The following is a 49,767-nucleotide window of genomic DNA, read 5'->3' as shown; positions in this document are numbered from 1 at the left end:
CGCGGCGCTGTCCGCGACACCGGCCGCTGCCACTACCACTGCCACTGCCACTGCACCGGCAGCGTCAGCGGCGACGCGCGCGGCACGGCCGGCCGCGCTGCCGACAACCGCCGCACGCGAGGAATCGCAGGCCGAACGCATCGCCCGCATCGAGGCCACCGCCTCGCGGCTCGCCAGGGCACGCGCCGCCGCCCCGGCGGGAAACGACGGCACCGGCGCCACCGGCGGCAAGCCGGCCGCACTGAACTGAGCGCCACGCAAGGAGAACGCCATGAACCAGCCTTTGCAATCGTCCCGCCTGCGCGCGCGCGGCCGCCCCGCGGCCCTGCTCGCCGCCCTGCTCGCCGCGCCGCTGCTCGCGGCCTGCATCAGCACCACGCCGATCTGGGACAGCCGCTTCGGCCAGTCCGTCAATGCGGTCAAGCAGGCCCAGATCATCAATCCGAATGCGCCGGCCGGCATGCCTTCGCTGACCGGCGTCGACGGCAAGGCCGCGGTGGCCGCGATGGGCAATTACGACCGCTCGCTGCAACGCCTGTCGCCCGCCGGCGCCTATGGCAATGGCGCCGGCATGCAGGGCGGCATCGGCATGTCGGGCGGCATCGGCACGCGCTGAACGCGGCCGATGCAGGGGCGCAAGCCATTTCGCCAAGCCATGGAGGAACCCATCATGAAGCCGAACACAGCGGGATCGCGCATGCGCCGGCGAACCGCCATGCGGCAGCGCCAGCAGGGTGCGGTCGCGATCGTCGTCGCGCTGGCGCTGGTGGCGATGGTGGGCTTCCTCGGCCTGGCGCTGGACCTGGGCAAGCTCTACGTGGCCAAGAGCGAGTTGCAGAACGGCGCCGATGCCTGCGCGCTGGCGGCGGCGCGCGACCTGACCGGCGCCACGCCGCTGGCGGTGTCCGAGGCGGCCGGCATCACCGCCGGCTATCGCAATCTGGCGCTGTTCCAGAGCGAGTCGGTGCAGTTCACCGCCGACAGCAGCGTGACCTACAGCGACGCGCTGGCCAACCCCTTCTATCCGAAGAACAGCGTGCCCTATGCGCTGGACACCATCAAATACGTCAAATGCGCGGCCTCGCGCGCCGGCATCGCCAACTGGTTCGCCCAGGTGCTGAACCTGCTGCCGGGTGGCAGCGTAGGGCCGAGCACGGTGTCCTCGTTCGCGGTGGCCACCGTGGGCGCCGCGCAGACGGCGTGCGCGATCCCGGTGTTCGTCTGCAAGCCCGACACCATCAGTCCGCCCGAACCACCCTACACCGTGGGCCAGTGGCTGGTGTCCAAGCTCGACGCAGGCAACAAGGGCGAGTATGGCGGCGGCAATTTCGGCTGGGCCGACCTGGCGGGCGGCAGCGGCACCAAGAGCCTGGCCGAGCAGCTCAAGGGCTCGGGCCAGTGCAACCTGCCGGCGCTCGGCACCGAGATCGGCACCACCGGCAACAAGTCGTCGCTGGCGGACGAGTGGAACAGCCGCTTCGGCATCGTCAAGGCCGGCAAGGTCGCCGGCGTGCCCGACTTCACCGGCCACGCCTACAACGACACCACCTGGCCCGCCAAGGCCAATGCCTATCCGGACTTCACCGCCAGGCGCAAGACGTTTGCGCCTTACCAGGGCGACAGCATCGCGATGATCGATACCAAGGGATCGCCGTCCAGCACCGCCGCGCATCAGGGCGGCGCCGACCGGCGCATGGTGCTGGCCCCGGTGGTCGACTGCAGCGGCTTCGCTGTGTCGGGCACGCACAAGGCCAGCGTGCTGGAGTGGGCCTGCCTGCTGATGATCGAGCCGATGCAATGGGGCGGCAACATCAACTCGGTGCGGCTCGAATATCGCGGCGTGTCGAGCTCGATGGGCAGCCCCTGCGCGACGCAGGGCATCCCCGGACTCGGCAGCGGACCCGGCCCGCTGGTGCCGGTCCTGGTGCAGTAGCGGCCGGCCACATCGACAAGCGACAGGAGGCCATCGTGAAGACGCCGATCCCCCGCTCCGCTGCCGGCAATGCGGCGGGCCATGGACCGCGCCACAACCTGCGCGGCGGTCCGCGCCGACTGCGCCGCGCCGGCGCACGCGAACGCCAGCGCGGCGTGGCCGCCGTCGAGTTCGCCATCCTGTTGATCCCGTTGCTGCTGATGCTGTGCGGCGTCGCCGAATTCGGCCGCGCGATCTACCAGTACGACGCGCTGACCAAGGCCACGCGCGGCGCCACCCGCTACCTGTCGCAGTTCTCGCCCGACGACGCCGGCTACCCCGCCGCGCAGGCCAAATGCCTGGCGGTGCATGGCAATACCGGCTGCACCGGCAGCCCGCTGGTCGGCGGCCTGAGCACGTCGATGGTGGTGATCTGCGATCGCGTCGACGCGGGTGGGTGCCCGGGCATGGCCTTCGCCAACGTCAATACCTACGACAACGGCGGCGGCGCCGGCGTGCCGGCCGGCACCGTCAACCTGGTGGCCGTCAAGATCACCGGCTTCGCCTATACGCCGATCCAGCCGCTGATCGATGCCAGCGGGCTGGTGTTCTCCGATGTGATGACCGTGATGAGGCAAGTGCTATGAATCCCGCTGTCCGCCCATCCGCACCGATGGCATCGCCATATCGGACGACATATCGGACGACACGTCGGCCGCCACATCGGTCGCCACACCGCACGCCAGCGCGGCCGCCAGTGGGCGCACCGCGGCCTCGCGCGCGCCAGCGCGGCGCCACCGTGGTCGAGTTCGCGATCGTCGCGATGCTGTTCTTCACGCTGCTGATCGGCGTCGTCGAAATGGCCCGCGTGCTGTTCCACTGGAACACCGCCAGCGAAGCGACACGCTGGGGCGCGCGCATGGCCGTGGTCTGCGATGCCAATGCCGCCATCATCAAGACCCGCATGGCGGCGCTGATGCCGCAGCTGTCGCCGTCGAACATCGCGCTCGACTACGAGCCCGCCGGCTGCGACAGCGATCCCGATACCGCGCGCGCGAGCTGCGCCAGCGTGACGGTCCGCGTCACCGGCCTGACCGTGCGCACGCTCGTGCCGATGATTCCGATGACGCTGCCGGTGCCGCCCTTCGCCACCACGCTGTCGCGCGAAAGCATGAACAGCGCGACCGGCGGGCCGGTCTGCAGCTGAACGTGGGCAAGCATTGCCGCGCCCGCCGCGGCGCACAGGACAACGAACAGGAGAAGCCGTCATGCTGACGATTCTGATCGCCTCCGAGCAAACCGAACGGCTGGCCGAAATCGCGCGGCTGTGCGCGCAGTGCGGGTCGTTCCAGACGCTGGCGCTGAGCGAGGCGCCGGCGCGCATCGCGTCGCATGCGAGCCAGCTGGCGCTGGCCGACATGCTGGTGATCGCGCACGACAGGATAGGCCCGGCGCAGATGCAGGGCATCGAGACCATGCGGCAGCAGCATCCGGAGCTGCCCTGCATCCTGGTCACCGATGCGGTCGAGCCCGAGCTGCTGATCCAGGCGCTGCGCACCGGCATCCGCGACGTGCTGGCGTGGCCGCTGGAGCAGAACCAGCTCGGCGACGCGCTGCGCCGGCTGCAGGCGGCCAGCACGCAGCGGCGCCGCCGCAGCGCGCGGCTGGTGTCGCTGCTGTCGTGCAAGGGCGGCGCCGGCGTCAGCTTCCTGACCGGCAACCTTGGACATGCGCTGGCCGCCCAGGGCAAGCGCGTGCTGGCGCTGGACCTGAACCGGCAGTTCGGCGATCTGGTCCACACGATCTGCGACCGCACGCCGCCGGCGACGCTGCCCGACGTCTGCGCGCAGATCGACCGCATGGATGCGGCCTTCCTCGAAGCGTGCCTGACGCCGGTGGCCGAGGGCTTCGACGTACTGGCCGGCGCGGTCGATCCGATCAAGGCGGCATCGGTGCGCAAGGAACAGGTCGAATGGATCCTGTCGCTGGCGCTGCCGCACTACGACTTCGTGCTGGTCGACGCCGGCCAGGCCATCGATCCGGTGTCGATCGGCGTGCTGGACCGCAGCGACCGCATCGGCGTGGTGCTGCAGCCGACCATCGCGCATGCCCGCACCGGCCGGCGCCTGCTCGACATCCTGCGGGCGCTGCACTACCCCGACGACAAGGTGCGCCTGCTGCTGAACCGCGACGACCGCCGCAACGAACTGGACCGCGCCGCGCTGGAGCAGATCTGCGGCACCCCGGTCTGGCAGGCGCTGCCCGAGGACGCCGCCGCGGTGAACGCGGCGATCAGCCACGGGGAGCCGGTGCTGGGGATGCACCGGCGCAGCGCCATCGCGCGCGCGCTGCAGTCCCTCGCCACGCAGCTGGCCGCGGCCGAGCCGGAACCGCGCGCGGGCGGCGAGCCGTTGTCGCTGCGCCGGCTGCTGCTGCGGGTCAAGGCGGCGTGAGCGCGGTAACCCTATCGCTTCGTCGTACGCCACCTCGCCGCGCGCGCCCACACACCACACGCACCCACCTCTCGAGCCGGAGACCGCCATGTCGATCCGCGAACAACTGTCGAACGCCAGCCCGGGCTTCGCCGCCCTGCCCGTCAACGGCCACCCGGCCGCCGCGCTGCCCGTGGGCAGCGGCTATCGCGCGCTCAAGCGCGCCGTGCACGAGACCGTGCTCGAGCGCGTCGAGCTCGAGCGGCTGGCCCGCATCCCGCTCGAGCAGGTCCGGCACGAGATCGGCCTGCTGGTGGGCGCCATCGTCGACGAGGACAAGGTGCTGCTCAACGACGCAGAACGCCGGCAGCTGATCGGCGAGATCTACGACGAAATGTTCGGCTTCGGCCCTCTGGAGCCGCTGCTGCGCGACCCCACGGTGTCCGACATCCTGGTCAATACCGCGCGCCAGACCTATGTCGAGCGGCGCGGCAAGCTCGAACTGACGGACATCACGTTCTACGACGACGCCCACCTGATGAAGGTCATCGAGAAGATCGTCTCGCGCGTCGGGCGCCGCATCGACGAGACCAGCCCGATGGTCGATGCGCGCCTGCCCGACGGCTCGCGCGTCAATGCGATCATCCCCCCGTCGGCGATCGACGGCCCGCTGCTGTCGATCCGCCGCTTCGCCGTCAATCCGCTGCAGATCGCGGACCTGATCGCGTACCACAGCCTGACGCCGCCGATGGCGCAGCTGTTGCAGGCACTGGCGCACGCCAAGGTCAATCTGGTGGTGTCGGGCGGCACCGGCAGCGGCAAGACCACGCTGCTGAACATCGTGTCGGGCTTCATCCCGGCCGACGAGCGCGTGGTGACCATCGAGGACGCCGCCGAGCTGCAACTGCGGCAGCCCCATGTGCTGCGGCTGGAAACGCGCCCGCCCAATATCGAGGGCAAGGGCGAGATCACGCAGCGCTCGCTGGTGCGCAACGCGCTGCGCATGCGGCCCGATCGCATCATCCTCGGCGAGGTGCGCGGCGCCGAGGCGCTCGACATGCTCAATGCGATGAACACCGGGCACGAGGGGTCGCTGACCACCATCCACGCCAACACGCCGCGCGATGCGCTGACACGGCTGGAGAACATGGTCGGCATGGCGGGCATGAACGTGCCGCCGAAAGCGATCCGGCAGCAGATCGCCTCGGCCATCACGGTGATCGTGCAGGCCGCGCGCCTGACCGACGGCAGCCGCAAGATCGTCAGCATCCAGGAGATCACCGGGATGGAGGGCGACGTGATCAACATGCAGGAGATCTTCACCTTCCAGCGCACCGGCGTGGGACAGGACGGCACCGTGCGCGGCCACTTCCGCGCGACCGGCGTCTATCCGCGCTTCGCCGAGCGGCTGCGCGTCTACGGCGTGGGGCTGCCCGACGAGACTTACGATCCCGCGCGGCGTTTCGAGATCTAGCACCTGCCGGACTGACGGAGAGCGATCATGGACCTTGGCCGATTCGGGCAACTGGGGCAACTGGGGCAATTGGGACAACTGGGACACTACGCGCTGTACGCCTTCGGCGTGCTGCTGTTCATCGCGGTGGTGCTGGCCATCGAGGCCGTCTACCTGTGGTGGAACAGCCATCATGGCGCCTCGGCCCGCCGCATCGACGCGCGCATCCGCGCGCTGTCGGCCGGCGGCCAGCTCGGCCGCGAGCAGATGTCGATCCTGAAGGAGCGGATGCTGGCCGGCAGCCCGCGGATGCAGCGCCTGCTGATGCGGGTGCCGCGGGTAGCGGCGCTGGACCGCTGGCTGCAGCAGTCGGGCAGCAGCTGGTCGGTCGGGCAACTGCTGGGCTTCAGTGCCGCGAGCCTGCTGATCGCGTTCGCCGCGCTGTCGCTGCTGCCGCTGCCGTTCTCGCTGGCGGCCGGCGGCGCGCTGCTGGCCGCCGCGCTGCCATGCCTGCGCACGCTGGCGCAGCGCCAACGGCGCCTGAAGCGCATGGAGGCGCAGCTGCCGGACGCGATCGACATGATCAGCCGCTCGCTGCGCGCCGGGCATTCCTTCGCCGGCGCGCTCGGCACCGTCGGCCAGGAGATGAAGGCCCCGCTCGGTCCCGAGTTCCGCCTGGCCTTCGAGGAGATCAACTACGGCGTCTCGCTCGACGATGCGCTGACCAGCCTGGCGATCCGGGTACCGGTCGGCGATCTGCGTTATTTCGTCATCGCGGTGCTGATCCAGCGCGACAGCGGCGGCAACCTGGCCGAGGTCCTCGACACCATCAGCCGCCTGGTGCGCGAGCGGCTCAAGCTGTTCGACAAGATCCGCGTGCTGTCCGCGGAGGGCCGGCTGTCGGCATGGATCCTCGGCCTGCTGCCGTTCGGCACCGCCGGGCTGATCTCGGTGCTGAACCCCGGCTTTCTCGACGTGCTGTGGCAGGACCCGGCCGGCATCCGCATGGCCGGCACGGCGCTGGGGATGATGGCGCTGGGCGTGCTGTGGATGCGCAAGATCATCCGCATCCGGGTATAGGAGGAATCATGCAAGCCATGCAGACACAACAATGGCTGTTGCTCGGCCTGGTGTTCGTCGCCGCCTTCGGCGCGGCGCTCGGCCTGATGCTGGTTTGTTCGCCGAACCGGCTGCGTGCGCGGCTGGAGCGGCTTGGCGGCGCCGGCACGGGCGCCGCGGGGACGGCGGGAACGTCGGCAGGCAACGACTGGGGCGCGCGGCTCAGCGAGTGGGCAAGGCCGGTGTCGCGCCTGGCGCTGCCGAAAGAGGGCTGGGAGAACTCGGCGCTGCGGGTGCGCTTCATGAACGCGGGCTGGCGCGGCGCCGCCGCGCCCACGCTGTACTTCGCCGCCAAGACCGTGCTGGCGCTGGCACTGCCGCTGGCGGCGCTGGTGGCGACGGTCGGCACGCCGCTGGCCAGCGACGGCGCACTGCTGGCGGTGCTGCTGATCGCGATCTGCGCGGTCGGCTACTACCTGCCCAACGCGCTGCTGGCGCGCCGGATCGCCCAGCGCAAGCGCGCCGTGTTCGAGGAGTTTCCCGATGCGATCGACCTGCTGACCGTCTGCGTCGAGGCCGGGCTCGGCCTGGACGCGGCGCTGATGCGCGTCGCCAGCGAACTGTCGCTGCGCTGCCCCGTGCTGGCGGGCGAGCTGGAACTGATGCTGCTGGAGATGCGTTCGGGCTTTTCCAAGGAGAAGGCGCTGTCCAACCTGGCGCTGCGCACCGGCGTCGAGGACGTCGAGCGCTTCGCCGCGATGCTGGTGCAGGCCGATCGCTTCGGCACCAGCCTGGGCGAATCGCTGCGGGTGCTGTCCGACATGCTGCGCACCAAGCGGCGGATGCTGGCCGAGGAACAGGCGGCCAAGATCGCGCTGAAGCTGCTGTTCCCGCTGATCTTCCTGATCTTCCCCTCGCTGCTGGTGGTGCTGCTCGGCCCCGCCTTCATCCAGATCGTGCGCGTGCTGCTGCCGACCATGACCGGACAGGGCGGATAACGCCGCCGGGCTTCGGCCCTCGGCTGGCCGCCATCACCCCAGGCAGTGCGGACAGCCTTTGCCCGGACCCGGTCCGGGCTTTTTCGCTGGGAGTCGTTCTGCCGCGCCGCGGCGCGGGAACCCGCGCACTTGACCGGTACCGCCGCATGCTGAACACTCCGAAGGCACAGGCCCATTGGAGGCCGGCTGGAGGCGGCATGAAGCTACGCGTTCTGAGCGATCTGCACCTGGAACACCATACCCCCGAAACGGTCCCCGACTGCGAGGCCGATGTCGTCGTGCTCGCGGGGGACATCGCCAACGGCCGCCATGGCATCGACTGGGCGGCGCGGCACCTGCGCGGGCCGATCGTCTATGTGCCGGGCAATCACGAGTACTACGACAGCACCTTCACCCGGGTCGATGCGCAAATGGCCGCCGCCGCGGCCGCGCATCCGCAGGTGCATCTGCTGACCGGCGGCGTGGCGGTGTTCGAACTGCCGGGCCAGGCGCCGGTGCGCGTGCTGGGCACGACATGGTGGGCCGACTACGCGCTGTTCGGCCGCGAGCGCATCGACGACGCGATGCAGGCCTGCGCCAGGGTGATGCTCGACCATCGGCTGATCTCGGTCGAGGACGACAGCGCGGACGACAGGGCGGACGGCGGCGCGCACGACAGCGCGGATGACAGCGCGGACGGTCGCGGCGGCCGGCACGGCGGCATCCGCCGCTTCACGCCCGCCGACGCGCTGGCGCGCCACCGCACCGAGTCGGCGTGGCTGGCCGGCGAACTGGACAAGCCCTTCGACGGCGCCACCGTGGTGGTCACCCACCATGCGCCGGACCTCGGCAGCCTCGACCCGCGCTATGCGCACGACCTCGCCTCGGCCGGCTTCATCTCGCGCCGGCCCGACCTGGTCCAGCGCGCCGACCTGTGGATCCACGGCCATACGCACACCAGCTTCGACTACCGCGTCGACCGCGCGCGCGTGGTCTGCAACCCCCGCGGCTATGTGCGGCGCGGCGACGGGGCGCTGGAGAATGCGAAGTTCGATTGGGGGTATGTGGTGGAGGTGTGAGGGTCGGTTGTGGTTCTCGCGGCCTTCTCTCGGGTTGGGGACAGGGAAGAGCCGCCGATAATCCCGCACCCGTCAGCCATCCCGACCGCCCCATACGCTCTGCCACGGCAAGGAAGGAAGCCCAAAACAAAAACCCCCACGGGCTTGCACCCGCGGGGGTTTCGACTGAAGCGACGACTCGCGCCGTCTCGGCAGTCTGGGCAGTCGGCCGAAGCCGACAGCCGGCGTGATTACATCATGCCGTCCATGCCGCCCATGCCACCCATGCCGCCCGGCATTGCCGGCGCCGACTCTTCCTTCGGCGTTTCGGCGATCGCGCAGTCGGTGGTCAGCATCAGCGATGCGACCGAAGCGGCGTTCTGCAGCGCGGTGCGGGTCACCTTGGTCGGATCCAGCACGCCCATCTCGACCAGGTCGCCGTACTCGCCGCTGGCGGCGTTGTAGCCGAAGTTGCCCTTGCCTTCGATGACCTTGGCCACGACGACCGAAGCTTCTTCGCCTGCGTTCAGCACGATCTGGCGCAGCGGCTCTTCCATCGCGCGCAACACGATCTTGATGCCGGCGTTCTGGTCGGCGTTGTCGCCGGTCAGGCTCGAGATCGCAGCGCGGGCACGCAGCAGGGCCACGCCGCCGCCCGGGACGATGCCTTCTTCAACGGCAGCGCGGGTGGCGTGCAGCGCGTCTTCGACGCGTGCCTTCTTTTCCTTCATTTCGACTTCGGTGGCGGCACCGACCTTGATCACCGCAACACCGCCGGCCAGCTTGGCCACGCGCTCTTGCAGCTTTTCGCGGTCGTAGTCCGAGGTCGCTTCCTCGATCTGGGCACGGATCTGCTTGACACGGCCTTCGATCGCGGCGGCGTCACCGGCACCGTCGATGATGATGGTGTTTTCCTTGCCGATCTCGACACGCTTGGCTTGACCCAGGTCTTGCAGGGTCGCCTTTTCCAGCGTCAGGCCGACTTCCTCGGCGATCACGGTACCGCCGGTCAGGATGGCGATGTCTTCCAGCATGGCCTTGCGGCGGTCGCCGAAGCCAGGCGCCTTGACGGCGGCGGTCTTCAGGATGCCACGGATGTTGTTGACCACCAGGGTCGCCAGCGCTTCGCCTTCGACGTCTTCGGCGATGATCAGCAGCGGACGGCTCGACTTGGCCACTTGCTCCAGCACCGGCAGCAGATCGCGGATGTTCGAGATCTTCTTGTCGAACAGCAGCACGAACGGGTTGTCGAGCTGGACGACTTGCTTGTCCGGGTTGTTGATGAAGTACGGCGACAGGTAGCCGCGGTCGAACTGCATGCCCTCGACGACTTCCAGCTCATCGGCCAGCGACTTGCCGTCCTCGACGGTGATCACGCCTTCCTTGCCGACCTTGTCCATCGCTTCGGCGATCAGCTTGCCGATCACTTCGTCGCTGTTGGCCGAGATCGCGCCAACCTGGGCGATTTCCTTGCTGGTCGTGGTCGGCTTGCTCAGCTTCTTGAGCTCTTCGACAGCCGAACCAACGGCCTTGTCGATGCCGCGCTTCAGGTCCATCGGGTTCATGCCGGCGGCAACGTACTTCATGCCTTCGCGCACGATCGACTGGGCCAGCACGGTCGCGGTGGTGGTGCCGTCACCGGCGTTGTCGCTGGTCTTGGAAGCGACTTCCTTGACCATCTGGGCGCCCATGTTCTGCAGCTTGTCCTTCAGCTCGATTTCCTTGGCGACCGACACACCGTCCTTGGTCACGGTCGGGCCGCCGAAGCTGCGCTCGAGCACCACGTTGCGGCCCTTCGGACCCAGGGTCACCTTGACCGCGTTGGCCAGGATGTTCACGCCTTCGACCATCTTGTGGCGAGCGCTGTCGCCGAACACTACGTCTTTAGCTGCCATGTTCTAGATCTCCAGAATTCTGTACGGGAAATGTCCCGGGCGCGATTGCCGCCGCGGCGGAACCGAGGCGCCCAGGGGTTCCGGACGCGCGGCGCCCGGACAGCGACATCACTTGTTGATGACCGCCATGATGTCTTCTTCGCGCATGACCAGCAGTTCCTGGCCATCCACCTTCACGCTCTGGCCGGCGTACTTGCCGAACAGGACGCGGTCACCCACCTTGACGTCGAGGGCGATCGAGGCGCCCTTGTCATCCTTCTTGCCCGGGCCGACGGCCAGCACTTCACCCTGATCGGGCTTCTCGGCAGCATTGTCGGGAATCACGATGCCGGAAGCGGTCTTGGTTTCGTTGTCCAGACGCTTGACGATCACGCGGTCGTGCAAAGGACGCAGATTCATACGGACTCCTTAGTACAAGTGAGCATTTATTTGCAAAGTGGCCACCGCGGGAGTGCGGAGACCCTTGAAATCGGACGCCGGATGCAGGCTACAGCACGCTGTTAGCACTCGCACCCGGCGAGTGCTAATTATAGGGACGGGGTTTCGGGTTTTCAAGACGAGGTCTGAATACGGGTTTACCCGCAGAAAGGAAGGAAAAACGTCGCGGCCCCGCGCCGGGCAAGGCCGGACGGGCATTGTCTCTTATATTGTGCGGCCAGTATTTTTTCAGGCGGATGTCGCCCGGGGAGTCGATCTCCCTCTACCGTCGTCCCCCCTGCAAGCGGCGACCCGGCGATTGTCGCCTTTCGAGCCGAGACACTGGGCCTCGCCGTCGCGGGGGGAGACACGAAAAGCTCAGGCCCCGCCCCGCAGCTGAGGCAAGACCGTCTGCGCGCAGGCGTCGATCCAGGCCTGCTGGTTTCCGCAGACGTTGTGCAGGAAGACCGCGTCGGCGCCCATGGCCAGGTCCTCGGCCAGCCAGGCCGCCTGTTGCGCGGCATCGCAGGAGATGCGGACCGCGCGCTCGATGTCGTCCGGCGACACCGTCCGCGCGCGGGCATCGAATTCGGCGGGGGTCGCCAGGTTCGCCGCCGTTTCGCTGTCGAACACATTGGTGCGCCACTGTTCGTAGGCCATTCGGCGGGCCGCCTCGTCGCCCTGGGTGGGGTCGGCATAGGCGATCTTGGCCTGGATATGGACCGGCTTGGCCTCGCCGCCGCCCTCGCGGAAGGCGTCGATCACCGCGCGCATGGTCTCGCGTGGGGCCGAGATCGTGATCAGGCCGTCGGCCCACTGCCCCGCCCAGCGGGCTGTCTGCGCGGTCAGCGCCGCGGCGAAGATCGGCGGCGGACGCTGCGGCAGCGTATAGAGCCGCGCGCGATCGACCACGATGCTGCCGTGGTGCGTCACCTCCTCGCCGCGCCACAGCGCGCGCATCGCGTCCACCGATTCGGTCAGCATGGCCTGCCGCTCGGGCTTGGACGGCCACGGCCGGCCGGTGATGTGTTCGTTCAGCGCCTCGCCGGTGCCCAGCGCGATCCAGAAGCGGCCGGGAAACATGGCCTCCAGCGTCGCCGCGGCCTGCGCGACCACGGCCGGGTGGTAGCGGCCGAACGGGCACGCGACCACGCCCGTGGGCAGATCGACGGTCGCCATCGCGGCGCCGAGCCAGGACCAGGAATGGCCGCTCTCCCCTTGCCGCTCGCTCCACGGATGGAAGTGGTCGGAGCTGCTGAGCGCGGTAAAGCCGGCCAGCTGCGCGGCACGCGCGTAGCGCAGCAGATCGCCCGGCGAGAACTGTTCGTGCGAGGCGTGATAGCCGATCAAGGGCATGGCGGACTCCTGGGCGGGATGGGGATGGGCCGGCCGTCTTCCGGTCGTGTTCTGGTCGTGTTCCGGTCGTGTTCCGGTCGTGTTCCGGTCGTGTTCTGGTCGTGTTCCGGTCGTGTTCCGGTCGTGTTCTGGTCGTGTTCTGGTCGTCAGGTGAACGACAGTGGCCGGCAGTGGCCGTCAGCCGGCCGCTGACGGAACCGGATACGCCAGCGTGGTCATCAGCGCCAGCGCGGCCTGGCGCGAATCGAGCCGGGTGTGCTGCACCACGATCGGCACATCGGACTCGATCACGCTGGCGTAGTCGGTGTCCTCGGGGATCGGCTCGGGGTCGCGCAGATCGTTGAAGCGCAGATGCAGCGTGCGGCGAGCCGGTACCGTCAGCCGGTAGGGGCCCACGGGCTCGCGGTCGGCATAGAAGATCGTCACGGTGACATTGGCCTCGGTATCGCCGGTATTGAGCAGGCAGGCCGCCTCGTGGCTGTTCAATTGCCGGCTAGCGGCCGGGTCGGTCGGCGGCAGATAGCCTTCGGCAATCACCCAGCGCCGTTGTCCGATCGCTTCCATCGGTTTCTCCTTTGTTGTTCGCCAGTGGCGGGATTGGCAGTGTCCAGGCCGTCCACCGTGTCGACGATCACGGCGCAAAGCACGGCCGCTGCCGCAGCCAGCGATAGCCGTAGGCACGCAGCTTCAGCGCATGGGCCCCGTTTTGCTGCGGCGGATACGGGCCGTCGACCAGCATGTCGCGCAGCTCGCCGACCTCGACATCGGGCAGCCCCACCTCGACGTCCTGGCCCGACAGATTGGCGAAGGTGAAGACCACCTGTCCATCCAGTTCGTGCCGCAGCGCCAGCACCGCCGGGCAGCCCACGTCCATCACCGTGCATTCCCCGTAACCGATCTCCGGCATGCCGAGGCGCGCGCGGATCATCTTGCCCGTCCTGGCCAACAGCGAATCGTCGCGCAGCGTTTGCTCGTAGATATTGACCTTGTCGTAGGCGAACGGCCCCTCGCGGATCACCGGCACCGGCAGCGAGTCGGGATCGGCGGGCGAGAAGCCGCCATTGACCTCGTCGGACCATTGCATCGCGGTGCGCACCGCGTGGCGTTCCTTTTGCGACAGATCTTCCCCCATGCCGATCTCCTCGCCGTAGCGCAGGATCGGCGTGCCCGGCAGCGAGAACAGCAGCGCATGGACCTGCGCGATGCGGCGCTGGTCGCCATCGAGCATTGGCGGCAGCCGGCGGCGAATGCCGCGGTTGTAGACGCGCATGTCCTCGTTCGGCGCGAAGCGCTGCATCACCTCTTCCCGCTCGGCCTCGCTGAGCCGCTCCAGGTCGAGCTCGTCGTGATTGCGCACCCATACCGCGTATTGCGCGCGCTCGGGCGGGTCGGGCTGCTCGCGCAGCGCGCGCTCGATCGGCTCGGCGCGCTCGCGCGCCAGCGCCAGGAACAGGAAGTTGTTCAGGAAGAAGTTGGACACCAGCGTCAGGCGATGGCCCTTGCCGAAGTAGCGCGCGTAGTCCTCGGCCGGCACGTCGACCTCGCCGAGCAGCACCGCGTCGGAACGACGCAGCGTCGCGAACGCGCGCAGGTCGTTCAGCAGCCAGAAGCCGTCGTCGCGCGGGTCCGCTTCCTTCGCCCCGTCGATCATGTGTCCCGCCGCGTCGATGCGGAATCCCGAGACGCCCAGCCGCAGCCAGAACGACATGATGTCCTCGATCTCGGCGCGCACGGCCGGGTTGGCGATATTGAGATCGGGCTGATGCGAATAGAAGGCGTGCCGGTAGTATTGCCCCGCCTCCTCGTCCCAGGTCCAGACGCTGTCCTCGACGGTCGGGAAGATCGGCTTGACGTGGGTCTCCTCCGGCTCGTCGGCCCAGACGTAGTAGTCGCGGTACGGCGAATTGCGGTCGCGCCGCGCCTCCTGGAACCAGCGATGCTGATCGGACGTGTGGTGCGCCACCAGTTCCACCATCACGCGGATACCGAGTTCCTCGGCCTTCTCCAGCAGCGCCACCATGTCCGCCAGGTCGCCGAAGCGCGGGTCGACCGCGAGATGGTCGGTGACGTCGTAGCCGCCATCGCGAAACGGCGACTGGTAGAACGGCGACAGCCAGATGCAGGTCACGCCGAGCCCGCGCAGGTATTCGAGATGCGCCGTCAAACCCTGGAGATCGCCCCAACCGTCGTTATTGCCGTCGCGAAATACGCTGACGTCGATTTGGTAGATGATCGCATTGCGGTACCAGAGCGAACGCATGGACTCTCCTTCCTGACGATTGAACGGCGACCTCGGGCGGACCGTGCCGCGCCGCCCGCATCGATTACGGCTGCAGCGGCTGCCGCTGTTGCTGCGGTTGCGGCCGTGGCCGATGCAGCGGCTCCAGCAGGACGGCCTGCTCCGGCTGCAGCATGCCGTCGAAACGGCGGTCCGGACCTTCCGGCAGGCTGTCGATCGCGACGCGCCAATCGCCCTCGAGATCGATCGGCAGCGGCCGTTCGGCGAAGTTGATGCAGACCACGCGGTCGTCGTCGCCATGCCGGCGGCGATAGGCCAGCACCTCGGGCGGCGACGGCAATTCCTCCCAGCTGCCCAGGCGCAGCGCCGGGCTGGCGCGGCGCGTCTCGATCAGCGTGCGGTACAGATGCAGCATCGACGAGGGCTGCGACCATTGCGACTGCACCGACAGCGTCGCGGCCTCGGGCGGGAACGGCAGCCAGGTGCGGGCCGCGCGCCAGCCATGTGGCGGTGCGAAGTCCCACGGGATCGGGCCGCGCGGACCATCGCGTCCGCCCGGATCGACGCGCTGGCCCGGCTCGACCACCACGTCCTCGAGCCCCAGTTCCTCGCCCTGGAAGATGAATGGCGTGCCGCGCAGCGTCAGCAGCATCACGGCGGCGGCGCGGGCGCGGCGCATCGAGCCGCCGTAGCGGGTGCGATGGCGCTCGTTGTCGTGATTCGACAGCACCCAGGTCGGCCACGCCTGCGCCGGCTGCAGCAGCGCATCGACCTCGCGGATGCAGGTGCGGAATACCACCGGGTCCCAGGGCGCATCGAGCGGCGGGAAGTTGAACGACATGTGCAGCTCGTCGCCGGCCCCGTAGTACTGCACCACGGTGGCGGTCGAGCGGATATTGACCTCGCCGACCAGCACGCGATCGCCGGGATAGCTGTCGACCAGCTTGCGGATGCCGCGCAGCACCTCGTGGCTGTACGGGTCGTCGTTGAAGTCGGCCAGCGGCTCGCCCGCCAGGCAGCGCGGATGGTCGGCGAAGGTCGGGTCCTTGCCGGTGCAGTGCGCGACGTCGATGCGAAAACCGTCGACGCCGCGGTCGAGCCAGAAACGCAGCACGCCGTGCATGGCCTGCACGACCTCGGGATTGCGCCAGTTCAGGTCCGGCTGCTGCGGCAGGAACAGGTGCAGGTAGTACTGGCCGGTGGCCTCGTCCCAGGTCCAGGCGCTGCCGGCACCGAGCGCCGCGCGCCAGTCGTTGGGCTGGTCGCGCCAGATGTACCAGTCGCGCTTCGGGTTGTCGCGCGAGGAGCGCGATTCGATGAACCACGGATGCTGGTCCGAGGTGTGGTTCGGCACGAAGTCGAGCAGCACGCGCAGGCCGCGCGCGTGCGCCTCGCCGATCAGCCGGTCGGCATCGGCCAGCGAGCCGAACACCGGATCGACATCGCAGTAGTCGCTGATGTCATAGCCCGCGTCGGCCATCGGCGAGCGATAGATCGGCGAGATCCAGATCGTGTCGGCGCCCAGCGCGCGGACATGGTCCAGCCGCTCGATGATGCCGGCCAGGTCGCCGACACCGTCGCCATTCGCATCGGCGAAGGAGCGCGGGTAGATCTGGTAGACCACGGCGCTCTTCCACCACAGCGAGGTGTCGCGCGTCGCTTCGACGGTCTGCGAGGGATCGGCGGGCGGGCCGGGCATGGCCTCGGCCGGTACGGTGGCACGGACGTTCACATTCATGGGCACGCTGGCAATGACGGTTGTCATCCGCCCATCGATGCAGCTTCCATGCCTGTCTGGCGGCATCTGCGGGTTCGTCCGAGGCCCCACCGATATGGACGCCGAGGCGCCGTGGGACCGATGCGCAAATCCTGCGCGGGCGCGGTAATTTTTTCCGACGGGGGATCAGGGGGATGGAAGGGAGACGGAAAGCGTGCCGACGGAGGCGGCTGGAGGAGCGGACACCGGCCCGGACAGCGGCGCAGCAGGTTTCAAGCGGCTAGGACAACAGCCCCGAGTCCTCGATATACCCGAGGGCCTGCCGTATCTCCCGGCGTGCCTTCAGGCTGTAACAGACCTGCCGGTCCCGCACCGTCAGCGCAACGATGTCCGCCTGCAGCAGCTCCTGGAAGATCCGCCCCGCGCGGCGCAGGTTCAGGCCGACCGCCGCGGCCAGGTCGGCAGCGGGCATGCCGTCCTCGCCGGCCTCCAGCAGCGCGCGGCAGATGTCGGCACGCGCCGGATCGGTCAGCAAGGCATAGCTCAAGGTGGCTTCCTGCTTGGGGTCCATGTCCGTACATTAGGCGCCACATCCGGCAATGGCAAGCCGCGTTCGGGGGATGACACACGCCCGCATCCACGTGCCGCTTGAACAAGGCAAACAAAAGCGGCCGGCCCCAACCAGGGTCGGCCGCTTCCGCTTTCCGCGACGCAGCAGCCGCCGCCTACGCCATCACGAACGGCAACTGCCGCTGGCGCTTGCCGGTCAGCTTGAACACCGCATTGGCGACCGCCGGCGCGATCACTGGTACGCCCGGCTCGCCAAGCCCGGTGGGCGGGTCGTCGGACGGCACGAAGTGCACCTCCACCGGCGGCGCATCATTGATGCGCACCGGCGGGAAGTCGCCGAAGTTGCTGTTCCTGACCGCGCCGTTGTCGATCTCGATGGCAAACCCGGGCCGGATCATCGCCAGGCCGAACACACAGCCGCCCTCGATCTGCGCGCGCGCCGACAGCGGGTTGACCACGCGATTGGCATGCACGCCGGCGGTCACGCGATGCACGTGCGGCTGCCCGTTCTGCAGCGAGACCTCGACCACATAGGCCACCGCCGAATCGAAGGACTGGTGCACCGCGACGCCCCAGGCGCGGCCCGTCGGCAGCCGGCGCTTGCCGTAGCCCGACTTCTCCACCGCGAGCTGCAATGCCGCCCGCTGCCGTGCGCCCTTGACCGGATCCAGCTGCGCGAGCCGGTAGGCCACCGGATCCTGCTTCGCCACCGTCGCCAGCTCGTCGATCAGCGTCTCCTTGACGAAGGCCGTGTGCGTGTGGCCAACCGAGCGCCACCACAGCACCGGCACCTGCACCTTCGGGTGATGGACCGACAGCCGCAGCGGGAAGCCATAGTCATGGTCGACGATGCCCTCGGTCATGGTGTGGTCGACGCCGTCCTTGACGAGGAAGGCCTCGAACGGCGAGCCCATCGTCAGCGACTGGCCGACGATCGCGTGCTCCCAGCCCAGCACCCTGCCCTGCGCATCGACGCCGATGCGCGCGCGGTGCAGATGCAGCGGCCGGTAGTAGCCGCCGCGGATATCGTCCTCGCGGCTCCAGATGACCTTGACCGGCTCGCGATGGCCCTTCGCGACCCAGGCGCGCATCACCTGCGCGGCCTCCACCAGATAGTCGGAGGTCGGCACCGCACGGCGGCCGAAGCCGCCGCCGGCCATCATCGTCACCACCGAAACCTGCTCGGGCGGCAGGCCGAAGGCCTTGGCCAGCGCGCCTTGGTCGACCGTCTGGAACTGCGTGCCGGCCCAGACCTTGACGCGGCTTGGCTTACCGCCGGCCACCTCGGCCTGCATCGTGCAGTTCAGCGGCTCCATCGGCGCGTGCGCCAGATACGGGAAGCGGTACTCGGCCTCGATGGTGCGCGCGGCGCCCGCCAGGTCGAAGGCATCGGCGCGCGGCGTCCTGCCGGGCTGGCGCGCCAGCTTGGCGTATTCCTCATACAGCGCCGCGGTCGAGACCGTCGAGCCGCTGTCGTCCCATTCGGCCTGCAGCGCATCGCGCCCCTGCTTGGCCGGCCAATAGCCGTTGGCAATCACCGCGACGCCGGTGCCGCCGCCATCGGTCGGTACCTCCAGTACCTCGGCCACGCCCTTGATCGCGCGCGCCGCGTCGGCATTGAAGCGGCGCACCTTGCCGCCGAAGCGCGGCGGGCGCGCGACAACGGCGACCATCAGGTTGTCGAGCTGCGTGTCGATGCCGAAGCCGACCGAGCCGTCGAGCTTGCCGCGCGTGTCCAGCCGCGGCGTCGGCTTGCCGATCAGCGTGAAGCGCGACGGATCCTTCAGCGTGACCTGCTGCGGCACCGGAAGCGCCATCGCGGCCTGCGCGAGCTCGCCGTAGGTCGCGCGGCGATTGCCGGCGGTGACCACGCCTTGCGCGGCGGTGCACGCGGACGGCTCCACCTGCCACTGCTGCGCGGCGGCGGCCACCAGCATCGCGCGGGCACGGGCGCCGAGCTCGCGATACTGCTGGTACGAGTGCTTGACCGCGGTCGAGCCGCCGGTCATCTGGATCCCCATCGCGGGGTCCTTGTACGGATCGCCGGCCGGCGCCAGCACCGCGCGCACGTTGCGCCAGTCGACGTCGAGCTCCTCGGCCAGCGCCATCGGCAGCGCGGTGTGCACGCCCTGGCCGAATTCGAGCCGGTTGACCGCGACCGTCACGGTGTTGTCGGGCGCGATCACGATGAAGGCCTGCGGCGCGGCGGCCGGGCCCTTCGCGGTGGGCGCGGCAGCCTCGTCGGCGCGGACTTCACCCAGCGGCGCGATGCCCAGCGCCAGTCCGCCGCCGGCCATGCCGGTCAGCTTCAGGAAGGTGCGCCGGTCGATGCCGGCGGCCGGCGCGTCATGGCTGTCGTGCGCGCCATGGGCGTCATGCGGGCCGTCGCCGGCGCCGCCGGATAGCGCGGCAATCCGCGCGCCAAGTCGTTGCATTTGCATGGTGTCTCCGGTAGCCGATCAGCCCAGCGTCTTGGCCGCGTCCTTGATGGCGGCGCGGATGCGCTGGTACGTGCCGCAGCGGCACAGGTTGCCCGCCATCGCCTGGTCGATATCCGCATCGGTCGGCTTGCGCTTGTTGCGCAGCAGCCCGATCGCGCTCATCACCTGCCCGTTCTGGCAATAGCCGCACTGGGACACATCGTTCCTGACCCAGGCATCGAGCACCGCGCGGCCGACCTTGTCGGTGCCGGCGCCTTCGATCGTGGTGATCCGCGCGCCCTGCAGCGCGGAGATCGGCGTTACGCAGGCGCGGATCGGCTGGCCGTTCATGTGCACCGTGCAGGCGCCGCAGGCCGCGATGCCGCAGCCGAACTTGGTGCCCGTCATATGCAGCTGATCGCGCAGCGCCCACAGCAGCGGCGTGCTCGGATCGGCGTCGACCTGCATCGGCTTGCCGTTGATTTCCAGCGTCGTCATGGGGATCGTTCCTTGTCATGCCGCCCCCTTGTCGAACCGCCGCCCACGCGCGCCGCGACAGGGGGCGGAATGCCGGTGGCGCGCTAAAACGACGCAAGCATAGTGCAAAGTCGCGCGTTTGTTTGGCGCGGAATCGGCGCTGTCAGCGCCGTGCAAGCTTGATGACAGCCTCGTGTCAGATTCGCGCGAAACGCCCATGAAAAACCGCCCGCATCGGCGGGCGGCGTGGGACAAGGCGTCGAGCCCGGGCGCTCAGGCCATCGCGCTGCGCTGCCCTTGCGCGCGGCGCAGGCCCACCCACTGCAGGCACGCGAACACCGCCACGCCCCAGGCCTGCAGCAGCACGAAGGCGCTGCCCAGCCAGGTCGGCGACAGCCAGCCGGCGGCCAGCAGCAGCATGCAGTCGATCGCCCACAGCGCATTGCAGGCGATCACCGCCAGCACCAGCGCGCGCGGCATCGGATTGCGCGTCGCCAGCAGGCCGACGATGGCGGCATAGGGCAGCAGGACCAGGCCGGCATAGCGCAGCCAGGACGCCGGAATGGCGAACCAGTTCGACAGCACGTTGGCATCGAACACCATCAGCAGGCCCATCAGGCCGCTGACGATGGCGTCGGCAATCAGGACATGGCGCAGCAGGCGGGTCGGTTGGACGGTTTGCATGGTCGATCTCCGTAGGGTGAAGGGAAGGCGAAGGGAAAACGAAGGGGAAAAACGAATGGCGGTTGCGATGGCTTCATCATCGTCGCTGGCCGCGCGCAATGCGATGACCTGCAAGGTAATCGCCGCAATACCGCCGCACTACCGCCGCCATTCCACCGCCATTCCAACGCGCCACCGCCGCCCGATCGCCGCCATCCCGCCGCCATCCCCTACCTCAAAACGCCGCCGAACGCCATCCCCAAATGCGCCCCGACTTTGCGCCTTATCGGCGCTTGGCCGACATCGTGCCGACGCTATAGTCGCCCGACGCTGCCGGTCCCGCGTCCGGCATGGCCCCCCGTTGCCCGGCACCGCGCCGGATGGCACGGGATGCCTCCTGGCCCCGCACCTTGTCCGCCCGTCGCCGGCACCACGCCATGCGCCAACACACCTTCCCATGACGTCCGCTCAGGAAGCCCCGCCCCTGCCCGCCCTGCCTCGCTGGCAGCGCGTATCGCTTGCGTCCGCGCTGTTCTTCCTGCTGGCGATCGCCGGCATCGCGCTGACGCGCTATCCCGGCAATGCGGCCATCGTCTGGCTGGCCACCGCGTTCGGCGCCGGCGTGGCACTGCACCAGCGGCCGCGCGAGCGCGCCTGGATGCTCGCAGGCATGCTGGTGTCGGGCGTGGCCGCCAATGCGATGTTCGGCGACCCCTGGTGGCTGGCGCTGGTGCTGGGCGCATCCAATGTTGCCGAGATCCTGTTCGTCGCGTGGCTGGCGCCGAGCATCAGCGGCGGGATCGGCCGGGCCAGCGCGGTGCCGCTGGCCCGCTTCGCGCTGATGCTGGGGGCGACCTGCACGCTGGCGCCCGTGATCGGCGCCACCATCGGCGCCGCGGCCATCTCCGCCGCCTATGGCCGGCCCATCGGCGACATCTGGTCGACCTGGTGGAGCGCCGATGCGATCGGCATGCTGATGCTGGTGCCGCTGTCGGTCACCTACTCGCGCGAGCGCCTGCGGGAGACCTTTTCCCGCGCACGCCTGCCGCGCGTGGCCGGGCTGCTGCTGTTGACCGCCTCGGTCGGCGGCCTGTCGGTGCTGCAGACCCACGACCCCTTCGGCGTGCTGTCGCTGCCGCTGGTGGTCGCCGCGCTGTTCACCAACCCCTTCACCACCGCATTGCTGACGCTGCTGTCGATGCTGGTCACGGTGATGCTCGGACTGGCCGCGGCACAGGCGGGCCTGGTCGACGCGCCGGCATTCCTGACCCATGCGATGAAGCTGTCGACCAGCCTGATCCTGGTGTTCCCGGTCTGCATCGCCTACCTGAGCGAGCAGAATCGCCGCGACCGCAGCGAGCTGCGCGGCAGCGAACGGCGCTTCCGCCAGGCGATGCAGCATTCGGCGATCGGCATGGCGCTGGTCAGCCTCGACGGCCGCTGGCAGCAGGTCAATCGCGCGATGTGCGAGCTGTTCGGCTACAGCGCGGCCGAGCTGAGCCGCATCGCCTTCCAGGACATCACGCACCCGGACGACCTCGCCGCCGACCTGGCGCAGCTCGAACGGCTGGTGGCCGGCCAGACCGACAGCTACCGGATGGAGAAGCGCTACCGCCGCAAGGACGGGAACTTCATCTGGACGCTGCTGGCGGTATCGCTGGTGCGCGACGAGGCCACCGGCGCGCCGCTGCATTTCATCGCGCAGGTCGAGGACATCCATGAACACAAGCTCGCGCAGCAGCGGCTCGAAGCGCTGTCGCGGCGCACCGAGCTGGCCGTCGAAGCGGGCCGGGTCGGCATCTGGGAATGGGACATCGCCGCCGGCACGCTGTCATGGGACCGCCGCATGCACGCGCTGCACGGCACCGAGGCCGTCGGCGGCGCACCGGACCTGGACGGCTGGATCGCGATGGTGCATGCCGACGACGTCATGCGCGCGCGCCACGAGATGCGCCAGGCGGTCAAGGGCACGCAGCCCTTCGACACGCAGTACCGGATCGTGCGGCCCGACGGCGAGGTACGGCATATCCGCGCGATGGCGGTGGTTTCGCGCGCCGACGATGGCACGGCCCTGTCGATGGTCGGCACCAACTGGGACATCACCGAGCACCATCGGCTGACCGAGGCGCTGTTCGAGGAGAAGGAGCGCCTGCATATCACGCTGCGATCGATCGGCGATGCGGTGATCTGCACCGATGCCGCGCTGCGCATCACCTTCATCAATCCGATCGCCGAGCAGCTGACGGGCTGGACCATGGCCGAGGCCGACGGCCGGCCGCTCGCCACGGTCTTCCACGTGGTCGACGAGACCACCGGCCAGCCGATTGCCTGCCCGGTTGCCAAGTGCCTGCAGACGCTGCGGCCGGTCTATCTCGAAGACGGCGCGGTACTGATCAGCCGCCATGGCGAGCGCCACGACGTGCAGGATTCCGCCGCGCCGGTACTGACGCCGCGCGGCGACGTGATCGGCGCGGTGCTGGTGTTCCAGGACATCACCACCGCACGCGCGCTGCAGCGCAAGCTCGCGCATTCGGCGATGCATGACGCGCTGACCGGGCTGCCCAACCGGATCTGGTTCGAGCAGCGCCTGCGCGAGGCCTGCGAGTCGGCGCGCGAGTTCGAACAGCAGCATGCGCTGTGCTTCATCGATCTGGACCGATTCAAGATCGTCAACGATACGGCTGGCCACGCGGCCGGCGACGTGCTGCTGCGCGAGCTGGGACACGTGATCCGCAGCCAGGTGCGTCCCGGCGATCTGCTGGCGCGCCTGGGCGGCGACGAGTTCGCACTGCTGCTGCGCAACTGCTCGGTGGACCAGGGCGAGCGCGTCTGCCTGAAGGTCATCGATGCGATCCGAGCGCGGCGTTTTCCGTGGGAAGGCCGCGTCTACGACGTCGGCGCGAGCGTCGGCATCACGGCGATCGACCGCGAGGCGCCACCGCTTGGCGAGCTGATGAGCCGCGCCGACGTGGCCTGCTACGCCGCCAAGGCGGCGGGCCGCAATCGCGTCTCGGTCTATCGCCGCGACGAAAGCGATGCGCGCCGTCACCATCGGGAGCTGCAGGTGGCCGCGGGCATCCACTCGGCGCTGGAGGCCAACCGCTTCCGGCTGTTCGCGCAGGAGATCCGCGCGCTGGCGCCGGAGGCCGGGGGCACGCCGCCTGCATCGACGACAGCATCGTCCTCTGCATCGGCGTCCGCATCGATGCCGGCATCGGCGTCCGCATCCGCGTCCGCATCTGCGTCCGTATCGCCGGCTGCGTCATCCCCTCCGACCCATATCGAGATCCTGGTGCGCATGGTCGATGAGCACGGCAGCCTGGTGATGCCCGGCGCGTTCATCCCGGCGGCCGAGCGCTACGACCTGATGGGCCATGTCGACCGCTGGGTCATCCAGCACGTGCTGCGCGATTTCGGCGCGCGGCTGCTGGCGGTGCCCGGGCTGTCGGTGTCGATCAACCTGTCGGCCAATTCGCTGGGCGAGCCCTTCCTGCTGCCGTTCCTGCATGCCGAGCTGTCGAACTCGGTGCTGCCGGCCAGCCGCATCCGGCTGGAGATCACCGAGACCGCGCTGATCAACAACATGGCCGCGGCCAACCGGCTGGTCGCCGACATGCGCAAGGCCGGCTGCACCATGGCGCTGGACGACTTCGGCGCCGGCCTGTCGTCGTTCGCCTATCTGAAGCAGTTCCCGGTCGACTACCTGAAGATCGACGGCAGCTTCATCCGGCATCTGGCCGCGAGCGCGGTGGATCGGGAAATCGTCAGTTCGATCAACGACATCGGCCACCGGCTGGGCATCCGCACCGTGGCCGAATCGGTCGAGGACGAAGCCACGCTGGACGTGCTGCGCGAGATCGGCGTCGACTATGCGCAGGGCTATGCGATCGGCCGGCCGATGCCGCTGGAGGACTACCTGGCGCGCTGCGCGGGCAGCGTGCCAGGCGAGACGGCGCAGCGGCAGTCGCGGTAGCGACGGCTCGCCGCGGTTTGCCGCGGTTTGCCGCGGTTTGCCGCGGTTTGCCGCGGTTTGGCCGCGGTTTGGCCGCGGTTTGGCCGTGGGGTCCCGACCGGCTTGCGACAGGCTCGCGGCGCGGTCGCGGACGATCGCCGCTGCCGGCCCGGCCTGATCAGCTCGCACTGGCGGTGGCGGCCATCCGGTGCAACAGCGGCACGCGGTCGTCGCGCACATCGCTTTGCACGTCACGCTGCGCATCGTCCGGCGCCTTCCCCGGCGGCTCCGACGCGCCATCGGCATCGCGCGTCGAGACAGCCTCCTGCTCGCGCCCCGGATCGATGCAGCGGCCGTCGAGATGACGCAGCACCAGCTTGATTGCCAGCCGGCATTGCTCAGGCGTCTGCGCGGACTCGATCGCGGCCACTACTTCGGCATCCGCACCGAGGGTGCGCATCAGCGCGCGTGCCAGGCTGCGCTCGGCCAGCGCCTGCGCGGAACCGCGCGCCTGCAGATGCTGCATCACGCGTGCCGCGATCAGATGGCGGTGATCGGCCGCGTTGCCGGCATCGAGCTGCGCGCAGGCCGCGGCGATCGCCTTGGAGGCGGCGGCGTCGTTGCCGGCGGCGGGCGTCAGCACCTGCCGGGCCGTCAGTGCGGCGTCCCGCAGCGCGCGCCGGCTCTTGACCCATTTCACCATCCGGTAGACCGCGAAACCGAGCCAGCACAGCCCCAGCACCCCGCCCACCACCATCAGCCCCGTGCCCGCGGTAGCCGCGGTCACGGTGGTCAACGCGGCCACCGTCAGTCCGAGCACAGCGCCGTTGACGCCCAGCGTGCCGGCACCGTACGCGATGCGCAGGCCGGCCTTGCGCACATCCTTGTTCGCGGACTCGATCGCCTCGCCGATCTGGCTGTCGCAGTACTGCATCACGGTGCGATAGAAGTCCGCGGTCTGCCGCAGTTGGGCGGGGTCGGCCTCGCCGACGATGCGCTGCCGCCGCGGGGACAGCGGCTGCGCCTTGCAGACGGTGGCCGCAGCGCCGTGGCGCTCGAGGCCGTCCAGGGCGGCGGCCAGCGGCGAACGCCGCAGGACCTCGCGCCGCTGATGCAAGGCCGCGCGCTGCCTGGCCGAGTCTCGCCACTGCATGACACCGGTGACGATTTGGGCCGTCGACATGGCCACCGACGCCGCGCATCCCGCGATGCCGGTCCAAGGCAGCGCGGCCGCCACGGTGGGAAGCATCCGGCTGAGCACCTGCAGCACACCGGACGAGGCGGCCACGCCCTGCACGACGGCATCGCGCGCCAGCGTCAGGCCGCTGCTGAACAGCTTGCCGTCGTTGTCGCCGCGCTCCGCGCGCGAATGGCGATACAGCAGGAAGGCGTCGAGGCTGCCGTCGTCGCGCAGCGCCTGCCGCTGCTGCCGCCGCACCGCGCGCTCGGCGGGCAGCGCCGCCTCGGTCCGCGAAGCCAGCCGCTGACGCAGCGCCGCTTCGCACCGGGTGTGGTCGGCGGCGGTATCCCGGAGCCGCGCGTCCAGACGGCCGCGCTTGCGCACCACCTTGACGAATCGTGCGATCGCCACGCCAGCCTCCAGCGCCGCCAGCACCGGCATCGCGATTCCGATCCGAAAGCTGCACGTGGCGAGGATGCCGGCGCTCGGAACATCGCGCAGCATGGCGGGCAGTTGCGCGCCGCGCACGCCGGTCAGCGCGGCGGCCAGGAGCCCCCAGAACGGATAGAGCACGCATTCGGTCTTGCCGAGCCGGCCGATCGGCTTGGTGGCCTTGTCGGCGGTGATGCGGCACGCCACGCCGCCGAGCACCGCGGCGTCGGCGCCGACCTTGCCGGCGGCCGCAGGCGGCGGCAACGGTCCTTGCCGCAACGGTCCTTGCAGCGGCCCCTGCGGCAATGGGGCCGTCAGCGGCAAACCCGTGAAGGAAGGTGCAAAGGCAGTCGTAGGCATGATGGTCGTCCCCGCAACGGCCGCCAGGCGCTGCTGGCGACACATCGCAAATACACTGCAGACACAAGACCGACGCACCGTATGGTGCGGCGCACTATCGAATTCGGGATGGCGGGAATGTACGACGTGTGCAACTGCAAAAGTCACGCGGAATGCGTGCTTCTTTAGTTTCCGGGCAAGCGAATCGGAAGGACCTCGCCTCGATCTTGATCCGCAAAGGTGGGATGGCATCGTGCGTGAACGCACAGAGACCGGAAGTGCGGCCTCGCTACGCTGGGACCACGCCCGCTGGGCCCATCCGCGCTACCGGAAAAGACAGGAGACCGCGCCATGCCGCCACGCAGGCCCGCCCCCGCACCCGACGCCCGCATCGAAGGCGTGTTCAGCCGCATCGAGGCAATGACGCTCGAGGACTGCCCGATCGAACCGGGCTGGGTGCGCGCCGGCCGGCCGCATGCGCGCGCCGCGACCCATGCGATGGCGCGCGACGGACTGGCGTCGACCCATCTGTGGGAATGCAGCGCCGGCGCGTTCGCCTGGCGCTTCAGCGTCGAGGAGACCGTGCTGATTCTCGACGGCGAGGTGCGGGTGACCAGCCCAGGCGGACAGGTGCGCACGCTGCGGGCCGGCGACGTCGGACATTTCCCGGCGCACACGACCTGGCTGTGGGAGGTCGACCGCCATGTGCGCAAGATCGCCTTCTGCCGCCGCGAGGTGCCGTGGCCGCTGAGGCTGGCGACGCGGGCGCTGGATCGGCTGCTCGAACGTGCCCGGGCGCTGAGTTCGGACAGCGCGGGACGGCGCGGCAGCCGGGACGCCGGGATGTCGTCGGCGCCTTGAGGGCCTGGAGGCCCTGCGCGACCGGGGGATTTGGTGCCCGGAGCACCCGGGCACCTTGAGCACCTTGAAGCACCTCGAGTACGGAGCACGCGGAGCACTGAGGACCTGCGGACCTGAGGACCAGGCCATCTCCCGTCCGCCGTTCGGAAATCCGAACACGCCCACACCACGCCCGCTCGGAAATCCGAACGCGGTCGCCAGCGCGCGAAACTTTTCCCTTTCGTTTCAATCACTTGCAGGCTGCTGTCAGCCTGGCAAAGCTGGCACGCCTCGTGCGAACTAGGCCCCCCATCTATAGCGCCGCCGCCCCCGGCTGCGCCACAACGATGGAGGAAACGACATGGCAGCCCCCACCCCGCCCGCCCGGCCCACACAGCGCCCCCGATTGCGTCCCCGCCGGCTGACCTGAAGCCGGCCCGCGTCGCCGCACGGGCGCTCCGGCGTCCGTCGAGCTGTGCGGGGCGGTACGCCGCCTTGCGCGTCTTTCGTTTCCCAAGCTGTCCGGCCCGCGCCGGACGCCCCAGGTTTGAATCACGATGAAACTGAACCGACTGCCCACCCTGATCCTGTTCGCCATGCTGCTCGGCCTGCTGGCCGGCACCACCGCGCACCACCTCGCGCCCGATGCCGCCGCGGCCAAATCGATCGCCGGCCATCTGTCGATCCTGACCGACGTGTTCCTGCGGATGATCAAGATGATCATCGGCCCGCTGGTGTTCGCCACGCTGGTCAGCGGCATCGCCAGCATGGGCGACGGCAAGGCGGTCGGCCGCATCGGCCTGAAGGCAATGGGCTGGTTCGTGATCGCGTCGGTGACCTCGCTGCTGCTCGGCCTGGTGATGGCCAATCTGCTGACGCCCGGCCATGGCATGAACCTGCCGCTGCCGCCGGCCGACGCCACCTCGAACCTGAAGACGGGCGCGCTGAACCTGCGCGACTTCGTCACCCACATGTTCCCGAAGAGCATCGCCGAGGCGATGGCCAACAACGAGATCCTGCAGATCGTGGTGTTCTCGCTGTTCTTCGGCTTCGCGCTGGGCGCCGTCAAGGACGGTCCGGGCAAGCCGCTGCTGGCGGCGATCGATGGCCTGGCCAAGGTGATGCTGAAGGTCACCAACTATGTGATGGCGTTCGCCCCGGTCGGCGTGTTCGGCGCCATCGCCGCGGTGATCACCGCCGAGGGCCTGGGCGTGCTGACGGTCTACGCCAAGCTGCTCGGCAGCCTGTATCTGGCGCTGGCGCTGCTGTGGGTCGCGCTGATCTTCGGCGGCTATCTGTTCCTCGGCCGCGACGTGTTCCGCCTGCTCAAGACGCTGCGCGCGCCGCTGATGATCGGCTTCGCCACCGCCAGCAGCGAGTCGGCCTATCCGAAGGTGATCGACCAGCTGATCCGCTTCGGCGTCAAGGAGCGCATCACCAACTTCGTGCTGCCGCTCGGCTACTCGTTCAACCTCGACGGCTCGATCATGTACACCTCGTTCGCGGCGCTGTTCGTCGCGCAGGTCTATGGCATCGAGCTGACGCTGACCCAGCAGATCACCATGCTGCTGGTGCTGCTGGTCACCAGCAAGGGCATCGCCGGCGTGCCGCGCGCCTCGCTGGTGGTGGTCGCCGCCGTGCTGCCGATGTTCGGCCTGCCGGAGGCCGGCATCCTGCTGGTGCTGGGCATCGACCATGTTCTCGATATGGGCCGCACCGTCACCAACGTGCTCGGTAACGCCATTGCCACGACCGTCGTCGCCAAAAGCGAAGGCGCGATCGGCGCGCCGGTGCCGGAAGAAGCGGACGACACCGCTGAAGACGGCGCTACCGACCTGGCACCCGTCCAGGTCCTGGCGAGCAAGTAGCCTCCCTGCCTGCTCCACGGGGCGTGCCAGGGGCCCGACCGCCAATCCGGCGGCCGGGCCTTTTTCATTCGGGGCGCCGGGTGATGAAGGGCAGCGGACCCGAGCGTCCGGGCCGGCTCACCGGGTGTGATAAAAGAGAGCGCATGCAGATAACCGCCATGCCGAACCGCCAGTCTTCCGCCGTGTCTTCGCCCCGTTCCGGCCCTGCCGCCGCCGCTGCCGACACCGCTGCTGCCACCGCTGCTGCCGTCCCCTCCCGCCCGGCCCGCCCTGCGCACCATCGTCCGCCCCACCGCGAGCGCGGACTGGCCGCCGCCGCACAGCTGCTCGCGCTGCTGGCGCTGGCCGGGCTGGTGGGCCTGGCCGGCTGGCTGGGCTACCGCTATACCTTCGACGCCGCGCTGGCCCGCCAGGCCGAGCGCGGCCAGGTGCAGCTGCGGCTCTACGGCCAGGCCCTCTCCAGCGAACTGGCGCGCTACGACTTCGTGCCGAGCCTGCTGTCGCTGGACGACGAGATCAGCTCGCTGCTGGCGCGGCCCGAGGATTCCGCCCGCGTCGCCGCGGCCAACGCGCACCTGGCCGCGGTCAATGCTCGCGCCGGCACGCTGGCCGTGTTCGTGCTCGACCGCCAGGGACGCGTGCGCGCCACCAGCAACTGGCAGCGCCCCGACAGCTATCTGGGCGAAGACCTGAGCTTCCGCCCCTACTTCCAGGCCGCCATCGACGGCCAGTTGGGACGCTTCTACGGCGTCGGCACCACGCGCGATGAATCGGGCTACTACCTGTCGGCGCCCCTGGGCAATGGCAACGGCCAGCGGCCCAGCGGCGTCGCGGTGGTCAAGGTCGGCCTCGAGCCGCTGGAGCAGCGCTGGCAGAGCGCCGACATGCAGATGCTGCTGTCCGACGAGAACGGCGTGGTGATCCTTGCCTCCGAGCCGTCGTGGAAGCTGCGCGCGCGCCGGCCGCTGAGCGCCGCGCAGCGCGAACGGCTGAACCGCAGCCTGCAGTACAACCGCGCGCCGCTGGAGCCGCTCGAATTCACCCGCGTGCGGGCGATGAACAACGGCGACGCGCTGGTACGCATGCGCCGCGGCCCATCGATGCTCGAGCAGAACGCGATGCTGCCCGGCACCGAATGGCAGCTGACGCTGCTGACCGATACGTCGCAGGCACGCATGGCGGCGCTGAACACCGCCGCGCTGTGCGGCGTGCTGACCGCCTTCGTGCTGCTGCTCGGCGCCGCCTGGAACGTGCGCCGGCGCATCGTCAGCGAGCGGCTGGCCGCGCGCGCCGCGCTCGAGGCCGCCAACAGCGAACTCGAACGCAAGGTCGCCGAACGGACCGCCGACCTGACCAGCGCCAACCATCTGCTGCAGACCGAGATCGCCGAGCGCATCCGCACCGAGCGCGAACTGCGCCAGGCCCAGGACGGTCTGCTGCAGGCCGGCAAGCTGGCGGCAGTCGGACAGATGTCGACCGGCATCGCGCACGAGCTGAACCAGCCGCTGGCCGCGCTGCGCACGCTGTCGGGCAACACCCAGAAATTCCTTGCGCGCGGCGACCTCGCCACCGCGCAGGCGAACCTCGGCACCATCATCGGCCTGGTCGAAAAGATGGGCCGCATTACCGGCGCGCTCAAGTCCTTCGCGCGCAAGCCCGGCCGCAACGGCAAGGGCAGCGCGCTGCTGGCCGATGCGATCGACAACGCGCTGTTCCTGCTGGAGACGCGCGTGCAGGCGGTGCAGCCGCAGATCGTGCGCGATGTCGACCGCACGCTGGCAGTCGCCTGCGATCCTAACCGGCTCGAACAGGTGCTGGTCAACCTGATCGGCAATGCGCTCGACGCGATGGCGGCCGGCCCGGCGCAAGGTGCCCAGCCGGCCCGTCTCGAGCTGCGCGCCGCGGTGGCCGAAGGCATGGTCCGCTGCACCGTCCGCGACAACGGCCCGGGCCTGTCCGAGGAAGCGTTCGCGCGGCTGTTCGAACCCTTCTTCACCACCAAGCCGGCGGGACAGGGTCTGGGCCTCGGCCTGACGCTGTCGGCCGGCATCCTGGACGAATACGGCGGCACGCTGGTCGCCAGCAATCATCCCGACGGCGGCGCCTGCTTCACGATGGTGCTGCCGATGGCCGGCAAGGAGACACACAATGGCGCCCAAACTCAATGACCTGTCGGTACTGATCGTCGAGGACGACGCCGACGTCCGGCTGGGCTGCGAACAGGCGCTGCGCCTCGAAGGCATCGCCACGCGCGCCGTCGGCACGGCCGAGGCCGCGCTGCAGACGGTGGCGCCGCACTTCCCCGGCATCGTCGTCAGCGACATCCGCCTGCCCGGCATCGACGGCATGGCGCTGCTGGCGCAGCTCAAGGCCCGCGACGCCGCGCTGCCTGTGGTGATGATCACCGGCCATGGCGACGTCGGCCTGGCGGTGCAGGCGATGAAGCAAGGCGCCTACGACTTCCTGGAAAAGCCCTTTGCCCCCGAGCGGCTGGTCGAGGTCGCGCGCCGCGCGCTGGAGCAGCGCCGCCTTGCACTTGAGGTCGCCGAACTGCGCGACCGGTTGGCCGGCCGCGAACGGCTCGAGGCGCGGCTGATCGGCGTGTCGCCGGCGATGGAACGGCTGCGCCGCCTGATCGCCGATCTTGCCGACACCAGCGCCAATGTGCTGATCCACGGCGAGACCGGCACCGGCAAGGAACTGGTGGCGCGCTGCCTGCACGACGCCAGCACCCGCCACGCGCGCAACTTCGTGCCGATCAACTGCGGCGGGCTGCCGGAGCAGCTGTTCGAGAGCGAAATCTTCGGTCACGAGGCCGGCTCCTTCACCGGCGCCGCCAAGCGCCGCATCGGCAAGATCGAACACGCCGAGGGCGGCACGCTGTTCCTCGACGAAATCGAGAGCATGCCGATGTCGATGCAGATCAAGCTGCTGCGCGTGCTGCAGGAGCGCGTGGTCGAACGGCTCGGCTCCAACACGCCGGTGCCGGTCGACGCGCGCGTGGTCGCGGCGACCAAGGCCGACCTCAAGGCCCTGGCCGACGCCGGCCAGTTCCGCGCCGACCTCTACTACCGGCTCAACGTGATCACGCTGGAACTGCCGCCGCTGCGCGAGCGGCGCGAGGACGTGCCGCTGCTGTTCGGCCACTTCGTCGCGCAGGCGGCGCTGCGCTTCGAGCGCGACGCGCGTCCGGCCTCCCCCGCCGAACTCGCACGGCTGGTCGCCTATCCGTGGCCCGGCAATGTGCGCGAGCTGCGCAACCTGGCCGAGCGGCATGTCCTGGGCCTGGGCTGCAATCCCGAACAGGGCACCGAGGAACCGGCGCTATTGCCGCTGGCGCAGGCGGTGGAGCAATTCGAGCGGGCGTTGATCGCGGATGCGCTGCGGCGGCATGAGGGGAATTTGAGCCGGGCTAGCGAGGCGTTGGGGGTGGCCAAGACGACGTTGTTCGACAAGGTCAGGAAGTACGGGCTGTAGCGCTCTAATCAGCGTGGGAGCCGGGGCGGCACCGTCGACGCCCTGGAAACCAAATCACCCGACAAACCAGTTCGACGCCCAATGCAGGATCGAGAACAGCGCCGACATGTCGACCGCTCTTCCCGAGAACGAATCCATCATCACGAGCCCGCCAACGCAGGCGAAACGCACGCGCCAGCGCTTGTGCCACCGTTTCGCGTCGGCGGTTTCGCCGAGGGTGGAGTCCGCATAGAAGGACGAATTGATCTGCGAGGTATGGATCAGGTAGTTGCGGAAACGACGATAAGCCGCCATATCGACCGGCTTGGGGTCGTTCCAGAATCTATCGAGGCTGCCCTGATAGGTCAGCCCTTCCTTGTCATAGAAACACCGCCCGAGCGTGATGACTGGAACGCGGTGGTACATCGCCTGCAGGCCGGTCGTCGAGTTGATCGTAACGACACCATCGCAGCGATGCAGCAGTGAGGGCAGGTGCGCGTCATGGACGTAGACGACCCTGCCGACAGCCCCGAATCGCTGTGCGCACTCGTCGATCACCGCCGCGTAATTCGTATGACCGCGATCCATCGGATGGTGCTTGATCACCAGGATGGTGTCGCGCGGGGCGTTATACGCGAACGAGTGAATGGTCCATTCGATGAAGTCCTCGATGCGGCGCCATGGGCTATGGACGCGGATTTGGCTGTCGTTGTAGACCTGGAGGGCGACGAGGAAGAATGGCGGATGGCCATCAGACAATAGGGCCTTGGTGAGGCCCTGCTCTTGCCATCGGTACTTGTACTTCCTGTATGCTGCCCGCATCCAAAGGCCCGCTTCATGCACGCCGAACGGCTTGTGGTGCCGGTACTGCGGATAGCGCTTGGCGGATAACAGTCCCGCCACAAAATACCAGAACGAATACCAAGCCATTCTCGCAAATGGATGCTTGAACCTCCTTCGCTTCGGTGCGGCTGGAACGGCAGGAATGTCACCCAACTGCAGACCCGCCAACGGCGAATCCGCGTTGACGCCGCCTTTCTCCAGTGTGATGTAGTCCGGACGAATATAGCCCTCCTCAAATACCCAGAAGGTGATGCCCATAGACTTTGCAACGCGGGCTGCGATTCGATGATGGCGGCGGGCACTACCGAAAACGACGATGGCGTCGATCCGCATCTTGCCCAACAGCTCGCGGAGGAACGATTCCCACGCTGGCATGGCATCGGAAAATCGGATGACCCCGACATCACGGTAGTAAAGATCATCCCCGCGATTGAAGTTTACTTTCCATACCTCCGCCCCTAGATCTCTTAAAAAATACGCCAATCGAGCAAAGAATGGTCCGTTAGGGCCCTGCAGTAAGAGGACACGGGAATGCTGTCCCAATAACTGGATCGAAGGCGAGTGCTCCACGCTGGTGGGGGCGTGAACACAATGGCCGGCGCTATCCGCGTCGTCTATCGGACGTCGGATCTTTACTTTGATGGAGTTCGGCCGATTGCCGCCCAATGGCTTCATGATTCAGCAACACGACGAAAGTACACGCCACAACTGCCGGCCCTTCCGCCACTGCTTCGTGATCCAGCCGCTTCCCAGTTGCTCCTGTCTCTCTCTGCTATCTTCCGCGAGATATTCGACGACATCTTCCACGGAACAGAAACCTTGCACCCCAGGCAAGCGGTATCGCGGATACTCGCACAGAGAAACATAAACCAGCTCGTCCAACGTCAGTCTGCGCTGGCGGTGTGCTAACTCAAAATGATCTACGGTAAGCCCCCAGCCCGAGTAGAAAGGGCCACCGTAACAATGTACGGGCTTGCCCAATAGCAATGCTTCGAAGCCAGCAAGAGATGTCATGGTATGCACTTCGTCAGCTGCCGCGATACAGCCAGAGATGCTTGCGTTTATGACAATTTGATCCGCTAGATCGGTAGCAAAGGAGGCGTCGCCGCCTCGGCGATTTCCTGCCACAACATCAGGATGCGGCTTATAGAGAATCCACGCGTCCGGTGCAGCCGCTCTCACTCGCGCGAGCAAATCTGCATTCCTCCGAACTATCGGCGATCCGGAAATAATGGAGGCATCGTCTTCCACTTGGCCTGGAACTAATATAACCTTGCGTCCTGCGCTCCGGGGATCCAGCTCGAAAATCCCCCCCACGTTGTACTTAGTAATCTTCTTTTCGACGATCAGACGACGAAGAAGTCTCGCGCGCGTACGCTGATCCTCGCTTAGATTCACAACTTCAAGCAAGCGCTCGAGCCGGCTTCTCGAAAATGGGTCGTAGTAGATCCCTTGGTCATCGACTACCAGGGACAACGGCCCATGTAAATCCGAGCCAAGACCGGACGATCGAATAAAGCCATCCTCTACCCGCATAATCGGGATTCCATGCGCTGCCGCAGCCTGGGCCACGGTGTGCTCCCGGCTGCCCCAAACGACTATGCGAGTGTCATCCTTCAAGCGCGCCAAATCGCTATCAGTGAGCCTCTGAACGAAACGCACGCGGCTCGACGGTGTCGTCAAAAACGGTTCAACGATAGCGCGCTTCCAAAGACTCATGCCAACGCAAAGGAGCGTGCATCGATTCGCATCGTTGATGCTCTTATTACGCGCCACCCAATCAAGCACATCAAATATCGTACCTTGCGTACCAGTAGCGGGCTTAATATAGCGTGCGTACATGAGGTAGGCTGCTGCGAATAGTTGTGGCACCGTACGCGCTACACCTCTACGCACTGTCAACTGGCGGACCTCGGGATGGCGGTCATCTGTTAGCCCCCAACCCGCATACCACGGCAAACCAAATACCGTAACCGGTCGCCCCAAAATAAGGGCTTCAAAACCCATTTGAGACGTAACGACATAGACGTGGTCAACTTGCTCCAACAACGTGTAGGGACAACAATCCTCGGCTAATATCCTCAATTTACTGCCGTATTGCAGCACACCAAGATAGCCTTTTTTCTTTCCACGGAGCACGTCCGGATGCGTTTTGACCCATATTTCCGCATACGGATGATCCAGTTCCGCACTCGCCAACATTCTTTCGAATGTCTCTTCGTCTGCGCCGCCATACACAACGGACATATCACCAGCAGTTTGGTCAACAACGAGCACCCGCCGCTTTTTTGTTTTGGGAAAATGGAACGCAGCGGCATGGTTATACTTAGATATCTTCAAGGCGCGAACTGCTTTCAAGGCGCGCTCCGCATCCTCCTGAAGAGATTGCGATAAATCCGCTCCAGCGATCAATTCCTCAAGAGTCGATCCACGCGTTGCATCATAGTATATTCCCTTCGCATCAACGACTAACGAAAGAGGTGCGTAACCGTCTACGCCCAACCCAATCGATCGAATAAAGCCATCTTCAAGATAGGTAATACGGCATCCCTTCACTCTTTCTGCAAATTCTATCGCGCGCGTCGCTGTAGGCCGCCGGCCCCAGCAAACCACTGCAGAAACTGCTGTAGAGCTGTGCTCAGGAAAGCGTATATATCGAATATGAGCATTTATGAATGACGCAAGATGTGGAATCCTCCAAATTCCGCGTGACACGACCCCGACCGTGTCACCGCTTCCGTCACTCGTCGATCGAAGGGACTCTCTAATGCGCACCAACATCACCATGGATCACAACAGTTTGCAACGATCGTGTGATCGCCTCCCTATCAACGCACAAATCGGCCGGCGCCGGAAATACACGCCTATCGAAATATCCAAGGTTTTTTGGTAAGCGAGGTGTTGCTCCATTACGTAAACAATCGACATGCCACCAGTTCCACGACTCCCAATACGAAAGCCGTTGCCTCGATACGCCAGAGACAGAATAGCCAGTATCAAACGCGTTCATCAGCGATTCGCTGCGGTGAGCACCAATGGATAGTGGTAACTTGCAATACAAAATCGCGTCCCTACCAAAAACAAGTTGCAATCTCGACAAAAATTCACTATCGGCACCCGCCCGAACGACGTCCCATATGCCTGCCTCCAGACACACCGCCTCTTTGCGAAAAAGAAGGGATGAGACATTCAGCCGTAACAACGGGTATACCGCCCGTGCATAATACCTACCATCAGGTTCCATTCTCACCCAGTAAGAAATAGTAGCGATCAATCGCGGGCTCGCCAAAAGCGGCTGTATTTGGCGTTCTATTTTTTCGGGGTGCGCCCAATCGTCTGAGTCATGACAGGTCACGAATTCGCCCTGCGCATAGTCGAGCCCTATATTCTTTGCGACGAATGTACCGACATTGAGCCCAAGCCGAATTAGCCTTACTCGATTATCACGCTCCGCAAATTCCTGCGCTATATGTACCGTCTCATCATTACTTGCGTCGTCTACGATAATCAATTCAATGTTTCTATAGGTCTGAGCCAAGATTGATTCGATGGCATATCGCACCGTACATTGGCTCTGAAACGTCGTCATGATGACCGTCGTAAGGGGTCCGGAATGCGCGCGAAGTCCATCCGATTTGCAAACGACATTCCCCGGCCCGAGTGCCCTCGTCGTGTCCCGTAACGACACTGGCAGCAGGTCATGTGAATTTAAGAAACGATTAAACGCTTCCATCTGCAATTCCGGCCGCTGTACGGCAATGTTCTGAGCATGAAGGTCTTTCTCCAAACCAAAGGCAACATCCAGCCATCGGCCAACCTCAGCCGGCGTCGGTTGTTCGGGTGAAAGGCGCCGCACTCTCGAATATACCGCCACCCTCAGTAGTGCCGTATCCGACGCACAGCATCCTTCAAGCAAACCAGCTGCTACTTCTGGCATATACGGCGCCATTGCCTTGGCGAGGTTTGCGCGGCGACGAACAAACTTCCGCTCTCTCGCAATCCGGTCAACATACATGCGAGCCTTGTCAAAGTCGCCGCACGCTGCATGCGCCACCGCTTTTGCAAATATGAAGCGCCAAGCGTTGGAGCTAGCGTCTGTACCTACCACTGAAAGATGCAAACCGAGGCGATATAGCGCCCATACCCACCACGCGGGGACTATTTTTCGCAAAAACCCCGCCGATGCGACAAATTCAACATAACGACCCCTGGATAAGCCGGAAATGCCGCAGATTAGCCTAATCCCGGGCAAAAATAACTCAACAATCCCCGCCAAAAAGGTCACGCGTGTATACTCTATTTGCAACGTCGCCTATTTCATTGGCGAGTCTATTAGCAACGATAATGTCAGACCGCTGTTTGAATTCATCTAAACACGAAACAACGGGCGAATTGAAGAACATTTCTTCCTTCAAAGCAGGCTCGTAGACAATTACATCAATGCCTTTGGCTTTAATTCGCTTCATCACGCCCTGGACCGACGATGCGCGAAAATTATCCGATCCAGCCTTCATAATAAGGCGATAAATTCCAACGACCTTTGGCTTACGAGCGAGGATCTCTTCCGCTATAAAATCCTTTCTCGTTCTGTTCGCCTCGACGATTGCATGTATAAGATTTTGGGGAACGTCGCGATAATTTGCAAGCAACTGCTTGGTGTCTTTTGGCAAACAATAACCACCATATCCAAAAGACGGATTATTATAATGGCCGCCAATTCGAGGATCCAAGCACACGCCCTTGATTATCTCCAACGGATCCAAGGCATGTACAGCAGCGTATGTGTCTAGCTCGTTGAAGTATGCAACACGCATTGCCAAAAACGTATTCGCGAAAAGCTTAATGGCTTCCGCTTCAGTATTACCAGTAAGTAAGACGGGCACCTCGGTTGACATAGCTCCCCGCTTTAGTAGCGAAGCGAACCGTTGACCCAGCTCCCCCCGGTCGCCAACAACAATACGGCTGGGATGTAAATTGTCGTATAACGCCCGCCCCTCACGAAGAAACTCTGGTGAGAAGATTATTCTTTCCGTTTGATGCTCGCGACGCAGACGCTCCGTGAACCCTACAGGCACCGTCGACTTAATAATGACAACGGCTTCCGGGTTCAATGCACGAACTTCGCGAACAACCGTCTCAACTGACGATGTATCAAAGTAATTCGACTGCGGATCATAGTTCGTAGGAGTCGCGACAATTACGAACTCTGCGTCCTCGTACGCGATGGCTGGATTCACCGTTGCACGGAGACGCAATGGCGCACATTTGAGATAACTTTCAATTTCATCATCGGCAATGGGGGAAATTCTGTCATTGATTTGCTGGACCCGTGCCGTGTCTAAATCAAGTGCCACTACCTCATTGTGCTGTGCGAGTAGTATGGCGTTGGATAGCCCAACATAACCGGCACCAGCGACTGCGATTTTCATATAAACCTTATCCTTCGTGACCCATGCCGAACTGCGATCGTCAGCATGCCGGCCGTTTTTGTTGACAAAATTCGACAGTTTTTGCCAACGGAACTCAACGGCCTTCCCCGTTAAACAGGTGCGCTGATTTCTGGCAGATCATTTGCCGCCAGATATTCGTTGAAATTTTTAAATAGCCCACCAATTTTATCGAAGAAGCACTCGAAATTCATGAGCTTGCGGATAGCGTTAATATCGCTCATGCATTCTGAGTCGATATCGACGTTTGGCAGACCCATAAACTCCACCAACTCGCGAGTTCGTGCATCATGGGTCAGCCAGAGCGCCGGCTTTCCGCTCAATAGAGTTGCCATATTGACATGAAAGCGGGATCCGTACGAAAACGACACAGCTTCAGCATTGAATTGAAACCATTCATCAGTATTTCGAAAAAGTCGATATGACGAAAGAAAGTAATTTCTCATATAGTGACGATCGCCATATTCCTCGCCCTTGAGATGTCTACGCAAGAAATATGGAACATCCTCAACCGAATCGCTTCCGGAGAGCGTCTTCACATAAAAATTGTGATTGTGCTTATTAACCGGTTCAATTAACCAATGCCCTTGTCGGATAGCATTAATGAGATGAGCGTTCTCATTTGTATCGAAGTAACGTGTACCGGCATACGCGGGGCGCCCCACTGTTCCATTCTTAATGTTCTCGCGTAATTCTGCAAAGGCCAGCGGCCGGCTAAATAGTGATGGGCAACCAGTGACATATGCGTTCGAGACTCCACACAGCCGTTCGAGTACGCGCTTAGTAAAATCACCCCGCACACCCAAAAGCGTCGCTCGGGAACTAAGATGATTTACCAACGCGACCGCCTCCTGCGGCAGCGAGATGCCATCCAGGTTGGTTTCCTTGGTTTGAATGCCGAGACCAAAGACCACAATTGGTTTATCGACTTTACTTAGAAAGTCGAGCATCCTGGCATACTTCGCGCCATCTTCCTCTCCAGCACGCAGCGTGTTTGCCATCGTGACGATCAAATGGCTGCATCTTTTATTCACGAACGAAAGGAAGTTTTCGAAGCCGAGAGCCTTATAGTTGACGTCTTTCACGAAGAACGCGGAGTCGAACATGCGGAATGGCGCATTCGCATGGACCATATTTCCCGCGTTTTCGGGATATGTGAGAGGGAACTCCACCGGTAACCGCGGCAGACAACCCATAACACCGATTGGTTTCATTTTTAAGTCGAATTCCTTTTCCGTCTTCCGTGTAGCAAAAGGTGGCGTTCAACATGCCGCCCCTATCCTCGCTTCACAAAGATATATTTTCGGCATGAGTCATCGCGTTCGCTCTGCGGGAGATATTGAAAATCTCCTATCCCCTGCCGAGATAGCGATTTATTGACTGCCACGAAGTGATTTTTCTTCTGGATCGCCAATTTTTTAATTGAGGTATTTTCCCCGTGCAGACGTCTGTTATAACAAATTTTGTTAACATGCCGGAACGGTCCAATCTCACTCAGCTTTAGATACATATCATAATCTATGGCGTTCTCCATTTTTTCTTCGAATCCCGTAGTCAAGTTCCAGGCGCGGGCCGTAAACATCCGAAAATGGTGAACGATCATCGCAGTCGTCAACTTTTCTCGCGAGAAGACAGGCCAATTGTAACCCTCTTCGATTTGATTTCCGCTATTGTCCACATTTCGATTTGCGGTGTAGACGCATGCTAGCTTCGGGTCTTTGAAAAATTCCTTTAGGCAGAGCTCGACCGCATCCGGCTCGAGATAGTCATCCGAATCCAACTGGCCAATGTAATAGCCGCGACACATCTTCACAGCAGCGTTAGAGGCTGACCCAATGCCGCCGTTCGGCTTACTCATGAGCCGAACTCGGGGATGATCACCATAATATCGAGATAGAACATCCCAAGTGTCATCCGTTGATCCATCGTCACAGACGCATACTTCTAAATCGACGACCGTCTGGTTTAACGCGCTCTCAATACATTTCACAATATGTTGTGCACAATTATATGCGGGCACATATATCGACACCAATGGAACTGCGCGCAACTTCGCCGTTGTTACGTCTTCTATTTTTCTGTAGAAATAGGGGACCTTATCACGGACGATATTGATCGTAATTTTCTTCCCTTCCGAACGATCCGTCTCATTTTCTTTTCCTGGTGGCTCCTGGTGATATGCCATTCCGCCATCTATGGCGCGAAAATAACAGCCACTTCTGTAAAGTCTGTACGCAAATTCGTTATCCTCGCCTCCCCAATGAGTAAACTCCTCATCGAACCAACCGGCGATATCTAGCCACTTTTTGGCGAATGCGACGTTTCCGCCGCTAAAATATCGGAATGGTGAATCACAAAGACGGAGATTATCGGTCTTTTTAAAATGCTCCAACCGCCAATCTACGGAAACGGATCGCCTTAATAGGCCGGCCTCATTATTGTTTGTGATGACCTCAGGCAAACTCGCGATCAAATCCGGATTTCTCAAAAAATCCAAGCCGGTGTAGGAGCTTGTATCGACATATTTACGGGGTCCGATCAATGCTACATCGTCATTCTCGAGAAGATGATTTACATAGCTTGCTACCCAATTTTTGTTTGGCGCCATATCGCAATCGAGGATTGCGATAAAGGGGTACCGTGCAGTTCGCAGCCCTAAATTTCGCACCGCACATAGTTGATACCCATAATCCTTTTGACGGACATATCGAATATCGAGTCTATCCTCATATCGTTTGACAACGTCCACAATCTGCTCGCGGCTTCCATCATCCGCAACGATAACTTCGAAAGGATATGACCCTTCCTGGTTTACTAGGCAGGCCAAAGTGACGTCGAGAATGGCACTTCGATTGTACGTAGGTATAACTATGCTGAGGGCGGCCAGCTTATTTTCTTTTACGCCAACTTTCCGTTGCATCATCCAACGATAGTCGTTAGTGCTTTCCGGTAATGGCTGGAGCAACAACTCGGAAGGCCAGTCTGACGGAATCGGATTGACGGGCTTAATTTTCGCGTCAATAGATTTTGTTGCGACCGCCGCACGATACTGCTGCAGAACTTTATTTAGCCTCGCAGCACCGATCTTCGCGTCGCCCGAGTTGTGCAACATAAGGAGTGTTGCAGGGTCGAGTGCCGGCTCACCTTTTCTAGCACTCTCCGAAGGCAAAGCGGCGCTCAACAATTTTCTGCAAAGCTCGATATTGGCGCTGACGATATGGGATCCATAAACCGCGCCTGCTTTCTCGAATAGATCGAGAGCGCTTTTATAGTTCTTGCTGTTAAAGTCGGCGATAGCCTGACTAAGAAAGCTTTTCGATGATTGTTGCATAACGGGTTATCGGTATACTTGATACGGGTCTACCACGTCTCGTCTGGAGCAAGCCATTTTTCTGTAGCGATTCAGATCACGCGCGACGTTCTGTTCTAAACTCTTTTATTTCCGAACAGATCGCAAATGGCATCGCCAGCCAACCTAGTGGGGAACGCGCACGTTCAAGCACGGCATGGCCAAGCCGATATGACAGGTGGCGTTTTACTCGCTCTGCCTCATGAGCGTCGCTGTATTTGTGAATCGGAGGCAGTTTCTTCTGACTCCGCTGATTTTGATCTTGCTTGTAGCAACGAACGACCTTTACTAGCGTCCAAGGCATAGCAAGCCATCCACCAAAAGATCGGGATCCGGCGATCATTGCTGCACCCAATCGATATGAAAGATGGTTTTTAACACGGTCTGCGGCACCGACCAGTTTCGCCGAAGCGGCACCGGCATTTTTTAGGCGCTCGACATCAGCATATTTTCGTTCCAGTTCTTGCTGCACAATATGTAGCTGCGCAAGAAGCCTTGTGTTTTCCGCCTCGATGCTTTCCTTCTCCTCGAGCCGTTTTTCCAAAAACCTTACCTGATCAGTAAGTTTGCTCTCTATGCGATCCTTTTCCTGCTGTAGCATCTGCAAATCGCTCTTGCTTCGTGCCGAAATGGCGTTTAATTCCGAAGAGAGATTCTGCAGTTTTTCGAGCTCCCGAAGATTTTCATACTCGCGTGCCTTGCTTGCCTTAAGATCTCCATTTAAAGCGTCAATGGTCGACTGCAGCGAGTAGAGCGACGCAATTTGTTCTTTATGTGCCTTGTTCTCAGCCCCAAGCGATGTGATTTGTACTTGAAGTGCCTTGAGCTCCTGCCAGGCGACGAGAGGATCAACGTTCTTTGCTGGAGCGGAACTCGGCAAGGTCGCAGCCGATTGAAGTTCGCTGAATAATTCAAGCGCCCGGGGGTACAATTGCAGAGTTTCACCGATTATGTATCGATCCAAAGCGTTAACGCTCCAGGTCGATTCCGCCGGGATTTTGCTTTTTTCTACCAAAGGCGCGGTGACCGTTTCGCCGAAGGGATACCGGTCGTCCGAAAAATTCCGGCTAAATGGTGCTAAGGGTGCATCCAGACGGATCCGGACTTCTTGAAGGCACCAAGCCGCCGACGAACGCACCTCCTTCGCATGAACTAGGATTGATCGCTCTTTATTGGCTTTGTAGAACGCGAGTAGCGCATCATTGTAGGAACACCACTCCTCAATCATTAAGGGTAGGTTTTGTATGTAGTCGTTTTCGTCGATCGGCACATCGAACGCCGTCTCGGGGTCATCGTATACCAGCACAAAGCCAACAGTCGGATCCAATAACTTCCAAAAATCTAGGAGTTGGAGCGCAAGAGGGTCAGCCCACCCCCACAACCTCTGGTCGAGATTCGCGAGCAAAAGATCCAGCACCATCCCTTGCCAAATGGGGCCAGGATTTACCAGAGTCAACTCTCCGCCGGTGTAAGAGCGCTGTAATGGGTTTACACCGTGGGCTTTGTAGAGAAGGCTTCCAATTTCGGCTGGAGTAAGATTCTCTCTACGAGATGGACGAGGGGTTGCCATCCCAAATTCTTTCAACAATTGTTCGACATGCGTAAATCGCGACGAAGGATGCCCAACAATCAAGATTTTGTTCATAGTAGGCGTTTCTTTATGTTATCGAACTGGCGGCGTTATAGTGGTGGCGTCCGATGGTTCCTCGCCGAGGCGGGGCATCAAGGGGTATATCTCTTACCTTTTACAACCCCAACACCACCTTCGCACTAATCGCAATCTGATAAAGAATCTGGAACACATCCTTGGCAAATTGCCGCGACTTGAAATCGACCTTTGGCAATACCAGGATTTCATCCCCCGCCTTGATCTCCGGATCGCGCTTGCCATCGGAGAAGCTGCCGTCGCGGTGCGCGATGATCACGCGCGACGTATCGGCGTTTTGCGAATAACCGCCCGCCTGCTGGATGTATTCCTCGAGGTCCATGCCCCGGTCGAAGGCGATGGCGTTCGGGAACAGGACTTCGCCGTTGACGACCACGAGGCCGTCCTTGACCGGCACGCGCAGGATGTCGCCGTTCTCGAGCAGCAGGTTGTCGCGGTTGGTGGACCTGGCGATCAACGTCTGGCCGGTCGGATCGATCTTGCGGGCGCGCTCGACCCACTGAAGCACGAGCGCCGCCTCTTCCTTGCGCAGTTGCGCCTCTTCGGCGGTGCCCGAGCGCGCGGTCAGCACGCTGGACTCCAGGCTGCGCAGCGCGGTATGCAGGAGCAGCTTCTGGCGTTCCTTCACGCTGTTGCGGAACAGCTGGATGCTGTTGGCATCGGACTGCGGCGTCATCTGGATCTGGCTCAGCAGCTCGCCGACCCGGCTGCCATAGGGCAGGACGAATTCCTGCGGGCCGAGGTGTTCGCCTTCCACGCGGACCGTGATGGTGCCGGGACGCTTGTCGGCGGTGAATTCGACCTCGTCGCCGTCCTTCACTTGCACGTTGGGCGCTTGCGCCAGCGGGTAGTACTCGGTGTTGCGAACGGTGCCGGTATTGCGAATCACGCGGACATTGGTCGACTGCGGCAGGGGCTTGGCCATGCTGGCGATCTGCTGCAGCGTGGTGGCATCGCCCATGAACTCGAAGCGTTTGGCGTTTTCGGCAAGGCCGCTGACCTTGACGGTCTTCTTGCGCGGCTGCACGAAGATGACGTCGCCATTGTTCAGTTGGCGCGACGCGAGCTCACCCTTGAGCAGGAAGTCGTAGAGGTTGACGACGGCCAGCGTGTGCTGGCCGCGCTTGATGGCCACGTCGAGGAAGGAGCCGCGCTCCGGATCGATGCCGCCGGCCTGGTCCAGATAACGCAGGATGCTGTCGCTGGAGGTACCGGTGTACAGGCCCGGGCGGTACACGGCGCCGGTCACGTAGACGCGCACGGGTTGCGCGGCGAGCAGGCTGGCGTAGATCGACACGTTGCGCGCGAAGGCCTTGCGCAATGCGCCGGTGATGGCGGTCTGCAGGTTCTCGTTGGTGATGCCCTGCACGCGGAACGGTCCCACCTCGGGCAGCAGGATATTGCCGCCGGCATCGACCGTCAGCACGGTATCGACGTTGTAGCCGTTCCACATCCGCAGCTGGATGCGGTCGCCCACCGAAACCACATGGCTCGGATTGAAGATGGAGGCGCTGTCTCGGCTGAAGGCACCGGTGAACAGATTCGCGCCGAACACATCGCTGGTCAGGTTGGCGCTGTAGTCAGCCTGCTGCGGCAGGCCGGCCGCCTGTCCGGTTGGGTCGAATGCGGGCACGCGGGGCTCGCCGACCGCGGCGCTCGGCTGCACCTGGGCCCCCACCATTCCGGTAGCGCCGGGCGCTGCAATGCCGCCTTGCATCGACATCGTCGACATATTGGTCGAGTACGACGCCGCGTTCGCGCTACGCGAGCGCTGGCTGCCGTAGCCCTTGGTGACACCTTCGGCGGCCTCGACCGCGGGGTCGATCGAGCGCGTCTGCGCGTGGGAAACGCCGATACCGCCCATCAGGGCAGCGACCAGCGCGGAGAGGGAAACTAAAGTGCGAAACATGCTCAATCCCGGTGGTCCTTGACGATGGCGCGCAGCAACTGGATCACGCCAGCCAGCATCAAGGTCATCAGCACGAAGACGACGATGTTGTAGATGCGTCGTGGTTGCAGGGGGAATTCCGGCGTGGTGGGTTGCTGCACCACAGCCACGTTCTTCAGCTTGCGGGTTGCCTCGATGCGCGCCTTCTCCAGCGCGCCGAGGGCCGTCTTGTAGAGGTCCTGCGAGAATTCCGCCGCAAGCTGCAGGCGTTCCTGTTCCTCGATCACCCGGTTCAGGCCGCGCTTGCCCTTGGTGGACACCATGCGACCGCGCTGGGCGGCAATCTCGCGTTCGACCGCGGCGATCTGCGCGTCGATCTGCACGATGGTGGAGGACTGCGGCGTAAAGACATCCTTCAGCGAGGCGCGGCGCACCTTCAGTTCGGCCAGTTCCGCTTCGGCGCTGGCCACCACGCTGGACAGGCTTTCGATATCGCCGCGCGGCGACACCAGGCCATTGGCGTTCTGGTACGCCAGCAGCGCCTGGCGCGCTTCCTGGGCGCGCTGGCCCTGCGCCTGCACCTGCTTCTCGATATAGACGACCTGGTCGCTGGCGATCCGGTGGGTCATCTCGTTCATGAAGCGTTCGCCTTCGCGCACCATCGCTTCGGCGATGTTGCGGGCCATTTCCGGCGTGTAGGCCTGCGCCTGGATCACCAGCACGCGAGAGTAGTCGTCGTATTCGACGTTGACGCGCTTCAGATAATGGGCGTGGAAGCGCTCCAGCGACGCGTCCTTGAACCACATGCGCGACAGCGGATCGCGGCCGCCGGTGCTGTAGTGTTCGCGCAGGTTCAGGCGCGAATCGAGAAGCTGCAGCATGTCGACCGACAGCAGATACTCGCGCAGCAGCAGCAGGTCCTGCGGCGCGGTATTGCCGATCAGCAGCGAGGCGAAATCGCTGGTGTTCGCGCCGATGGCATCGCTGCGCTCGATCACGACCTTGGCTTCGGACACGTAGCGATCCGAGGCGATCAGCCCCCAGTAGAGGGCGGCCAGCACGCAGAGGGCCGCTGCGGCTTGCCACAGCCGGCTCGTTTTCAGTAGGGATTTCATGCTTGAATGCTTTCGCGGTAGCGGGCCAGCGCCTCGTCGACGGTATCGAACCAGTGAGCGTGGCCGTCGTGCAGCCAGATCGCGGAATCGCAGAAGTTGCGCAGCGTCGATTCGCTGTGCGAGACCATCACCAGACCGGCGCGGCCGGCGAGGTCCCGGAAGGCCTTCTGCGATTTCCGCTTGAAGGCGGCATCGCCTACTGCAGTCAGTTCGTCGACCAGATAGGTATCGAAATGGAATGCCATCGACATGGCGAACGCGAGGCGCGAACGCATGCCGGAGGAATAGGTTTTGACGGGATCGTCGAACGCTTCCCCGAGTTCGGAAAAGTCGCGAACGAATTCCAGCGTCTCTTCAAGATGTTGATGCGCGCCGTGGATGCGGGCAACGAATTTAGCGTTCTGCCGGCCGCTGAGCGAGCCCTGGAAACCACCGGTCAATCCCAGCGGCCAGGACACGCGACAATTGCGCTGAATCGAGCCGCGATTGGGCTGGTCGATGCCGCCGATCAGCCGCAGCAGCGTCGATTTGCCGGCGCCATTGGCGCCGATCAATGCAATACGGGCCTGCGCCGGAATATCGACGGAGATCCCCTTGAGCACCCACTGCGATCCGTGATGGTTGCGGTAGCGCTTGTAGACGTCGTTGACCCGGATCATTGCGCCACCAGCCGTCGCGCAAAGCGGGCATGCAAGGCCAGGCCGAGAAACAGCAGGGCGAGCACGACGAAGCCCAGGTAGGCCAGGCTGATATGGGTTTCGCCGTGGTAGCCCGCGAAGTAGCCGCCGCGCATCGATTCGAGACCATGCACGATGGGATTGAGCAGCAGCCAGTCGCGCAAGGGACGCGGCACGCTGCCGATCGGATACATCACCGCGGATAGGAAATAGAGCGGCGTAAAGGCCAGCTTCACGATCTTGCCGGCTTCGGGCAACAGCGCGCCCACCACCGAGAAGACCAGCGCCATGCCGAGGCCCAGCTGCCACAGCAGTACCGCGGCGACCATGACCTGGATCGGGTCGGCCGGGCCGACGTCAATGCCAAACAGCGCCAGCCCGCCGAGCAGTGCGAACCAGACGATGGCGTAGAGAAACGCTTCGAGCGCGGCCCGGACCAGCACGGTATCGACGGGCCTCACCTGCCGGTAGGCAAACAGCGCCGCGTTCGCATTGACGGCTTCCATGCCGCGGCGGGCAACGTTACGCACCAGAAAGAAGCCCCAGACGCCAACCAGGATGAAAACTTCTGTATTAACCCCCCCAGCCATCACCCGATGCCGGATCACGCCGAACAACACCATCAGAAAGACCAGATGTACGGCCGGTTCAAGCAGAATCCACATCCACGCGGCCCGGCCGGTGGCCAGGCGCGCGCTGGCCTCGCGCAGGAAAAGCGCGCGCCAAACCGATAGCGCTACGGAAAACTCCGAGCGAACGCGCGCCGAACTCATTGCAGGTTGTCGAAGATGTCCAGTACGCCTGCAACCTGTTCGTCGGCATCGAGCACGACCAGTGCGCGCACATTGCGCTCGCGCATCAGGTCCTCTGCGTCCGAAAGACGCGCATCCGCTTGGATGGTGATGGGGGTGGCCGTCATGAAGTCGCCCACCGGGTGGCTCAGCGCCGTGGCATCCCGCTCGATCGCGCGACGCAGGTCGCCGTCGGTAAAGATGCCGGCGAGTTCGCCGTTATTCAGGACAACCGCAAGTCCGAGCCGTCCGCTGGTCATCGCATCGATGGCCTCGCGCAGCGGGGCATCGGGCGCGACCACGGGCACCCGCTTGTGCATGACGTCGCGCACGCGCGTCAGCAGCTTGCGGCCCAGGCTGCCGCCCGGATGGAAGCGGGCAAAGTCCAGCGGCTTGAAGCCGCGCCGCTTGATCAGCGTGACGGCCAGCGCGTCGCCCAATGCCATGGTCAGCAGCGTCGAGGTGGTCGGCGCCAGGTTGTTCGGGCATACCTCGCGCTCCATCGGCAGGTGCAGGAAGACGGTGCTGTGCCGGGCCAGCGTGCTGTCGTGGCGGCCGCTGATGCCGATGATGGCGTTGCCGAAGTCCTGCAGCGAGGGCAGCAGGCGCAGGATTTCCTCGGTTTCTCCGCTGTTGGAGATCAGCACCACGATGTCGTCGTGGCGGATCACGCCCAGGTCGCCATGCAGTGCTTCGCCGGGATGCAGGAAATAGCTGGGTGTGCCCGTCGAGCTGAAGGTCGCGGCCATCTTGCGGCCGACCAGCCCGGACTTGCCCATGCCGCTGATGATGACGCGGCCACGGCAACGCAGGATCAGGTCGATGGCGGTATCGACCTCCTGACCCAGCGTATCGGCCAGCGCATGAAGTGCGCCAGCCTGCTCAACAATGACCTCCCTGCACATCGCGGCGGCGGACTGCATCTCTGCGTGGATACTGTCCTGCCCCGTTCCTCCCAACATGACCGCTGTATTCATTTGTTACTTTCTTATTGGAATTCTGCGCCCTTTTCAGCGCTTGTTTACTTTTCAAAGTCGGCAATGTTAAGGGCAAGGCCCCTTGAAAGGCAACAGAAAGTAACAGTTGTCGTTCGCTATCTACATGCCATATTCAGACAACATCCGTGAAATATGTGACTTAATAGGCCATCTTCGCACAACCCCGACCCGCCCTCCCCTCCTTCGGTAGGCCGGCCGCATATCAGTACGCCGCCAAATGTAAAGACGCGAATAGCGCCCGCCGACCCGCTCTGTTTCCCGCCTTCGGGCACGCTACGCCT

At 64.5% G+C, this 49,767-nt stretch carries 37 protein-coding genes and 1 pseudogene; 15 read left to right on the top strand and 23 right to left on the bottom strand.

The window, feature by feature from the left end; translation table 11 throughout:
• The 10 genes and pseudogenes from F1599_RS25715 to F1599_RS00880 all read left to right on the top strand — a co-directional run.
• A pseudogene (locus F1599_RS25715) lies at positions 1–250 on the top strand (hypothetical protein); the annotation flags it as partial.
• Positions 251–271: 21 nt separating this feature from the next.
• Entirely contained in the window at positions 272–616 is a 345-nt protein-coding gene (locus F1599_RS00920; protein ID WP_150081756.1) for a hypothetical protein, read from the top strand.
• Between the two features lie 54 nt (positions 617–670).
• The gene (locus tag F1599_RS00915; protein WP_223819414.1) at positions 671–1,933 is read left to right on the top strand and encodes a pilus assembly protein TadG-related protein; all 1,263 of its coding nucleotides are present in this window, start codon (positions 671–673) and stop codon (positions 1,931–1,933) included.
• Between the two features lie 119 nt (positions 1,934–2,052).
• The gene (locus tag F1599_RS00910; RefSeq protein WP_149317111.1) at positions 2,053–2,559 is read left to right on the top strand and encodes a TadE/TadG family type IV pilus assembly protein; all 507 of its coding nucleotides are present in this window, start codon (positions 2,053–2,055) and stop codon (positions 2,557–2,559) included.
• Between the two features lie 152 nt (positions 2,560–2,711).
• Positions 2,712–3,119, top strand: coding sequence for a TadE family protein (locus F1599_RS00905; RefSeq protein ID WP_262484840.1), 408 nt, complete (start codon positions 2,712–2,714; stop codon positions 3,117–3,119).
• Between the two features lie 61 nt (positions 3,120–3,180).
• On the top strand, positions 3,181–4,365 hold the full coding sequence (locus F1599_RS00900; protein ID WP_150081753.1) for an AAA family ATPase: 1,185 nt from the start codon (positions 3,181–3,183) through the stop codon (positions 4,363–4,365).
• 88 nt (positions 4,366–4,453) lie between these two features.
• Positions 4,454–5,818 carry a CpaF family protein gene (locus tag F1599_RS00895; RefSeq protein ID WP_150081750.1) on the top strand — a complete coding sequence of 455 codons (1,365 nt, stop codon included), beginning with the start codon at positions 4,454–4,456 and terminating at the stop codon, positions 5,816–5,818.
• A 27-nt stretch (positions 5,819–5,845) separates the two neighbouring features.
• On the top strand, positions 5,846–6,877 hold the full coding sequence (locus tag F1599_RS00890; protein ID WP_223819412.1) for a type II secretion system F family protein: 1,032 nt from the start codon (positions 5,846–5,848) through the stop codon (positions 6,875–6,877).
• 8 nt (positions 6,878–6,885) lie between these two features.
• Complete coding sequence (locus F1599_RS00885) at positions 6,886–7,854, top strand: type II secretion system F family protein (RefSeq protein ID WP_190286270.1); 969 nt, start codon at positions 6,886–6,888, stop codon at positions 7,852–7,854.
• A gap of 197 nt (positions 7,855–8,051) precedes the next feature.
• The gene (locus F1599_RS00880) at positions 8,052–8,912 is read left to right on the top strand and encodes a metallophosphoesterase (RefSeq protein WP_150081747.1); all 861 of its coding nucleotides are present in this window, start codon (positions 8,052–8,054) and stop codon (positions 8,910–8,912) included.
• 230 nt (positions 8,913–9,142) lie between these two features.
• Here the strand turns inward: F1599_RS00880 and groL are convergent, their stop codons facing one another.
• From groL to F1599_RS00830, 10 genes are all read right to left on the bottom strand, one after another.
• Positions 9,143–10,786, bottom strand: a complete 1,644-nt coding sequence (gene groL / locus F1599_RS00875; protein ID WP_149316898.1) for a chaperonin GroEL — start codon at positions 10,784–10,786, stop codon at positions 9,143–9,145.
• A gap of 108 nt (positions 10,787–10,894) precedes the next feature.
• On the bottom strand, positions 10,895–11,185 hold the full coding sequence (gene groES, locus F1599_RS00870; RefSeq protein WP_149316897.1) for a co-chaperone GroES: 291 nt from the start codon (positions 11,183–11,185) through the stop codon (positions 10,895–10,897).
• Between the two features lie 396 nt (positions 11,186–11,581).
• On the bottom strand, positions 11,582–12,559 hold the full coding sequence (locus F1599_RS00865; protein WP_150081744.1) for a TIGR03885 family FMN-dependent LLM class oxidoreductase: 978 nt from the start codon (positions 12,557–12,559) through the stop codon (positions 11,582–11,584).
• Positions 12,560–12,736: 177 nt separating this feature from the next.
• Entirely contained in the window at positions 12,737–13,123 is a 387-nt protein-coding gene (locus F1599_RS00860; protein WP_150081741.1) for a sensory rhodopsin transducer, read from the bottom strand.
• A gap of 67 nt (positions 13,124–13,190) precedes the next feature.
• On the bottom strand, positions 13,191–14,819 hold the full coding sequence (locus F1599_RS00855) for an alpha-amylase family protein (RefSeq protein ID WP_150081739.1): 1,629 nt from the start codon (positions 14,817–14,819) through the stop codon (positions 13,191–13,193).
• Between the two features lie 64 nt (positions 14,820–14,883).
• On the bottom strand, positions 14,884–16,536 hold the full coding sequence (locus F1599_RS00850) for an alpha-amylase family glycosyl hydrolase (protein WP_223819411.1): 1,653 nt from the start codon (positions 16,534–16,536) through the stop codon (positions 14,884–14,886).
• A gap of 259 nt (positions 16,537–16,795) precedes the next feature.
• A complete protein-coding gene (locus F1599_RS00845) occupies positions 16,796–17,086 on the bottom strand; it encodes a winged helix-turn-helix domain-containing protein (RefSeq protein WP_149316893.1) in 291 nt (96 codons plus the stop codon).
• A 154-nt stretch (positions 17,087–17,240) separates the two neighbouring features.
• Positions 17,241–19,526, bottom strand: coding sequence for a xanthine dehydrogenase family protein molybdopterin-binding subunit (locus F1599_RS00840; protein ID WP_395894426.1), 2,286 nt, complete (start codon positions 19,524–19,526; stop codon positions 17,241–17,243).
• 18 nt (positions 19,527–19,544) lie between these two features.
• The gene (locus F1599_RS00835) at positions 19,545–20,003 is read right to left on the bottom strand and encodes a (2Fe-2S)-binding protein (protein ID WP_149316891.1); all 459 of its coding nucleotides are present in this window, start codon (positions 20,001–20,003) and stop codon (positions 19,545–19,547) included.
• 252 nt (positions 20,004–20,255) lie between these two features.
• On the bottom strand, positions 20,256–20,666 hold the full coding sequence (locus F1599_RS00830) for a hypothetical protein (RefSeq protein WP_150081736.1): 411 nt from the start codon (positions 20,664–20,666) through the stop codon (positions 20,256–20,258).
• Positions 20,667–21,102: 436 nt separating this feature from the next.
• On the opposite strand from F1599_RS00830, the gene F1599_RS00825 reads away from it, so the two are divergent.
• The gene (locus F1599_RS00825; protein ID WP_150081733.1) at positions 21,103–24,618 is read left to right on the top strand and encodes a diguanylate cyclase; all 3,516 of its coding nucleotides are present in this window, start codon (positions 21,103–21,105) and stop codon (positions 24,616–24,618) included.
• A gap of 157 nt (positions 24,619–24,775) precedes the next feature.
• Here the strand turns inward: F1599_RS00825 and F1599_RS00820 are convergent, their stop codons facing one another.
• Positions 24,776–26,569, bottom strand: a complete 1,794-nt coding sequence (locus F1599_RS00820) for a hypothetical protein (protein WP_150081730.1) — start codon at positions 26,567–26,569, stop codon at positions 24,776–24,778.
• Positions 26,570–26,899: 330 nt separating this feature from the next.
• Here F1599_RS00820 and F1599_RS00815 point away from each other — a divergent pair, with 330 nt between their 5' ends.
• The 4 genes from F1599_RS00815 to F1599_RS00800 all read left to right on the top strand — a co-directional run bounded on the left by F1599_RS00815 (position 26,900) and on the right by F1599_RS00800 (position 32,733).
• A complete protein-coding gene (locus F1599_RS00815) occupies positions 26,900–27,409 on the top strand; it encodes a cupin domain-containing protein (RefSeq protein ID WP_150081727.1) in 510 nt (169 codons plus the stop codon).
• Positions 27,410–27,945: 536 nt separating this feature from the next.
• Positions 27,946–29,256, top strand: coding sequence for a dicarboxylate/amino acid:cation symporter (locus F1599_RS00810; RefSeq protein WP_150081724.1), 1,311 nt, complete (start codon positions 27,946–27,948; stop codon positions 29,254–29,256).
• A 143-nt stretch (positions 29,257–29,399) separates the two neighbouring features.
• Positions 29,400–31,424, top strand: a complete 2,025-nt coding sequence (locus F1599_RS00805) for a sensor histidine kinase (protein ID WP_223819410.1) — start codon at positions 29,400–29,402, stop codon at positions 31,422–31,424.
• Positions 31,405–32,733, top strand: a complete 1,329-nt coding sequence (locus F1599_RS00800; protein WP_150081722.1) for a sigma-54-dependent transcriptional regulator — start codon at positions 31,405–31,407, stop codon at positions 32,731–32,733. Before F1599_RS00805 ends, F1599_RS00800 begins: the two co-directional genes overlap by 20 nt.
• Positions 32,734–32,787: 54 nt before the next feature.
• Here F1599_RS00800 and F1599_RS00795 read toward each other — a convergent pair whose 3' ends face one another.
• The 12 genes from F1599_RS00795 to F1599_RS00740 all read right to left on the bottom strand — a co-directional run bounded on the left by F1599_RS00795 (position 32,788) and on the right by F1599_RS00740 (position 49,411).
• Complete coding sequence (locus F1599_RS00795) at positions 32,788–34,230, bottom strand: capsule biosynthesis protein (protein WP_150081719.1); 1,443 nt, start codon at positions 34,228–34,230, stop codon at positions 32,788–32,790.
• Between the two features lie 3 nt (positions 34,231–34,233).
• Entirely contained in the window at positions 34,234–36,336 is a 2,103-nt protein-coding gene (locus F1599_RS00790) for a capsular polysaccharide biosynthesis protein (RefSeq protein ID WP_150081771.1), read from the bottom strand.
• On the bottom strand, positions 36,320–37,840 hold the full coding sequence (locus F1599_RS00785; protein ID WP_150081716.1) for a glycosyltransferase family 2 protein: 1,521 nt from the start codon (positions 37,838–37,840) through the stop codon (positions 36,320–36,322). The genes F1599_RS00790 and F1599_RS00785 overlap by 17 nt, the downstream gene beginning before the upstream one ends.
• Positions 37,815–38,984 carry a nucleotide sugar dehydrogenase gene (locus tag F1599_RS00780; protein WP_150081713.1) on the bottom strand — a complete coding sequence of 390 codons (1,170 nt, stop codon included), beginning with the start codon at positions 38,982–38,984 and terminating at the stop codon, positions 37,815–37,817. The genes F1599_RS00785 and F1599_RS00780 overlap by 26 nt, the downstream gene beginning before the upstream one ends.
• A gap of 110 nt (positions 38,985–39,094) precedes the next feature.
• The gene (locus tag F1599_RS00775) at positions 39,095–40,216 is read right to left on the bottom strand and encodes a polysaccharide pyruvyl transferase family protein (RefSeq protein ID WP_150081710.1); all 1,122 of its coding nucleotides are present in this window, start codon (positions 40,214–40,216) and stop codon (positions 39,095–39,097) included.
• A gap of 62 nt (positions 40,217–40,278) precedes the next feature.
• Positions 40,279–42,333 (bottom strand): glycosyltransferase family 2 protein, encoded by a 2,055-nt coding sequence (locus tag F1599_RS00770; protein ID WP_150081707.1) that lies wholly within the window; start codon positions 42,331–42,333, stop codon positions 40,279–40,281.
• A gap of 76 nt (positions 42,334–42,409) precedes the next feature.
• Positions 42,410–43,996 carry a hypothetical protein gene (locus F1599_RS00765; RefSeq protein ID WP_150081704.1) on the bottom strand — a complete coding sequence of 529 codons (1,587 nt, stop codon included), beginning with the start codon at positions 43,994–43,996 and terminating at the stop codon, positions 42,410–42,412.
• A gap of 100 nt (positions 43,997–44,096) precedes the next feature.
• Positions 44,097–45,926, bottom strand: a complete 1,830-nt coding sequence (locus F1599_RS00760) for a polysaccharide biosynthesis/export family protein (RefSeq protein ID WP_223819409.1) — start codon at positions 45,924–45,926, stop codon at positions 44,097–44,099.
• Between the two features lie 2 nt (positions 45,927–45,928).
• The gene (locus F1599_RS00755) at positions 45,929–47,020 is read right to left on the bottom strand and encodes a chain-length determining protein (RefSeq protein WP_150081701.1); all 1,092 of its coding nucleotides are present in this window, start codon (positions 47,018–47,020) and stop codon (positions 45,929–45,931) included.
• A complete protein-coding gene (locus F1599_RS00750; RefSeq protein WP_150081698.1) occupies positions 47,017–47,679 on the bottom strand; it encodes an ABC transporter ATP-binding protein in 663 nt (220 codons plus the stop codon). Before F1599_RS00750 ends, F1599_RS00755 begins: the two co-directional genes overlap by 4 nt.
• Positions 47,676–48,470, bottom strand: coding sequence for an ABC transporter permease (locus F1599_RS00745; RefSeq protein ID WP_150081696.1), 795 nt, complete (start codon positions 48,468–48,470; stop codon positions 47,676–47,678). Before F1599_RS00745 ends, F1599_RS00750 begins: the two co-directional genes overlap by 4 nt.
• Complete coding sequence (locus F1599_RS00740; protein ID WP_150081693.1) at positions 48,467–49,411, bottom strand: KpsF/GutQ family sugar-phosphate isomerase; 945 nt, start codon at positions 49,409–49,411, stop codon at positions 48,467–48,469. Before F1599_RS00740 ends, F1599_RS00745 begins: the two co-directional genes overlap by 4 nt.
• Positions 49,412–49,767 lie beyond the last annotated feature (356 nt).

Origin of the sequence: Cupriavidus cauae, assembly GCF_008632125.1 — a bacterium.
GTDB lineage: Bacteria > Pseudomonadota > Gammaproteobacteria > Burkholderiales > Burkholderiaceae > Cupriavidus > Cupriavidus cauae.
This window is presented reverse-complemented; position numbering and strand designations above follow the sequence as displayed.

What these genes read in the sequence shown, in the direction of transcription:
- F1599_RS00920 (WP_150081756.1), top strand. Translation starts at nt 272, where the DNA reads ATGAACCAGCCTTTGCAATCGTCCCGCCTGCGCGCGCGCGGCCGCCCC.
- F1599_RS00915 (WP_223819414.1), top strand. Translation starts at nt 671, where the DNA reads ATGAAGCCGAACACAGCGGGATCGCGCATGCGCCGGCGAACCGCCATG.
- F1599_RS00900 (WP_150081753.1), top strand. Translation starts at nt 3,181, where the DNA reads ATGCTGACGATTCTGATCGCCTCCGAGCAAACCGAACGGCTGGCCGAA.
- F1599_RS00895 (WP_150081750.1), top strand. Translation starts at nt 4,454, where the DNA reads ATGTCGATCCGCGAACAACTGTCGAACGCCAGCCCGGGCTTCGCCGCC.
- F1599_RS00890 (WP_223819412.1), top strand. Translation starts at nt 5,846, where the DNA reads ATGGACCTTGGCCGATTCGGGCAACTGGGGCAACTGGGGCAATTGGGA.
- F1599_RS00885 (WP_190286270.1), top strand. Translation starts at nt 6,886, where the DNA reads ATGCAAGCCATGCAGACACAACAATGGCTGTTGCTCGGCCTGGTGTTC.
- F1599_RS00880 (WP_150081747.1), top strand. Translation starts at nt 8,052, where the DNA reads ATGAAGCTACGCGTTCTGAGCGATCTGCACCTGGAACACCATACCCCC.
- groL (WP_149316898.1), bottom strand. Translation starts at nt 10,786, where the DNA reads ATGGCAGCTAAAGACGTAGTGTTCGGCGACAGCGCTCGCCACAAGATG.
- groES (WP_149316897.1), bottom strand. Translation starts at nt 11,185, where the DNA reads ATGAATCTGCGTCCTTTGCACGACCGCGTGATCGTCAAGCGTCTGGAC.
- F1599_RS00865 (WP_150081744.1), bottom strand. Translation starts at nt 12,559, where the DNA reads ATGCCCTTGATCGGCTATCACGCCTCGCACGAACAGTTCTCGCCGGGC.
- F1599_RS00860 (WP_150081741.1), bottom strand. Translation starts at nt 13,123, where the DNA reads ATGGAAGCGATCGGACAACGGCGCTGGGTGATTGCCGAAGGCTATCTG.
- F1599_RS00855 (WP_150081739.1), bottom strand. Translation starts at nt 14,819, where the DNA reads ATGCGTTCGCTCTGGTACCGCAATGCGATCATCTACCAAATCGACGTC.
- F1599_RS00850 (WP_223819411.1), bottom strand. Translation starts at nt 16,536, where the DNA reads ATGAATGTGAACGTCCGTGCCACCGTACCGGCCGAGGCCATGCCCGGC.
- F1599_RS00845 (WP_149316893.1), bottom strand. Translation starts at nt 17,086, where the DNA reads ATGGACCCCAAGCAGGAAGCCACCTTGAGCTATGCCTTGCTGACCGAT.
- F1599_RS00840 (WP_395894426.1), bottom strand. Translation starts at nt 19,526, where the DNA reads ATGCAAATGCAACGACTTGGCGCGCGGATTGCCGCGCTATCCGGCGGC.
- F1599_RS00835 (WP_149316891.1), bottom strand. Translation starts at nt 20,003, where the DNA reads ATGACGACGCTGGAAATCAACGGCAAGCCGATGCAGGTCGACGCCGAT.
- F1599_RS00830 (WP_150081736.1), bottom strand. Translation starts at nt 20,666, where the DNA reads ATGCAAACCGTCCAACCGACCCGCCTGCTGCGCCATGTCCTGATTGCC.
- F1599_RS00825 (WP_150081733.1), top strand. Translation starts at nt 21,103, where the DNA reads ATGACGTCCGCTCAGGAAGCCCCGCCCCTGCCCGCCCTGCCTCGCTGG.
- F1599_RS00820 (WP_150081730.1), bottom strand. Translation starts at nt 26,569, where the DNA reads ATGCCTACGACTGCCTTTGCACCTTCCTTCACGGGTTTGCCGCTGACG.
- F1599_RS00815 (WP_150081727.1), top strand. Translation starts at nt 26,900, where the DNA reads ATGCCGCCACGCAGGCCCGCCCCCGCACCCGACGCCCGCATCGAAGGC.
- F1599_RS00810 (WP_150081724.1), top strand. Translation starts at nt 27,946, where the DNA reads ATGAAACTGAACCGACTGCCCACCCTGATCCTGTTCGCCATGCTGCTC.
- F1599_RS00805 (WP_223819410.1), top strand. Translation starts at nt 29,400, where the DNA reads ATGCAGATAACCGCCATGCCGAACCGCCAGTCTTCCGCCGTGTCTTCG.
- F1599_RS00800 (WP_150081722.1), top strand. Translation starts at nt 31,405, where the DNA reads ATGGCGCCCAAACTCAATGACCTGTCGGTACTGATCGTCGAGGACGAC.
- F1599_RS00795 (WP_150081719.1), bottom strand. Translation starts at nt 34,230, where the DNA reads ATGAAGCCATTGGGCGGCAATCGGCCGAACTCCATCAAAGTAAAGATC.
- F1599_RS00790 (WP_150081771.1), bottom strand. Translation starts at nt 36,336, where the DNA reads ATGTTGGTGCGCATTAGAGAGTCCCTTCGATCGACGAGTGACGGAAGC.
- F1599_RS00780 (WP_150081713.1), bottom strand. Translation starts at nt 38,984, where the DNA reads ATGAAAATCGCAGTCGCTGGTGCCGGTTATGTTGGGCTATCCAACGCC.
- F1599_RS00775 (WP_150081710.1), bottom strand. Translation starts at nt 40,216, where the DNA reads ATGAAACCAATCGGTGTTATGGGTTGTCTGCCGCGGTTACCGGTGGAG.
- F1599_RS00770 (WP_150081707.1), bottom strand. Translation starts at nt 42,333, where the DNA reads ATGCAACAATCATCGAAAAGCTTTCTTAGTCAGGCTATCGCCGACTTT.
- F1599_RS00765 (WP_150081704.1), bottom strand. Translation starts at nt 43,996, where the DNA reads ATGAACAAAATCTTGATTGTTGGGCATCCTTCGTCGCGATTTACGCAT.
- F1599_RS00760 (WP_223819409.1), bottom strand. Translation starts at nt 45,926, where the DNA reads ATGTTTCGCACTTTAGTTTCCCTCTCCGCGCTGGTCGCTGCCCTGATG.
- F1599_RS00755 (WP_150081701.1), bottom strand. Translation starts at nt 47,020, where the DNA reads ATGAAATCCCTACTGAAAACGAGCCGGCTGTGGCAAGCCGCAGCGGCC.
- F1599_RS00750 (WP_150081698.1), bottom strand. Translation starts at nt 47,679, where the DNA reads ATGATCCGGGTCAACGACGTCTACAAGCGCTACCGCAACCATCACGGA.
- F1599_RS00745 (WP_150081696.1), bottom strand. Translation starts at nt 48,470, where the DNA reads ATGAGTTCGGCGCGCGTTCGCTCGGAGTTTTCCGTAGCGCTATCGGTT.
- F1599_RS00740 (WP_150081693.1), bottom strand. Translation starts at nt 49,411, where the DNA reads ATGCAGTCCGCCGCCGCGATGTGCAGGGAGGTCATTGTTGAGCAGGCT.